This is a genomic window from Pantoea sp. CFSAN033090 (assembly GCF_001264395.1).
Lineage (GTDB): Bacteria > Pseudomonadota > Gammaproteobacteria > Enterobacterales > Enterobacteriaceae > Pantoea > Pantoea agglomerans.
Window position 1 is genome coordinate 226,548 of record NZ_LGYX01000008.1, and the last position, 45,035, is coordinate 271,582.

46 protein-coding genes, 2 pseudogenes and 1 riboswitch (1 of these 49 only partly in view) are annotated in these 45,035 nt (G+C 52.5%); of the genes and pseudogenes, 23 read left to right on the plus strand and 25 right to left on the minus strand.

What is annotated here, in order from left to right:
- Window positions 1-825, plus strand: partial view of an MFS transporter gene (locus AFL22_RS10295; RefSeq protein ID WP_010246959.1) — the 3' portion only. It extends 378 nt beyond the left edge of the window; 825 of the gene's 1,203 nt are visible here — the last part of the coding sequence; its start codon lies off the left edge, out of view; it ends in the stop codon at window positions 823-825.
- Window positions 826-888: 63 nt separating this feature from the next.
- Here AFL22_RS10295 and AFL22_RS10300 read toward each other — a convergent pair whose 3' ends face one another.
- Together AFL22_RS10300 and AFL22_RS10305 are read right to left on the minus strand one after the other, a co-directional pair.
- Window positions 889-1,098 (minus strand): YdgH/BhsA/McbA-like domain containing protein, encoded by a 210-nt coding sequence (locus AFL22_RS10300; protein WP_052271334.1) that lies wholly within the window; start codon window positions 1,096-1,098, stop codon window positions 889-891.
- Window positions 1,099-1,207: 109 nt separating this feature from the next.
- Window positions 1,208-2,125, minus strand: coding sequence for a LysR substrate-binding domain-containing protein (locus AFL22_RS10305; protein ID WP_052271335.1), 918 nt, complete (start codon window positions 2,123-2,125; stop codon window positions 1,208-1,210).
- A 161-nt stretch (window positions 2,126-2,286) separates the two neighbouring features.
- Between AFL22_RS10305 and AFL22_RS10310 the strand changes: the two genes are divergently transcribed.
- Window positions 2,287-2,967: a type 1 glutamine amidotransferase domain-containing protein gene (locus tag AFL22_RS10310; protein ID WP_033787144.1), complete on the plus strand. Its 681-nt coding sequence runs from the start codon at window positions 2,287-2,289 to the stop codon at window positions 2,965-2,967.
- 1,081 nt (window positions 2,968-4,048) lie between these two features.
- Here the strand turns inward: AFL22_RS10310 and AFL22_RS10315 are convergent.
- The gene (locus AFL22_RS10315; RefSeq protein WP_241773178.1) at window positions 4,049-4,561 is read right to left on the minus strand and encodes a LysR substrate-binding domain-containing protein; all 513 of its coding nucleotides are present in this window, start codon (window positions 4,559-4,561) and stop codon (window positions 4,049-4,051) included.
- A 398-nt stretch (window positions 4,562-4,959) separates the two neighbouring features.
- Between AFL22_RS10315 and AFL22_RS10320 the strand changes: the two genes are divergently transcribed.
- Window positions 4,960-5,484 (plus strand): phenolic acid decarboxylase, encoded by a 525-nt coding sequence (locus AFL22_RS10320; RefSeq protein WP_010246964.1) that lies wholly within the window; start codon window positions 4,960-4,962, stop codon window positions 5,482-5,484.
- 19 nt (window positions 5,485-5,503) lie between these two features.
- On the opposite strand, the gene clcA is transcribed toward AFL22_RS10320, so the two are convergent.
- Window positions 5,504-6,892, minus strand: a complete 1,389-nt coding sequence (gene clcA, locus AFL22_RS10325; protein ID WP_156311585.1) for a H(+)/Cl(-) exchange transporter ClcA — start codon at window positions 6,890-6,892, stop codon at window positions 5,504-5,506.
- Window positions 6,893-6,986: 94 nt separating this feature from the next.
- Complete coding sequence (locus tag AFL22_RS10330) at window positions 6,987-7,295, minus strand: YicS family protein (protein WP_010246966.1); 309 nt, start codon at window positions 7,293-7,295, stop codon at window positions 6,987-6,989.
- Between the two features lie 165 nt (window positions 7,296-7,460).
- Between AFL22_RS10330 and AFL22_RS10335 the strand changes: the two genes are divergently transcribed.
- Window positions 7,461-8,687, plus strand: coding sequence for an FAD-dependent oxidoreductase (locus AFL22_RS10335; RefSeq protein ID WP_052271337.1), 1,227 nt, complete (start codon window positions 7,461-7,463; stop codon window positions 8,685-8,687).
- A 152-nt stretch (window positions 8,688-8,839) separates the two neighbouring features.
- Window positions 8,840-10,606, plus strand: coding sequence for an EAL domain-containing protein (locus tag AFL22_RS10340; protein WP_022624423.1), 1,767 nt, complete (start codon window positions 8,840-8,842; stop codon window positions 10,604-10,606).
- A 42-nt stretch (window positions 10,607-10,648) separates the two neighbouring features.
- Here the strand turns inward: AFL22_RS10340 and AFL22_RS10345 are convergent, their stop codons facing one another.
- The 6 genes from AFL22_RS10345 to ascF form a co-directional block, all read right to left on the minus strand.
- A complete protein-coding gene (locus AFL22_RS10345) occupies window positions 10,649-11,584 on the minus strand; it encodes an ABC transporter substrate-binding protein (protein WP_052271338.1) in 936 nt (311 codons plus the stop codon).
- A 23-nt stretch (window positions 11,585-11,607) separates the two neighbouring features.
- Window positions 11,608-12,369: an ABC transporter permease gene (locus AFL22_RS10350; protein ID WP_052271339.1), complete on the minus strand. Its 762-nt coding sequence runs from the start codon at window positions 12,367-12,369 to the stop codon at window positions 11,608-11,610.
- On the minus strand, window positions 12,366-13,106 hold the full coding sequence (locus AFL22_RS10355; RefSeq protein WP_022624420.1) for an ABC transporter ATP-binding protein: 741 nt from the start codon (window positions 13,104-13,106) through the stop codon (window positions 12,366-12,368). The genes AFL22_RS10350 and AFL22_RS10355 overlap by 4 nt, the downstream gene beginning before the upstream one ends.
- Window positions 13,103-13,804, minus strand: coding sequence for a TenA family protein (locus AFL22_RS10360; protein ID WP_052271340.1), 702 nt, complete (start codon window positions 13,802-13,804; stop codon window positions 13,103-13,105). The genes AFL22_RS10355 and AFL22_RS10360 overlap by 4 nt, the downstream gene beginning before the upstream one ends.
- Before the next feature lie 68 nt (window positions 13,805-13,872).
- A riboswitch (TPP riboswitch) is annotated at window positions 13,873-13,975 on the minus strand.
- A 106-nt stretch (window positions 13,976-14,081) separates the two neighbouring features.
- Window positions 14,082-15,512 (minus strand): 6-phospho-beta-glucosidase, encoded by a 1,431-nt coding sequence (locus tag AFL22_RS10365; protein WP_052271341.1) that lies wholly within the window; start codon window positions 15,510-15,512, stop codon window positions 14,082-14,084.
- 36 nt (window positions 15,513-15,548) lie between these two features.
- Window positions 15,549-17,015: a PTS cellobiose/arbutin/salicin transporter subunit IIBC gene (ascF, locus tag AFL22_RS10370; RefSeq protein WP_052271342.1), complete on the minus strand. Its 1,467-nt coding sequence runs from the start codon at window positions 17,013-17,015 to the stop codon at window positions 15,549-15,551.
- A 256-nt stretch (window positions 17,016-17,271) separates the two neighbouring features.
- Between ascF and AFL22_RS10375 the strand changes: the two genes are divergently transcribed.
- On the plus strand, window positions 17,272-18,291 hold the full coding sequence (locus tag AFL22_RS10375) for a LacI family DNA-binding transcriptional regulator (protein ID WP_052271343.1): 1,020 nt from the start codon (window positions 17,272-17,274) through the stop codon (window positions 18,289-18,291).
- On the opposite strand, the gene AFL22_RS10380 is transcribed toward AFL22_RS10375, so the two are convergent.
- Complete coding sequence (locus AFL22_RS10380; protein ID WP_052271344.1) at window positions 18,288-19,037, minus strand: DNA-binding transcriptional regulator YciT; 750 nt, start codon at window positions 19,035-19,037, stop codon at window positions 18,288-18,290. The two genes, AFL22_RS10375 and AFL22_RS10380, sit on opposite strands and share 4 nt — an antisense overlap.
- A gap of 76 nt (window positions 19,038-19,113) precedes the next feature.
- The gene (locus tag AFL22_RS10385) at window positions 19,114-20,376 is read right to left on the minus strand and encodes a DUF1479 domain-containing protein (RefSeq protein ID WP_052271345.1); all 1,263 of its coding nucleotides are present in this window, start codon (window positions 20,374-20,376) and stop codon (window positions 19,114-19,116) included.
- A 255-nt stretch (window positions 20,377-20,631) separates the two neighbouring features.
- On the opposite strand from AFL22_RS10385, the gene AFL22_RS10390 reads away from it, so the two are divergent.
- The gene (locus AFL22_RS10390; protein WP_156311591.1) at window positions 20,632-21,453 is read left to right on the plus strand and encodes a Cof-type HAD-IIB family hydrolase; all 822 of its coding nucleotides are present in this window, start codon (window positions 20,632-20,634) and stop codon (window positions 21,451-21,453) included.
- Between the two features lie 29 nt (window positions 21,454-21,482).
- Here the strand turns inward: AFL22_RS10390 and AFL22_RS10395 are convergent, their stop codons facing one another.
- Window positions 21,483-21,875 (minus strand): helix-turn-helix domain-containing protein, encoded by a 393-nt coding sequence (locus AFL22_RS10395; protein WP_010246990.1) that lies wholly within the window; start codon window positions 21,873-21,875, stop codon window positions 21,483-21,485.
- A gap of 111 nt (window positions 21,876-21,986) precedes the next feature.
- Between AFL22_RS10395 and AFL22_RS10400 the strand changes: the two genes are divergently transcribed.
- Entirely contained in the window at window positions 21,987-23,036 is a 1,050-nt protein-coding gene (locus tag AFL22_RS10400; RefSeq protein WP_052271347.1) for an NAD(P)-dependent alcohol dehydrogenase, read from the plus strand.
- Window positions 23,037-23,257: 221 nt separating this feature from the next.
- On the opposite strand, the gene AFL22_RS10405 is transcribed toward AFL22_RS10400, so the two are convergent.
- The 3 genes from AFL22_RS10405 to AFL22_RS10415 all read right to left on the minus strand — a co-directional run bounded on the left by AFL22_RS10405 (window position 23,258) and on the right by AFL22_RS10415 (window position 24,507).
- The gene (locus AFL22_RS10405; protein ID WP_052271348.1) at window positions 23,258-23,944 is read right to left on the minus strand and encodes a hypothetical protein; all 687 of its coding nucleotides are present in this window, start codon (window positions 23,942-23,944) and stop codon (window positions 23,258-23,260) included.
- Window positions 23,945-24,037: 93 nt separating this feature from the next.
- Window positions 24,038-24,280 carry a hypothetical protein gene (locus AFL22_RS10410; protein ID WP_052271349.1) on the minus strand — a complete coding sequence of 81 codons (243 nt, stop codon included), beginning with the start codon at window positions 24,278-24,280 and terminating at the stop codon, window positions 24,038-24,040.
- A 2-nt stretch (window positions 24,281-24,282) separates the two neighbouring features.
- The gene (locus AFL22_RS10415; RefSeq protein ID WP_033787112.1) at window positions 24,283-24,507 is read right to left on the minus strand and encodes a hypothetical protein; all 225 of its coding nucleotides are present in this window, start codon (window positions 24,505-24,507) and stop codon (window positions 24,283-24,285) included.
- A 230-nt stretch (window positions 24,508-24,737) separates the two neighbouring features.
- Between AFL22_RS10415 and AFL22_RS10420 the strand changes: the two genes are divergently transcribed.
- Window positions 24,738-25,046: a hypothetical protein gene (locus AFL22_RS10420; RefSeq protein WP_010247001.1), complete on the plus strand. Its 309-nt coding sequence runs from the start codon at window positions 24,738-24,740 to the stop codon at window positions 25,044-25,046.
- Window positions 25,047-25,248: 202 nt separating this feature from the next.
- Entirely contained in the window at window positions 25,249-26,343 is a 1,095-nt protein-coding gene (locus tag AFL22_RS10425; RefSeq protein ID WP_052271350.1) for a diguanylate cyclase, read from the plus strand.
- Between the two features lie 35 nt (window positions 26,344-26,378).
- Here AFL22_RS10425 and map read toward each other — a convergent pair whose 3' ends face one another.
- From map to AFL22_RS24015, 4 genes are all read right to left on the minus strand, one after another.
- The gene (gene map, locus AFL22_RS10430) at window positions 26,379-27,164 is read right to left on the minus strand and encodes a type I methionyl aminopeptidase (RefSeq protein WP_052271351.1); all 786 of its coding nucleotides are present in this window, start codon (window positions 27,162-27,164) and stop codon (window positions 26,379-26,381) included.
- Window positions 27,161-27,406 carry a ParD-like family protein gene (locus AFL22_RS10435; protein ID WP_033780321.1) on the minus strand — a complete coding sequence of 82 codons (246 nt, stop codon included), beginning with the start codon at window positions 27,404-27,406 and terminating at the stop codon, window positions 27,161-27,163. The genes map and AFL22_RS10435 overlap by 4 nt, the downstream gene beginning before the upstream one ends.
- 647 nt (window positions 27,407-28,053) lie before the next feature.
- Window positions 28,054-28,302: a hypothetical protein gene (locus AFL22_RS24495; protein ID WP_052271352.1), complete on the minus strand. Its 249-nt coding sequence runs from the start codon at window positions 28,300-28,302 to the stop codon at window positions 28,054-28,056.
- A 147-nt stretch (window positions 28,303-28,449) separates the two neighbouring features.
- Window positions 28,450-28,884, minus strand: coding sequence for a hypothetical protein (locus tag AFL22_RS24015; RefSeq protein ID WP_156311586.1), 435 nt, complete (start codon window positions 28,882-28,884; stop codon window positions 28,450-28,452).
- Window positions 28,885-29,017: 133 nt separating this feature from the next.
- On the opposite strand from AFL22_RS24015, the gene AFL22_RS10445 reads away from it, so the two are divergent.
- Together AFL22_RS10445 and AFL22_RS10450 are read left to right on the plus strand one after the other, a co-directional pair.
- On the plus strand, window positions 29,018-29,692 hold the full coding sequence (locus AFL22_RS10445) for an SOS response-associated peptidase family protein (RefSeq protein ID WP_052271353.1): 675 nt from the start codon (window positions 29,018-29,020) through the stop codon (window positions 29,690-29,692).
- A 94-nt stretch (window positions 29,693-29,786) separates the two neighbouring features.
- A complete protein-coding gene (locus tag AFL22_RS10450; RefSeq protein WP_156311587.1) occupies window positions 29,787-30,323 on the plus strand; it encodes a GNAT family N-acetyltransferase in 537 nt (178 codons plus the stop codon).
- 28 nt (window positions 30,324-30,351) lie between these two features.
- Here AFL22_RS10450 and AFL22_RS10455 read toward each other — a convergent pair.
- Window positions 30,352-30,630, minus strand: a pseudogene (locus AFL22_RS10455) (GrpB family protein); the annotation flags it as partial.
- Window positions 30,631-30,929: 299 nt separating this feature from the next.
- On the opposite strand from AFL22_RS10455, the gene AFL22_RS10460 reads away from it, so the two are divergent.
- From AFL22_RS10460 to AFL22_RS10485, 6 genes are all read left to right on the plus strand, one after another.
- The gene (locus AFL22_RS10460) at window positions 30,930-32,504 is read left to right on the plus strand and encodes a methyl-accepting chemotaxis protein (protein WP_052271355.1); all 1,575 of its coding nucleotides are present in this window, start codon (window positions 30,930-30,932) and stop codon (window positions 32,502-32,504) included.
- Between the two features lie 330 nt (window positions 32,505-32,834).
- Window positions 32,835-33,395 carry a fasciclin domain-containing protein gene (locus AFL22_RS10465; RefSeq protein WP_052271356.1) on the plus strand — a complete coding sequence of 187 codons (561 nt, stop codon included), beginning with the start codon at window positions 32,835-32,837 and terminating at the stop codon, window positions 33,393-33,395.
- Window positions 33,396-33,456: 61 nt separating this feature from the next.
- A complete protein-coding gene (locus AFL22_RS10470) occupies window positions 33,457-34,005 on the plus strand; it encodes a sigma-70 family RNA polymerase sigma factor (protein WP_052271357.1) in 549 nt (182 codons plus the stop codon).
- On the plus strand, window positions 34,002-34,679 hold the full coding sequence (locus tag AFL22_RS10475; RefSeq protein WP_052271358.1) for an anti-sigma factor: 678 nt from the start codon (window positions 34,002-34,004) through the stop codon (window positions 34,677-34,679). The genes AFL22_RS10470 and AFL22_RS10475 overlap by 4 nt, the downstream gene beginning before the upstream one ends.
- A 115-nt stretch (window positions 34,680-34,794) precedes the next feature.
- Window positions 34,795-35,235 carry a GNAT family N-acetyltransferase gene (locus AFL22_RS10480; protein ID WP_052271359.1) on the plus strand — a complete coding sequence of 147 codons (441 nt, stop codon included), beginning with the start codon at window positions 34,795-34,797 and terminating at the stop codon, window positions 35,233-35,235.
- A gap of 455 nt (window positions 35,236-35,690) precedes the next feature.
- Window positions 35,691-37,115, plus strand: coding sequence for a trehalose-6-phosphate synthase (locus AFL22_RS10485; protein ID WP_052271360.1), 1,425 nt, complete (start codon window positions 35,691-35,693; stop codon window positions 37,113-37,115).
- A gap of 99 nt (window positions 37,116-37,214) precedes the next feature.
- On the opposite strand, the pseudogene bla reads toward AFL22_RS10485, so the two are convergent.
- A pseudogene (gene bla / locus AFL22_RS10490) lies at window positions 37,215-38,093 on the minus strand (class A beta-lactamase).
- A gap of 159 nt (window positions 38,094-38,252) precedes the next feature.
- Here bla and AFL22_RS10495 point away from each other — a divergent pair.
- Window positions 38,253-39,122: a LysR substrate-binding domain-containing protein gene (locus AFL22_RS10495; protein ID WP_052271361.1), complete on the plus strand. Its 870-nt coding sequence runs from the start codon at window positions 38,253-38,255 to the stop codon at window positions 39,120-39,122.
- Between the two features lie 5 nt (window positions 39,123-39,127).
- Here AFL22_RS10495 and AFL22_RS10500 read toward each other — a convergent pair whose 3' ends face one another.
- Window positions 39,128-40,054: a LysR family transcriptional regulator gene (locus AFL22_RS10500; RefSeq protein WP_052271375.1), complete on the minus strand. Its 927-nt coding sequence runs from the start codon at window positions 40,052-40,054 to the stop codon at window positions 39,128-39,130.
- Window positions 40,055-40,135: 81 nt separating this feature from the next.
- On the opposite strand from AFL22_RS10500, the gene AFL22_RS10505 reads away from it, so the two are divergent.
- The 3 genes from AFL22_RS10505 (at window position 40,136) to AFL22_RS10515 (ending at window position 42,714) form a co-directional block, all read left to right on the plus strand.
- Complete coding sequence (locus AFL22_RS10505) at window positions 40,136-41,089, plus strand: MBL fold metallo-hydrolase (RefSeq protein WP_052271362.1); 954 nt, start codon at window positions 40,136-40,138, stop codon at window positions 41,087-41,089.
- A 187-nt stretch (window positions 41,090-41,276) separates the two neighbouring features.
- On the plus strand, window positions 41,277-41,741 hold the full coding sequence (locus AFL22_RS10510) for a cytochrome P450 (RefSeq protein ID WP_229518700.1): 465 nt from the start codon (window positions 41,277-41,279) through the stop codon (window positions 41,739-41,741).
- Complete coding sequence (locus AFL22_RS10515) at window positions 41,722-42,714, plus strand: transporter (RefSeq protein WP_052271363.1); 993 nt, start codon at window positions 41,722-41,724, stop codon at window positions 42,712-42,714. The genes AFL22_RS10510 and AFL22_RS10515 overlap by 20 nt, the downstream gene beginning before the upstream one ends.
- 106 nt (window positions 42,715-42,820) lie before the next feature.
- Here AFL22_RS10515 and AFL22_RS10520 read toward each other — a convergent pair whose 3' ends face one another.
- Window positions 42,821-44,029: an MFS transporter gene (locus tag AFL22_RS10520; RefSeq protein WP_052271364.1), complete on the minus strand. Its 1,209-nt coding sequence runs from the start codon at window positions 44,027-44,029 to the stop codon at window positions 42,821-42,823.
- Window positions 44,030-44,202: 173 nt separating this feature from the next.
- Here AFL22_RS10520 and AFL22_RS10525 point away from each other — a divergent pair, with 173 nt between their 5' ends.
- Window positions 44,203-44,823 (plus strand): TetR/AcrR family transcriptional regulator, encoded by a 621-nt coding sequence (locus AFL22_RS10525; RefSeq protein WP_052271365.1) that lies wholly within the window; start codon window positions 44,203-44,205, stop codon window positions 44,821-44,823.
- Window positions 44,824-45,035: the final 212 nt, after the last annotated feature.

Here is a 45,035-nt window from a genome sequence, read left to right on the forward strand (position 1 = left end):
TTTAACCAGCAGATGGGACGCAACGAGGCGTTTAATCATGGCGGGAATACGATTGCTGCATTGCTGGCCGGTTTTTCAGCCTGGTACTGGGGCATGGGTGCCGTTTTCATTCTTATGACGGTAATGGCGGTTTTCGCTGCTTTCGCTACACTGGCAATTCGCGGAAATGAGATCGATAACGATGTGGCGCGCGGTTATGAACCGCATGAAGAGCGTCAGCCAGCGCTGCACTTATCAATGTTGTTGCGAAACCCGGCGCTGATGATCGCCGGTTTGACGCTGCTGCTGTTTCATCTTGCCAATGCCGCGCTGCTGCCGATGCTGAGCATGCGCGTCGCCTCGGCAGGCGGCCAGGCGGCGATCAGTCCGGGCCTTTACGCGGCGGCAACGGTGGTGATTTCCCAACTGGTGATGATCCCGGTCGCGCTGTGGGTATCTAAACGCGTTGATACGCACGGCTATCGCCTGTTTATCATGATCGCCCTGATGATATTACCGCTGCGCGCGGTTCTCGCCGCCGGCTTTGCCGGGCCGATTTTTGTCATTCCGGTTCAGGTTCTGGATGGTATTGCGGCCGGGATTCTCGGTGTGGCGGTGCCAGGCTATATTGTCTCCCTGCTGCGGGGTACGGGTCATGTTAACGCCGGGCAAAGCGTTATTATGCTGATGCAGGGCGCAGGTGCCGCGCTGAGTCCTGCCATGACGGGTATGATCGCCGCACGTTATTCCTATAGCACCGCGTTTGCGGTACTCGGCGCAATTGCGCTGGCAGCGCTGATTCTATGGTGGCGCACCGGTAGCGCCCCAGCCGCCCGTCTGGCCTGATCGGACACAAAAAAGGCTGCCCATTGGGCAGCCTCTTCTGGCAAATCCGTTTGCGACCATCCGTTATTTATACAGTTCTGCGGTCATGTGAACACGGTTGTTGGTGTTCGCTTCCGTAATTTTATACTGCGCGCCCTGTTCCTGAGCTGCAATTTTTGATTCTGCGCCATCCAGTGTGGATGAGGTGACAGAAACGCTCTCGGCAAAGCTGCCAAAAGAGATCAGAGAAAGAGCTGCGAGTGCGGCGATTGAAAGTGCTTTTACGTTTTTCATGGTCATATTCCTGAGTTATGAATTGGGAGGATGTTTGCCTCCGATGGGAAGAATAGTAACTCAGGTTATGATATCAATATTAACTATTAGTGCGGCAATGGTGATCGTGCTAATTGTTTGTCTGGGGATCAGACAGCGACTGTGCCGTCTCTGTAATCAACGTCCTGAACCAGCGATGGGCAGGATCGTCGCGATAGCGTGCATGCCAGCCCATTTCAACCGGGAAGGTGCCCAGGTCAACCGGCGCGGGAACGATTCTGAGCCGCTGATCGCGTGAAAGATGCTGACAGATCAAACGCGGCAGGGTCGCGCAGTAGTCCGTGACCGCAATCATTTCCGGCACGGCCAGAAAGTGTGTGACGGAGACTGCAACCTGACGACGCAGGCCGCGCTGCTCAAGCGCCTGATATAACCCAGCGCGCATACGGCCAGGTGGCAGAACGTTGACGTGCTTTAGCTGCTCATATTGCTCCGCGCTGAGGTTTTCGCCCACCAGCGGATGATCGGCGCGTATCACGCAGGCCAGACCTTCATTCATCAGGTGCTGAACGACGAGATTGTCGGGCGGCTCCACGATACGACCCAGCACCATATCGGTATTACCTGAAATCACACCGGTTTCAGTAACGTCATTGCCAAAAGGAGTGAGGCGGAGTCGGATGCCGGGCGCACAGCTCCTGAGGCGGGCCACGATGGCAGGCATCATGATGAATTCGACATAGCTGTTAGGCGCAAGCGTGAAGAGCCGGGTGGCATGAAGCGGATCAAAGTCCTGCTGGCCAAGAATAACCTTGTCGATCGATGACAGCGCAGCACCGACCACCTGAGCCAGCTGTTCCGCTTTCGGCGTCGGCCGCATCCCGTAACGTTCGCGGATAAATAGCGGATCGTTGAGCGTTTCACGCAGCCGGTTTAATGCATTAGAAAGCGCCGGCTGGGTTATGCCAAGCCGTTCCGCTGCGCGGGTAACGTTGCGCTCCTCCATCATGACCAGCAAAACTGGCAGTAAATTCAGATCGTATTTCATTAAGATATAATGCTATGTGAATAACTGAAATTGAAGAAATAAATTTCATAAATATTCGTAACCCCGCCATGATTAACGGGTCAACGCAGAAGATAGCGGCTTAGACGCTGGTTCTGACTATCCTTACACCTGAAACCGACTAACTGTTATATGGAGCGGAAATGAAAATTTTAATGGTTTTGACCTCGCATGATGAGTTGGGCACCACTGGCAAGAAGACCGGTTTCTGGCTGGAAGAGCTTGCGGCACCTTACTATGCATTTCTTGATGCGGGCGTAGAGATTACCCTGGCTTCACCGAAGGGCGGACAGCCTCCACTCGATCCAAAAAGTGATGAACCCGATTCTCAGACTGATGAGACCCGCCGCTTCCATGCCGACTCTGCTGCTCAGGCAGTACTGGCCTCGACCGTCAAGCTTGATACTGTTGATCAGGCAGCGTTTGATGCCGTTTTCTACCCAGGCGGCCATGGTCCTTTATGGGATCTGGCAAACGACAAACACTCCATTTCGCTGATTGAGCAAACCCTGCAGGCGGGCAAACCGGTTGCGCTGGTCTGTCATGCTCCAGGTGTCCTGCGTGATGTGAAAAATGCTGATGGCACGCCTCTGGTCAAAGGAAAGAAAGTTACTGGCTTTACGAACAGTGAAGAAGAGGGCGTTGGCCTGACTGACGTGGTGCCGTTCCTGGTTGAAGATGTGCTAAAACAGAACGGCGGCCTTTACTCACGCGGTGATGACTGGCAATCCTATACGGTTCAGGATGGTTTGCTAATTACCGGTCAGAACCCAGGTTCTTCAGCCGAAACCGCGAAGGTTTTACTGGCAAGCCTGGCGAAATAAAGATCTTTACAGCATGCTGAGTTTTGAGGGCGCCTGCGGGCGCTTTTTTTATTACTACCGCTAAGTGCCAGGGCAGATAGTGACCTGCTTAATTATTCAGGTTGAATAGATTAGGGCTCAATTTTTCTTAACATTGATAATAAATTTACGGGCGTTTCAGAGCTAAATGATTGCCTGAAAAATTCACTGCAAATATAAACATGTTTTTAAAACCAGTGTTGACATCGTTTTTTATATCCGTAAAGTAGGACTCATCAGCGGCGTGCAGTTGCCCTGATAGACTGAAAACCAAAGGTGTTTTGTGTTAAAGGTGCCGACAAGTGTTTGAGTTGAAGTTGTCGGTGGTTCTGTTAAACATTGTTCTTTAAAACTGTTCGTTAGTTAAGATAACCCTGTTAAATGGAGTCGAAGTAAGTCTTTAAGAAGTATGTAGTATCGCGTCGCGATGATGTAAGGCCTCGTAGTTCTGAACGTTACGTTACGACAGGATACGATTGCGGTTTAAACGTCGTAATGAAAGTAAGGCAACGCATCAAAGAGTATATATCGCGATGGGGGTGTGCAGATTTATACGGGCCTGACCTGTCTTTGTCTCCTGAAAGACTATCAGGTGGTTGAAACCGATAATAATAGTGACATTTCAGTATCGTGATCATTATTATCCGCAGGATCTGTTCATAAATAGCAGTACCGAAGTAGTACCTATCAATTAAGTTAGTTAATGGTAAACGTAAAATCTGTAGTACCTTAAAAGCCCTGGCTATTTCAGTCAGGGCTTTTATCATTTTACGTTGTCTGTCAGTTATTTTCAGAACGTAAATATGAGTAATTAACATTATCAAAGCAGCTTTTATCGATAATATTTAAAGTGATTCACGCGCGATTTATTTTTCTGCTATTTTTTCCTCAGTTCAACACTCTTTTTCCTGAATTCCCCAGCATCAATTTTTACCCCGCTATCGACATAGCAAAGCGCGATTTTGCCTTTTCGACGTCGGACAGAATGCGATATAACGCCCCGTTATCCTGTCTGTTGCTTAAACAAAATCGCAAAACAGTGAGCCGCAGTCCGCTATCTCTGTTAATACACCACCGTTTTAGCCACGGACGCCAGTCGTTCACGCAGCCACTCATGCCCTTTGTGATGATGGGTTCGGTTATGCCAGGCCATGATTTTACTGAAGCCAGGGATGATCAGCGGTGCTGGCAACATGACCAGACCCGTAGTGTCGACCGCAAGTCGTTTCGGTACCACGCTTACCAAATCAGTGACGCGCAAAATTTCCGGGAGCACCAGAAAACTGCAAACTGAGAGCGTTGCACGGCGGGCCTGGCCAATCGCAGCCAAAGCCTGGTCGGTAACCCCATGAAAATTTCCGCCGGGCCACGAAACCAGCGCATGATCCTGCGCACAGAACTCACCCAGCGACAGCGTCGCACTGCCCGCCAGAGGATGATTTTCACTCAGCAGACAAACATATTCTTCATTGAACAGTTGCTGCGTATGCAATGTCGGCGGCGTGGTCTCTGGCGTCAGCAACGCCACATCAACGTCCCCATGTTCAAATTGTCCTGACAGGGTCTTATCTGGCAAAGTAATGATGAAAACATAATCAACCCAAAAAAGGAAAATACATCCGTTATAAATTTTTAAATTATTGAAAAATAAGCTCTATATCCAAAATATACTGAAGAAAGACTTACTCAGCATGGTGATAGATGACTGATAGATATCTCACATCAAAACTATTCATCTATAAGATTTAATTAGTAATTTATATGAAAATATCTCTTTTCTGGAGTCTATAGCCTTCAGGGAGCCGGGAAGGGTTTTTTAATGGATTTTTAATTTACCCATCGCAAACCTTTTCCGTTTCAGATGGCAAAAAAATCAATCTGCGTCATAGTCAATATTCACCGAGTTATTGCGCTATAGCTTTCTTTTGAAATTCATCTGCGCCTGTTAAGTGCGCTATTCAAACAGAGGTTAAAATGTCTGCAGAATCTCCAGAGAATATCTCCAGCGATCTTTCTCAGTTCGTCGGTACGCATTTTGTCTATACCTACGATAATGGCTGGAAATATGAGTGGTACGCTCGCAACGAAACCACCTGCGACTACCGCATTCATCAGGGACTGGTAGGTGGCCGCTGGGTGACCAACCAGAAAATGCACGCGATTCAGTTCGCCCCGGGCATCTACAAAGTAGACTGGCATGAACCCACCGGCACCTGCGTCAGCCTGCTTTTTGATCTGAATCGCACCCTGGTTCACGGCACAATTTTCTTCCCGCAGTGGATTGCCGGTGAAGGTCAGCATCCGGAAAAAACTATCTGTTATCAGAATGATTTCATTGAAGATATGCACCGCTTCCGCGATGAAGGGCCGGCCTATCCGTATGTGATCATTCCAGAGTTTGCGAAAGTGACCTATATGAAGAATGAAGGTCCAGATAACGATGAAGTGATCAATCAGGCACCTGGACAGATGCCTGCTGACTACTTTGATGGTAAGTAATTAAGCCGGTCACCCGCCCCTACGGGCGGGTAGCTTCTGCCTGACGCGCCAGCGTGCGGGCGAGGATTGATGAGTAGAGTGGTTTCCCTCCCAGAAACTGCGCCAGTAGCGTAGCGCCCAGACAGGTAATAATCATCGGCAATATCAGCTGATAGTTATCGGTCATCTCCAGCACCAGTACGATACCGGTCAGCGGTGCCCTTACCGACGCCGCAAACAGTGCTCCCATCCCCGCGATAGCAAATGTGCCCGCTTCCAGATGATAAAACGGGAACAGGTCCGACATGACCACCCCAAAGGCTGTACCGAGCAGCGTACCCAGCGCCAGCATCGGCGCAAAAATACCGCCCGGCGCACCTGAGCCAAAACAGAGCAGGGTGGTCACCAGCCTGACCAGAAAGATGATCAACAGCAGGGTGAACGGGAAGACGCCATGGACCGCCTGTGGGATCAGTTCTGAACCGCCGCCTGCGCCAGGTGCAAACAGCAGAGCCAGAATACCGCAACTGCCGCCCAGTAATGCACCGGCCAGCACCACGCGCGCCGTTTTACCTGCATAAAAGCGCGCAAAAAGGTCCTGCGTGATAAATATCAGGCGGTTAAACAGGACGCCGACCATACCGATAATCATCCCGAGCACCAGATAGAGCCACAGCGTCTGCACCGGCGCATCAGCCAGCTTGCCGACAGAGATCACCGCCTGTTCGCCGTTGAAACAGCGGAACACAATGCTGGCCATAATCACACCGGTAAACACGGCTTTAATTGAAATCAGTTTATAGCGGAATTGCGGACGCATCTCCTCGATGATAAACAGGATGCCCGCCAGCGGCGCATTAAACGCTGCCGCCAGACCGGCCGCCGCGCCGGTTGCCAGCAGCGTATGGCGTGCCTCATTGCTGCGCATCCCCAGAATATCAATGACCATGCGGCCAATGTTCCCGCCCAGCTGCACTGTCGGGCCTTCCCGGCCCAGCACCATACCGGCACCCAGCGTGCCCATGCCGCCAAAGAACTTCACCGGAATCACCCGCCACCAGCGCACAGGCCTCAGCTCTTCCAGCGCCCCTTCAATTTCAGGGATACCGGAGCCACCCGCTTCGGGAGCAAAGCGCCTGACGAGAAAATAGCCCACCATCGCCAGCAGAGCCGAGATGGCAAAGGCGGCGGCGTAGAGCATCCAGCCCTGAAACTGCGATGGTATAAGCGTGTCAGCACGCCACTGCTGTATTGTTTCAACGGCCCGGGCAAACGCCACGCCCGCCAGGCCAACCAGCGTACCGACCAGCGCGGCACAGAACAGCATCGCCAGCGGTGTTTTATCACGATAGAGCAGGGCGCGGAACATCCGGCTGCGCGCCGCGATGGAGCGGGGAACATAAACCGGCTGCGGTGATTCTTCATTCATTGAGAGACATTCTTGTTCAACCAGACCAGCGCCCCAGTTTACTGAGTGATAAGGTGAAAACAAACGTCAGGATCAATTTCATCGGGGTAAAGGGTTAATTCGTCTGTGGTGGACAAACCACTTGCGCCATGCGTTCGCGGTAGGCTGGATCATCCTGGTTTTTCAGCGCCTGAGCCGCCGCGGCCAGCGTGACCTGATTCTGCTTCTGGTTCTGCTTATCGTTAAGAAACGTCTGACGCAGTTTTTCATCGGAGATGGCTGGCGATAACTGGCACTTCTGGCGCAGATCGTCAGTTATCTGCTGCTGACGCAGCGCAAACTTCAGCGTGTCGTAGGGTGCGGCTGCCACAATCAGCGGGCTTAACAGCGGCAGAATAAACAGCGTGTTGCGGATCACGTTCATGATGGTCTCCTGACTGCTGAGGACAGGATCGGGTCTTCGGCAGTTTTCAGTTGATATTAATCGCATTGAGTGATTAGCCTGAGCACAATATCCCCGACCGACTGCGGCAACGTCGCCACGGTCGACGCAATAATCATAGCAATACTGGCGTGACAGGGAGCTGACATGCAGCCACATTCCACTGAAATTCTCACCGCTGACTGTTGTATCGTCGGCGGTGGCCCGGCCGGATTAATGCTGGGTTATCTGTTCGCCCGCGCAGGCCTGCGCGTGGTGGTGATCGAAAAGCACGCCGATTTTCTCCACGATTTTCGCGGTGACACCATCCATCCCTCGACGCTGGAAATTATGCATCAGCTGGGTCTGCTGGAATCTTTCCTGACGCTGCCGCATCAGCGTGCTGAAAAGCTGGAGGCGGAAATCGGCGGACAGAGTATTACGATGGCTGATTTCTCACGCCTGCCGGTTCAGTGCCGTTTTATCGCCTTTATGCCGCAGTGGGATTTCCTGAACTATATGGCTGAACAGAGCGCCCGGTATTCGGGCTTCAGCCTGCTGCAGTCGACCTCTTTTGAGTCGCTGAATGTTGAAAATGGCAAGGTCAGTGGTGTGATAGCTTCCCGCGGGAATCAGCAACTGCACATCCGCTGTAAACTGGTGGTCGGTGCAGATGGCCGCCATTCACGCGTACGCGAAGCGGCAGGACTGACCGGACAGGAATTCGGCGCAGCACGCGATGTCATCTGGTTCCGCTTAAGTAAACAGCCGCAGGATCCCGATCTGGGTATGGGGCATAAAGGGCCACGCCAGAACTTTATTGTTATCGACCGCGGCGACTACTGGCAGTGCGGACTGACTATTCCGAAAGGGGAGTTTGAAGCGAAACAGGCCGCCGGACTCGACGCATTTAAAGCGGAAGTTGCCGCACTGTCGCCGTTCGGGCCTGCGCGCATGGCGGAAATCGAGAGCTGGGAGGCGTTCAAACTGTTGACGATACGTATCGACCGCCTGGACAAGTGGGCGAAACCAGGTGTGCTCTGCATTGGTGATGCGGCGCATGCCATGTCGCCGATTGGCGGGGTTGGCGTAAATCTGGCGATTCAGGATGCGGTGGCGACGGCGAATCTTTTGACCGATCCTCTGAAGCGAGGAGAACTGCAGCTGCGCGACCTGGAAAAAGTGCAGAAGCGCCGTCAGTTCCCTACCGTCGCCACACAGTTTTTGCAGATCAAAATGAGCCGCAGCAAAGCAAAAAGAAAACCTACGGGAAGCAGCAAGGTTCCCGCGATTATCCAGCGCCTGCCGTTTCTGCGTTTTGTACTGGGACGCCTTATCGGTCTGGGCTTCAGGACGGAGTCGCCGCAGGTTGCGCGCATGAAAGAAGAGCGTTAAATGATTTCGACAGTGATCAGATATCATGCGACACTGTTTCACTGTGAAAGTACTGTCAGATTGAGCCGCTATTTATCTGATAATTGGGCGCTAATTGAGCATTCCTGAGCTAAATTATTTTCGATTTTTGCGCCTGCATAGGAGAGGTTTCAGTGCATAACGAGCAAAATGGCAGCGACGTAAAACGTCTGAGTGCGATCAAGGCACTTTTGTCCCCGGATGAAGCCCGGGATAAGGTGCTGGAAAGATTCGTTAATCTCGCCAGCCAGGTGCTGGGTATTTCTGGCAGCTTCATTTCAATTATTGACGATCATAACCAATATATTAAAGCGTCCCGCAACTTCGATCTTAAGCAATCGACCCGTGATGAATCTCTCTGCCGCCACGTCATTGATGGTGAGGGACATCTGGTGGTGTATGACACCTTACTGGATGAGCGCTTTGTCACGCACCCGTTTGTGAAAGGGGATCCGCATATTCGTTTCTACGCCGGTGTCTCGCTGCAGAACCTCGACGGCGCGGTGCTGGGCACGCTCTGCGTCACCGACACCCAGCCACATCCCTTTACGGATGAGAAACTCGCTACGCTGCGCTCACTGGCTACGCTGGTCACCTCATTTCTGGATGTCTGGAACAACGCGGGTTTTGCCGACGTCATTACGCACCTGCCGAATCGCCCACGTCTGATTCGTGATATTCAGCAACTGACTCTTGTCGCACCACAGAGCCGCTTTCGCCTGATTCTTATCGACTGCCTCGACATCATTCGCGCCTATGAGCTTTCCCGTGCGGTGGGCATTGCGCCGATGGAGAAACTGCTAAAGCAGATGGCGCAGGATGTCGCTCACCGGCTCAATCTTCCGGAGAATGAAACGCTCTATACTTTCGCCCCAGGCCGTTTTGCCATTGTTCAGCCCTACTCGGGTCGTTATACCGCACATAACATGATCGACCTGTTTAAGGGCATGAAGGCCGATCTGGCGGAAAATATCACGCTCGACCTGGATGTCTTTACCGGTGAAACAGAGTTTGTACCGGGCCAGATGGATGCCAATGAAACGGTGCGTCAGGCCGTGAGCGCGCTGCATGAGGCGGTGGATGAGAACATCAGTGCAATGTGTTTTGAAGAGAGTTACGACTCGCGGCGCACCGATGACTTTATGATCATGAACGATCTGGCTCAGGCGCTGAATAAAGACGAAGAGCTTTACCTGGCCTGGCAGCCTAAAGTGTGTCTCAAAAGCGGTAAAACGGTCGGGCTGGAGGCGCTGATCCGCTGGAATCATCCTGAGCGGGGCGAGCTTTTCCCTTCAGAATTCATTCCGTTAGCGGGTAAAACCAACCTGATTTCCGATCTGACCAACTGGGTTATCGATCACACCATTGAGCAGCTTGCGCGCTGGGATCGCGAATACGATCTGATTCCGGTTTCGATCAACGTCAGCGAACGCGACTTCGCAAAGCCCGATTTTGCCGATCGGCTGGTGGCAAAATTAGCGGCGGCTCAGTTACCCAATTCTATTCTGGGCATTGAGTGCCTGGAGAATGAACTGATCACCAAAACCAATGTGGCGATCAGCGGGCTGGAAGCGCTGAAATCACACGGCTTTGTGATCTCGCTGGATGATTTCGGCACCGGCTACAGCAACATCAGCTATCTGCAGGATATCCCGCTGGATGTGATTAAGATCGACCGATCCCTGATCTCGCGTATGGGTGAAGATGATGCATCAAAAATCATCGTCAGATGCATTATTCAGATGCTGAAAGAGCTGAACTATACCGTGTTGGCTGAGGGCGTTGAGACGGAAGCCACCCTGACGTTGCTGAAAACTTACGGTTGCGATCAAATCCAGGGCTACTTCTTTTCAAAACCACTGCCAGCCAGCGATATTGAACACTGGCTTTATCAGAAGTGATGCCAGGCAAATGGCCCGCAGCGATCGTTGCGGGCTCTCTTATTACTCACTGCCGGTGGCGTAGCGCTCAACCGGCGTGATGCTTTTAATCAGCTTGTTATCAAACAGAAATTGCTCGTAAGCCTGATAGCGTGCGCGATCCAGTTTTGCCGGATCGGCGGCAAACAGCGGCAGGGTGGCACGCCATGCCTGATGATTCAGCGGTGTGTTCAGCTCCGGATGCGCGCGGGCAAAGGCCTGCCAGCTCTCCTCCGGGTGCGCCTGCAACTGCGCATTACTCTTCTTCAGTGCCCGCAAAAACTTTTTGATTTTCTCCGAGTGTGCCTCATCACGGTTGGCGACGATGATCAGTTCGTCATAGGCCGGAACACCATAATCCTCGACGTTGAAGACTACCGGTTTTTTACCGTGCTGTTTCATCTCCAGCGCTTCGATATTGCGATAGCCGCCGATAACCGCATCCACCTGCCCGGTCATCAGGGCGCTGGTGAGCTGGAAATTAACGTTAACCAGCTTAACCTGATCGGCTTTAACGCCATCATGGTTCAGCATGGTCGCCAGCGTCGCCTGTTCAATGCCGCTGACGGAATAGCCGATGCGTTTCCCTTTTAAATCGGCTGGTTTTTTTACCGTTTCGTCTAACGTCATCAGCGTATTCAGCGGACTGTTAATCAACGTCCCCACCCACATCAAGGGCAATCCCTGATCGGCGAAGAAATGCAGCTGCGGCTGATAGGTAATCGCTAAGTCCGCCTGCTTTGCTGCCACCAGACGCGGCGGCAGCGCCGGATCAGAAGGCGGCACAATGTTAACCTCCAGCCCTTCTGCCGCAAACGCGCCGGTCTGCTGGGCCACCATAATGGGTGCGTGATCGGGGTTGATATACCAGTCGAGCACCAGTGTCAGTTTCTCCATCGCCTGAGCCTGTGTGGCTAAGGTGGCGCTGAACAGCAGGGTAAACAGAGGCATTTTTGTCATGGGTTTTCTCATTGGTTTAGTCATTAATGTGTCTCGGGTGCCCAGGTAATCAGGCGGCGCAGCAGGATGTCGAGGGTCAGCCACAGGGCCAGCGTCATCAGCACCAGAATAAACAAGGCGGCGAAACAGAGGTCGCTCTGCATCCGGGCGTTGGCATTCAGCATCACGTAGCCCAGCCCCTCGGCCGAGCCGACCCATTCACCGATGATTGCGCCTATTGGCGCGACGGCTGCCGCCATCCGCAATCCTGAGCCCAGGGCGGGCAGCGCGGCTAATAGCCGGACATGGCGCAGTTGCGCTGCAGGTGATGCGCCCAGCGTGCGAGCCAGATCGAGATAGCCGGGCGTGACGCGACGCAGGCCATCAAAAAAGGCGGAGGTCACCGGGAAGAAGATTACGAGGACGGCCATCGCGACCTTTGCGCCCATGCCGAAACCAAACCAGAGCACCAGCAGCGGCGCCAGGGCAAAAACCGGAATCGCCTGGCTGGTGATCACCAGCGGCATCATCCAGCGCTGCAGCCACGGCGAAAAGGTCATGCCCAGCGCCAGCACACTCCCCAGCAGCACGCCGAGAGCCATGCCGCTGACGATCTCGGTCAGAGTAATCAGGGTGTGATGGCCGAGATATCCGGCGTTTTGCCACAGTTCGATGGCGACCGCAGCGGGTGAGGGCAGCAGAAAGGCCGGAACCGAAGTCAGCGTGGCGAGCCACCACAGCGCAATCAGTCCGGCAAACAGCATCACTCCACGGTGAAAACTGGCAAAACCTTTGTGTAATCTCATCCCGCAATCCTGCTCAGCTGCTTCAGCAATGCGGCCTGACTCTGCATTACCTGTATGTCGTCTGCAGCCCGCGGTGGCTGGCCCGCCAGGGGCGGGCAGGTTTCAATTCCCGCAGAACCGATCACCAGCATGTGGTGACTGAGCCGACTGGCTTCAGCGGCGTCATGGGTAATCAGCAGCACGGTGTGTCCGACCAGCACTTCTGCGGCCAGCGTCTGGATCTGAGCGCGGGTGAGGGCATCCAGTGCGGAGAAGGGCTCATCCATCAGCACAACGGGCTGACGGGTGTAGAGGGTGCGGGCCAGCGCGGCGCGCTGACGCATCCCGCCGGAAAGTGTCGCGGGTCGCGCGTTCGCAGAATGGCTAAGACCTACCCGCATCAGCAGATGCTGCGCCCAGTCGCGATCGGCCCTTTCACCTTTCAGGCGACTGGCGAGACAGACATTTTGTTCAACCGTCAGCCAGGGATAGAGCAGATCCTGTTGCCCCATCCAGGCGATGCGTCCGGTCAGCGGCAGGCCGTCGCTGCCGCTGACCTGCCCGGCGGTGGGTGGCGTCAGACCAGCAATGACCCGCATCAGGCTGCTTTTTCCGACGCCGCTGGCACCCAGTAAAGCGGTAAAAGCACCGCCCGCGATCTCCAGATCAAGCTGGCTGAAGAGTGGCTGCTGGCCATAATTCAGGCTGAGCTGGCGAATTGAAATGCCTGGCGGCACCGGACTGCACGGCAGGTTCATGAGCTGATCCGCTGGGCGGCAGCATGGTTGAGACCCATCTGCCAGAAAGCGGCTTCCAGCCGGGTCGCGGTGGTGAAGATCTCCGCCAGCGGGTGAAACCGGTGTTCACCGGCACGCTGCCGGGCCAGGGTTTCAAACAGTGAAAGTGAGGAGCGAACGCCAGCCAGATAGGCTTCGTCGCCGTAATTTTCTATCCATGCCGCGTAAGGATTCCCCTCAAAGCGGGTTGCGGGATCATGCAGTAGTGTCAGGCCAATTTCAGCGTAACCGGCAACGCACGGCATCAGCGCGGTCAGCAGCTCCAGCGCATCCCCGGTGTGACCCACGTCCAGCACGTAGCGGGTGTAGTTGAGCGTTTCCACGGCTTCGGGTTCACTCGCCATAGCCGCCTCGCTGATGCCCCATTGCTGGCAGTAAGCCTGGTGAAGCGGCAGTTCGCTAATGATGGCGTTAAGCGATGCCGTTGCGCTGCGTAAGGCTGCTGGCTCGGAAAGTTTGCTGATCAGCAGGCCCCAGGCACGGGCGAAGTGCAACAGAAACAGATAATCCTGGGTGAGATAGTGGCGGAAGGCGGCGGGTGGCAGGGTGCCCTGACCGAGTTGCCGCACAAAATCGTGCCCGATATAGGCGTGCCATTGACTGCCCGCCTGCTGGCGCAGACGACCATAAAAGCCGGTGTCGAAAAGCGGATGTGACATAGGATCTCCAGTAACAGGGAGATCCGGGCATACGGTCTGGAACAGGGAATGTTGCAGGAGATGACGCAGAAAATCTGCCGACCCGTCCCTTCGCTGGCATGACCCAGATCAGGTTCAAAGGGTTCGGCTTACGCCATCTCAGCCCATTACAGGACACCCCTCGGAGACATTGGTTATACGATAATTACTGCCGGAGTACAACGGCAGAAATAAGTGTTCTGTTCCGGCGTTGCTGTCGCGCCAGTAACAGCATGACGATAGATTTTAAGTGACGTTGTCACTCAAGATCCGCACCATTACTGGCAATGACTTTTTTGTACCACCAGAAGGATTTCTTCCGCGTGCGCGCCAGCGTGCCGTTACCCAGGTCGTCGCGGTCAACATAGACAAATCCGTAGCGCTTGCTCATTTCACCCGTTGAGGCGGCAACCAGATCGATACAGCCCCAGCTGGTGTAACCCATCACTGGCACGCCATCCTCGATCGCGTCGCCCATGGCGCGGATATGTTCGCGCAGATAGCTGATGCGGTAATCATCGTTGATCTCGCCATTTGATTCGATCTCATCGCGCGCGCCCAGGCCATTCTCCACCAGAAACAGCGGCTTCTGATAGCGGTCATACATCATATTCATCGTGATGCGTAAGCCGAGCGGATCGATACCCCAGCCCCACTCACTACGCGGTACATGGGGATTGGTCAGGGATTTCACCACATTGGCGGCGCTGCTGTTCTGCTCGTTCATCTCTGCCGAGGCGCAACGTGAGGCGTAGTAGCTGAACGAGACAAAATCGACGCTGTTTTTCAGGATGTCGGCATCGCCGTCAGCGATCTCAAGCGTCACACCTTTTTCACGGAATACGCGGGCGGCGTAGGCCGGATAGGCCCCGCGCGCCTGCACATCAATAAAGAACAGGTTTTCGCGATCCTTTTCCAGCGCAGCCCAGACATCTTCCGGCTTGCTCGACCAGGGATAGAAGTTGCCGCCTGCCAGCATGCAGCCGACCTGGTTCATCGGATTCACTTCATGCGCGATGCGCGTCACCAGCGCGCTGGCGACCAGTTCATGATGGGCCGCCTGATACTTAACCTGATCCTTGTTCTCACCGGGTTCGAACACCAGACCGGCGCCGGAAAACGGGCTGTGCAGCAGGATATTAATCTCATTGAAGGTCAGCCAGTATTTCACCAGGCCATCAAACGCCTCAAAGCAGCTGCGGGCATAGCGGGCAAAAAAGTCGACCATTTTGCGATTGCGCCACGAGCCATATTCAGTCACCAGATGCATCGGCACATCAAAGTGACAGAGCGTGACCAGCGGTTCGATATTATATTTCCGGCACTCCTCAAAGACCGCGCGGTAAAAGGCGATGCCTTGCGGATTGGGCGTCAGTTCATCGCCATTGGGATAGAGACGGCTCCAGGCAATCGACGTGCGGAACACGCTGAACCCCATCTCCGCCATCAGCGCAATGTCTTCCGGATAGCGGTGATAAAAATCGATGGCTTCATGGCTGGGATAAAATTCATCGTCACGCAGGGTAAAACGCTTTTCCAGACCGAGTTTGACCTGCATACGGTGCGGGCCATGTGGAATCATGTCGACGGTGGTTAAGCCCTTTCCGCCTTCACGAAAGCCGCCTTCACTCTGGTTGGCGGCCAGTGCGCCGCCCCATAAAAATCCTTGCGGAAACCTTGAATCAGACATGCAATCCTCTTTTCCGGGTCAGCGTGACCCTTTCCTTTAGTGGCTATTAATCGCGTTAGCGCGTTCGGTAACGGGCGCAGGTTGCGTTGCGCTTTCGGGTGCGGTTTTGGTTTCGGGTTCGGTTTCAGGAATATCTTCAAAACCTAACAGCAGCGTCAGCACAAATGACAGCACCACAGACAACACCATGACCGCACCGACCCAGACAATACTCATGGGATTGGTGGGATCGAAGAACTGTACGCTGGTAAACAGGCCAGGAGAGGCCATGGAGTGGCTGGCCAGCCCGCCAATGCCCGCTACCGCGCCGCAGATAAAACCACTGATCAGACAGGCGATCAGCGGTCGTTTTAAGCGGACCGCAACGCCATAGAGCGCCGGTTCTGAAATGCCGGCAATAATCGCTGATGCCGCTGCTGCCAGCGCGGTCTGGCGCAGTTCACGGTTTTTGGTCCTGAACGCCACCGCCAGCGACGATCCTCCCAGCGAAAGGTTGGCGCCAATCTCTGACGGCATCACCATGCCCTCTTTGCCGGTTTCGGCAATGGTCTGGATGATGGTGGGGGTGAACACCCGATGCATCCCGGTCATCACCAGCAGCGGCCAGATTGCGCCCATAATCGCGACGGAAAGCCAGCCAAGATAGCCATGCACGGTGTAGACCAGCGCGGAGATGCCGCTGCCGATCCAGATACCAATCGGACCAATCAGCACAATCGCGATGGGTGCCGCAATCAGCACAATCAGCATCGGTTTCAGGAAGTTTTTAGTGACGGCAGGGGTAATACGATCCACGCCGCGCTCGATGTGCGACAGGATCCAGGTCATCACCAGCGCCGGGATCACCGTATAGGTATATTTCACCGCGGTCACCGGGATGTAAGCAAATTCCACCGCCTGACCCTGTGCCGCTTTTGCCATCAGTTCAACAAAGTTGGGATGAACCAGTACACCGGCAATGGCGATCGCCAGCGACATGTTCGTTTTGAATTTCAGCGCCGCAGAGGCGGCTACCATGATCGGCAGGAAGAAAAATGCGCCATCGCCAATCACGTTGAGGATGACCAGCGTTGATGAGCCTTTCTCAAATACGCCCGCCATATCCAGGATCATCGCCAGCAGCTTAACCATTGACCCGCCGATAATGGCCGGAATCAGCGGCGACATGGTGCCCACCAGCGCATCAAGAATACCGGCGCCGATGCCCCGCAGCGTGATTTTACGTTTTACGGGTGCAGTCGATGTCGCTGCGGGCGATCCCAGCTCCAGCACCGCCTGATAAGCCTGTGACACGTTGTTACCAATGATCACCTGGCACTGAGTGTCGTTGTGCACCACGCCCATAACGCCATTGATCGCCTTGAGCCGGGGATAGTCGACCTGAGCTTCATCTTTCAACACAAACCGCAGGCGGGTCATGCAGTGGGTTACGGCTTCGATATTGGTGAGGCCGCCTAGCGCATCGACGATGGCGCGTGACACCTCGGCATAATTTCTGGGCATGATCGCTCTTCTCTGTAGGGTAAATCGGTTAAAGTTTTTATGTTTTTGCGCCTGCGGGCAGGCAAATAGGAAACCGGTTTCACAAAATCATGAAGTGCTTTCATGGCGCCGACAAGCGCCAAAATCATCAAGATCTCTTTTTTGTGAACTCCATCACCTGATGCTGCCAGGTAATCACATACTAAGGCGGGGTAAATATTTCCAACATTGAGAGGCTTAGGTAGACTGCAGGACGACGCAGCAAAGGAGTATCACCATGGCAACGATTCAGGAAGTGGCAAACAGGGCGGGCGTCTCTAAAGCGACAGTGTCACGTGTGCTCTCGGGCAATGGCTATGTCGGGCAGGAAAAGCGTGAAAAAGTACTGAAGGCGATTGCCGAAACCGGATACCGGCCCAATCTGCTGGCGCGCAACCTGGCGACAAAAACGTCTCAGACCATTGGACTGGTGATCACCAATACGCTCTACAGCGGCAGCTACTTCACTGAACTAATGGCACACTCCGCGCGCATACTGGAGCAGCAGGGCCGCCAGCTGATTCTGGCGGACGGCAAACACACCGCTGAGCAGGAAGAGGCGGCGATTCAGTTTCTGCTCGATCTGCGCTGTGACGGCATCATTATCTATCCGCGCTTCCTGAGCATTGACGCACTGGATGCGATTATCTCCCGGCACAAACAGCCGATACTGGTGATCAACCGGCGGCTGCGCGTCAACCATAGCTACTGCATTTACAGCGATCAGCACGCCAGCAGCGCCACGGCGGTGAGCCATCTGCTGAATCAGGGGCATCGCGAGATCGCGTTTATCACCGGTTCGCTCGATTCGCCGACCGGCGTCGAGCGACTTTCCGGCTATCACGCTGCGCTGGCCGCACAGGGCATTGAAGCCGATTCCCGGCGAATCGTGACCGGTAAATGGACGGCGCAGAGCGGTATGGCGGCCGTGGACATGCTGCTGGAACGCAGGGTGACATTCAGTGCGCTGGTGGCGAGTAATGATGAGATGGCGATTGGTGCCATCAAACGTCTGACTGAATGCAGCATCGCGGTACCCGGGCAGGTTTCGGTGATTGGCTTTGATGATATTCCGCTGGCGCCCTTCATCACGCCGTCGTTATCCAGCATGAAACTGCCGGTCACCGAGATGATCGATGAGACGATTAACCGCCTGCTGACCATGCTGGATGGCGGAGACTGGCATACTCAGGCACCTTTCACGGCCTGCCTGATGCTGCGGGACTCCGTTACTAAAGGCCCCGGCCGTTCTGCTTAACCTGCGGCGATCTGTATCACCTCTATCGCCTGTTCCCTGAGCAGCGCTACCGTCGCCGCATCCAGCGTCTCATCGGTAATCACGTGCCCGACCTGATAACCGGATGAAAGCGGATAAGGGTGAATCTGACCAAACTTGGAGGCGTCGGTCAGGGCATAGCTCTCAGCGCCTTTCGCCAGCACGGCATCCACCACATCACAGCGCAGCATGTTGCGGCCGGTAAAACCGGTCTCCGGATGCCAGCCATCCACGCCAACAAATGCCCGGTGAAAATGGACCTGCTGGATGGAATACCGCGTCAGCGGGCCGACTACCGACTCACTGCTTTTCTGCAGCAGGCCACCGAGTACAATCACCTCACAGGTGGCTTCCCGAAGAAGCTGGGCAATATAGTGACTGACGGTAATCAGCGTAAGATCGGCGCGGTCAGCCAGCGCACGCGCCAGCAGCGCATTGGTGCTGCCGCCTTCGATGAAGACCGATTCACCCGCCTGAACCAGGCTGGCCGCATGTCGTGCCAGCGCCTGCTTAGTGAGATAGCGGGTATTCATGCGGGTGCCGACGTTATCGCTGTCCAGCGCCAGCGCGGAACCGTGAACCCGCCGCAGCAACCGGTCGCGTTCCAGCAGTGTGAGATCCTGACGCACCGTCACTTCAGAAACCCCGGTAAGCTGCGCCAGTTCGCTGACCGTTACGCTGCCCCGGCTATTAACCAGTTGAATAATCTGATGATGTCGCGGGTTCATAATTGCGTTTCGCAGAAAAAAAGAAGCTCCAGTGTAACAGGGATATCCCGCGCTGGTGTACAACGCGGGATTGGGATCAGGACAAATCCAGCGACCGGCGTCCGTTAAGATTGAGATCCTGCAGCGTAAAACGCTGGTCCCACTCTGTTTCATAATCTTCTGGCGGAAAATCTCCCGGCGAACGTCCCTGCTCCAGGGCCTGTGCAACCCGCCGGGCATAGGCGCGGTTTTTGTCACACATAGGTGCAGCGGGGATATACATCACATTGCCCCAGCCCTGCTGATCTTCAACCGGTGCAACGGCGTGGATCACATCACAGTGCCACCATACCGAATCGCCCGCCTCTAAGGCCGGTATCGAACAGAGTCCTGCAATCAGGTGCGGATGCCACTGTTCATTAACGGGCAACACCCGGCCCGGCGCGACGCCGCACAGTTCATCTTCAGGTACGTCTGAAAGCAGCGGGCGCAGCAGAACATAGGCCATCGCCTGCGGAACTGGTACAACGTGCAGCAGGCCCTGACCGGGGATCATATCGGAGAGTGCGGTCCAGCCCTGAAAGGTCCGGAACACGGAACATTTGGTGGTACCCGGCAGATCATACTCATCCACTTCGGTGCGGTGAGCTGCATCCCACGGGTCGTAAGCGGCAAAATCACCGTGAAACAGCTTACTGAAAACCTGCTGATATGCGGGGAGTAACCAGCGTTCCAGCGCGCCGGAATCGGTATGGGCGCCTAATCCCTTCGAGGTGGTGCCCGGCAAGCGGCGACGGATGCGATCGGGATAGATAACGCTGACATCCGGGTCAAACCACTGCTTTCCCGGTGATTCAGATTTCCATAACCGGTTCAGAAAAGATTGCGCGTCAGCCATTGCCGCGCTCTGCCGCGCCTGCATTTGCGCCTGTGACCAGTAAATCGGATAGATTTCGGGGCGGGAGGCGGCCAGCGATCCAAAAAAGTCATCGCCGGGGCCGCGATAGTGTTCGTCAAACCGGTTGTGATCCAGATAGTCGAGCATCGACTTATCCCATGCCAGCGCCTGCTCACGCGCGAAGTGCTGCTTAATTACCACACAGCCGCGACGTTTAATCAGCGCCCGGGTTTCATCCGAAACCTTTCCCGCTGCAATGTCCTGCATGGGCACTACCGGCCAGGCACTGCCCGTGCGCTTTTCATCTGCTTTTGCTTCAGCAATCGCAGCAGTGATGTTGTCGCAAACCTGACGGAAAAGGGCATCGACATCACCAATCTGTTGACGTAACTGCTGTTTCATCTCGCGAATAGCGGTTTTGACGTCGTCAGGTAAAGGGGTTGATCGGGAATCTTCACGCATCTCGTGCTCCTGAATATCTGGGGGTTGAGTTACGAATGTAATTAAAATAACCTTCATTCGTAATATTCGACTGAGGTTAACATCCTTTTAACGAAAAAAAACGTGCGTGATAACACAACTCCGGAACCGGAACGCTCTGAAAGCCGTTAGCAAAGTCACTATTTGCATTCTCATTAATCCACACAGCGAGTAAGCTTTATGAATCAAATCAATCAGCCGAAAGGACAGAACGGCGAACGTATAGGGGCAGGCGAGATGGCGGTTAAGATGATTGCGGTGGATATGGACGGCACCTTTCTGGACGACAATAAGCAGTACAACGTTCAGCGGTTTTCACGTCAGTATGCGCTGCTGAAGCAGAAGGGCATCCGTTTTGTGGTGGCCAGTGGTAATCAGTATTACCAGCTGCAGCGCTATTTTCCCGACATCAAAGATGAGATCGCTTTCGTGGCGGAAAATGGCGCATGGGTTTCTGACTGTAATGAAGAGATCTTCTGCGGAGAGTTAGCTCAGGAGAAAGTGCATAAGATCCTCGATATCCTGGCGCATGAACCTGACATCGCGGTCGTGGTCTGTGGACGCAACGGCGCCTATATGCATTCATCCACCTCTGATGAGGTGATGGAAATGCTTGCAAACCACTATCACCGGCTGGAAAAACGCGATGACCTCTATGCCATCGACGACACCATTTTCAAATTCTCGCTGAAGCTGGAGCACGAAGGGGTGGATGCACTGCTGCAAAGACTGCATTCCCGTCTGGGCGAGCTGGAAAACATCATGCATCCGGTATCCAGCGGTTTTGGCTTTATTGATCTCATTATTCCCGGCTGCCATAAGGCACACGGCATTGCGCTGCTGCAGGAAAAGTGGGGCATCAGCGATTGCGAAGTGCTGGCGATTGGTGACAGCGCCAATGATATTGAGATGCTGCGTCAGGCCTGCTTCAGTTTCTCAATGGCCAATGCCGCTGATTCGGTCGCTGCCGTGGCGCGCTATCAGACTCAGAGCAACAATGATGAAGGCGCGCTGAATGTCATTTCCCGCGTGCTGGCGCGCGAATTCCCGTTCGATTAAGCCTGCACTGCGTGAGAACTGGCGGCCTTCTATCCGCCACTCTCCTGATGGCTGCGCGCGTGATGTTCCATTTCATCCAGCGCAGCCTGATTCTCCAGTCCCCACTGATACATCTGCTCTATTGGCTGGGCGAAGGTATGCCCCAACGGCGTGAGGCTGTATTCCACTTTTGGTGGCACCACCTGCCACACCTGACGTGACACCAGTCCGCGCTGCTCCAGCTCACGCAGCGTCTGAATCAGCATCTTTTTCGAAATACCCTGCAGGCTGCGCTCCAGTTCACCCGTGCGTGCCCGGTTTTCCGGCCAGTGATAGAGCGCATGCAGCACCATCGTGCTCCACTTCACCGAAAAGAGTTCCAGCAGGCGGCGTGGCGGTGAATCCGCATAAAAGCAAAGTTTTCCTTCAACCCAGACCGGCATAATGACTTCCCAGATAGTATGGTAACCAAAAGGTAACTACTACCAAATGGGGTTCCGTATGTCTATAGTGGGCCGCTTTCTTTACGACCACCAGGTGAAAAGAGGCAACAGATGAAAATTAACGCACTGATAGCGTCCCAGGCAGATCAGCCGCTGCGGGCAGGCCAGGTAGAGTTACGCGAGCTGCAGGCTGACGATGTGAAAATCGAAATTCTTTACTGCGGTGTTTGTCACTCCGATCTGCATATGGCCCGTAATGAATGGGGAGTCAGCCGCTATCCGCTGGTTCCCGGTCACGAAATTGTCGGACGCGTAGTGGCAGTGGGCGGCAACGTCACTAAATTTGCCGCCGGGGATACGGTTGGCGTTGGCGTGATGGTCGACTCGTGCGGTGAATGCCATTTCTGTCAGCAGCAGGAAGAGCAATATTGTGAGGCGGGTTTCACGCCGACCTACAACGGCACGGATAAATACACCGGCAATACGACATTTGGTGGCTATGCGCAGCATGTCATCGCCGACCAGCATTTTGTGGTCACGGTGCCCGACAATCTGGCGCTGAATGCGGTGGCACCGCTGCTGTGCGCTGGCGTGACCGTCTGGTCACCGTTGCAGCATTTTAAAGTCAAAGCAGGCGATCGTGTGGGTGTGGTCGGACTCGGGGGACTGGGTCATATGGCGGTTAAACTGGCCAGCGCACTGGGCGCAGAAGTCACCCTGTTTACGACTTCTCCGGCGAAAGGGGAAGATGCACGCCGGCTCGGCGCTAAGAACGTGGTGATCTCACGAGACGCCGCACAAATGGCTGACTGCCAGGCGTCACTGGATATCATTCTGGACTGTGTCGCTGCACCACACGACCTTGATCCTTATCTCGGTGCGCTGAAAACCAATGGTCAGCTGGTGCTGGTGGGCATACCCGATCAACCTCATCCATCACCGAATGTGACACCGATGGTGTTTCGTCGCCTGAGCATCAGTGGCACATCGATTGGCAGCATTCAGGAGACGCAGCAGATGCTCGACTTCTGTGGTCAGCACAACATCACGGCTGATGTTGAGATGATCACCGGTGAAGAGGTCGAAACTGCCTTTGAACGTATGCTGACCAGTGATGTGAAATATCGTTTTGTCATCGATATGCAGAAAACCCACTGGTGATGAATACGGCCCGCTGTGAAAGCGGGCCGTTTGCCTTGTACCCCGGGCAGAAACCGAATGGTAGAATTCTGTTTATAGTTACAACATACTTATATACTTTAGTATCGACCGTTCTCATTGAACTCCGTGCAGCAGGAGTCTTGCAGCAAGATCGTTCTGATTAGACAAAAAAATACCCGGCTCATTGACCGGGTATCTCTTTTGCCGCTTACCAGGCGCAGTTAATCCTGCTCTTTATCCGCGTCACTCTTTTCCGCTTCTGCTTTCTCCACAGCATGGGTAAAAGGCTTAAGCAGCTGAATATCCAGAATCACATACACCATGGTGCTGATAAACAAGGAGATGACACTGCCAAATACCCCGCTGGTGGTGAACGTCAAATAGTTATAAATCACCAGCCAGGTCAGGCAGATAAACAGCGCGAGCGAAATAGAAAGGTTGGGCACGGAGTAGTTGCTGGTACCACCGCCCTGGGTATGCGTCGCTTTAAACAGATTTCCGATGGAGTATTTCTCCAGCACCAGGATAGTCCTTTCCCAGTTACGCTGTTTACGCGCGCTGGCGCGGGTCAGGAACAGATAGAGAATAGAGATGAAGAAGCCGGAGAAGGCGAGCAGCACCGGAATCGCTTCCAGCGCATATTCAATACTCTTATGAGGCGTGCCAGTGGTGCTGAGATCAAGCGTCAGCGAGGCACCCAGCGCAGCATATAAAAAGAGAAACAGAATCAGAAAAGTCAGGCTACGTTTCCAGTCGCCATCGGCCTCTGCACCTTTTTGCTGGATGGCCAGCTGAAGCGATTGCTGAATCTGTTGTGCCTGTGGTGAGTCTGTTTCAACGGTGTGGCATGGCGCAGCAAAGAAGTTGTGCATAAACAGCTCATCTTCTTTGTGAATGGTGATTTTCATCAGAAACCTGTATTCGGGGAATTTTCTTTATTCTAATCAGCACAGCATGAATTAACAGTAACTTTGGCTTTATACCTTCAGCCCCGCACTGACTCAGCGGGATATCAGGTTTAGCAGGCTACCTAAAACTGAATCGGTTGCGAAACTCTGCTCAGCATTATCCTCTTCGTGACGCAATTGCTGATAGCGCAGCAGCGCGGCATCGGCGTTATCGGCATGCACCACGTCCCACACCATCTTATAGCCATCAGCCATTAACGCGTCCTGCTGATCCTGCCGCTCAGTGTTCACGGCTCTGACTGTTTGCTCTTTCTGAAACAGACGATAGTCTGGCATGGCTATTTCTCCCCAGTCTGGTCCAGCGCTTTAAATTGCTTAATGGCTTCATTGATATTGTTGGTATCGACGGTTGCAATACAGCGATCGCCATTGAACACCTCATAGCGGGCATTATGCAGCTGAAACAGCAAATCCCTGCCACGAAAGTGTATACGTTTCTGTTTAACGCCAATCCCATGCCGCCGTAATAGTGCCTGTGACAGGCGATCGGTCTCTTTTATCATTCCTTCAGCTCCTCGGCAGTACGTGGTCACTGCCAGTAAACCTGATGAACATTAGTTTTATATTAAGAGATAACCCTATTTTTTACAGGGCTAAGCGCAGGTTTCAGAGAAATTACCGGGCTGCGTGTGCTGACGGAATCAGCAGCTCACCGGATTAATGCCATTCCCTGCGTTAACGGACCGCAAATGCGGTACACTTGCCGGAATAACTCGCCACAGGACACGCCGCTATGAACGATAAAAAGATGATTTCCATTGATCAGTTCAACGCTGATGAACGACTGGCCGTCGAGCAAACCTATAAGGGCCTGGCCGAGAAGTACCGTCAACGAACCGGTAAAGAGCCTGATAGCAAAAAAGAGAAAGAATTCAATAGTGAAGCTCGTCAGATCATCATGACCAGCAAACTGGAGAAGGAGAGGGCGCAGGCTGAGAAGGAGAAGAAAAAACCGCTGCGTAAGAAAAAACCTTCTTCAATGACCGCCAGTGAAGTCAGCGATTTCAACTGGTCTGCCTCAGTGGTTAAAGGCCGCCGATAAAAAGCCTCCGCGCGTATTCATGGCGCGCGGTATCTTCTCACATTACTGCTAATGTCCCCTGACTGCCATCGTCCTCTGCACACAAGTCACAGCCTGCCGAGATGCCTTTATCGACCCGCAATAAGAATATTCTGTAAATAGTTTACCTTAATTCAATAATTGCCGATAAACTGCCATAACCTGTTGCTGCTTCAGTCTGCATATGAATTACTACACTCCTGACGATATTCAGCTGAAGCGCCGATCGACGCGATTTGTGCGCCGCATGTTCATGATGCGCCAGCTCGGCACCTTTCTCTGTTTCCTGCCCATTCTGTCAGTATTGATGGAGCTGGGAAAAAGCCCGGAGCTCTGCGCACTGCTATTTACTAATGCGTTTGTCTGGCCCTATGCGGCCTTCAGACTGGCATTGCGATCGCGCGATCCCACAGGTTTTGAACGTAAGAATCTGACGCTGGATGCCGCTTTCGGCGGCTTCTGGGTGGCAACCATGGCGCTGAGTCCGCTTCCCTCGATTATTATCATGGCGGTACTGATCTCTGATCGTTACTCGGCGGGCGGTTGGGTTCAGCTGAAGTCTGCTTTGCAGGCCTTTCTTTTGACCTTTTTAATGGTCTGGTTAGCGGAAAAGGCGCCTTTGCAGCTGACTTTCTCTACCCGCACCGTCTGGCTGACTCTGCCGCTCGCCAGCGGCTATCTGCTGGCGCTCAGCGTGGTTTCACACAATCTGACCCTGAGTCTGCGAAAGAAGAATCAGGAGCTGGAACGCATTGCGCTGATGGATCCTGGTCTGAAAATACCTAACCGCCGTCTCTTTGAGCGGCGGCTTGAAAGCGAGTTTTTACGTACACAGCGAGGTGAGGGGAAGGCCTGGCTGATGCTGCTGGATGTCGATCACTTCAAACAGGTTAACGACACTTTCGGGCATGAAGCCGGCGACTTTCTGCTGGCAGAAATCTCGGCACTGCTGCGGGACAGCGTCGGCCTGAAAGATATACCTGCCCGCTTTGGCGGTGATGAGCTGTGTGTGATTGTGCGGGATGCGGATGAACCCAGCATCATGTTGCTGGCAGCGCAGATCAGACAGGGGATTGCCCTGCTGCGGCTGCCGGCTTCATCCACCTTTCAATGCTCGGTGAGTATCGGGATTGCACCGGCATGCGATGCGGCGACAATTCATGAATGGCTGAGATGCGCCGACGAGGCGCTGTATCAGGTCAAGCGCGCCGGACGTAACGATGTGCAGGTGTGGCATTCCGGCACGCTGGAAACGCTGAGTGAAGTCAGGGGCAGTTAACAATGCAGCCTGAGAGCGTGGCTCAGGCTGAGAGATTAAATCGCCGGGTAGTCGCCGGTGCCTTCAGGCCAGGGCGTGAGCAGATCAAAACCCTCATCGGTCACGGCGACGGTGTGTTCCCATTGCGCCGAGAGCGAGCGATCTTTGGTGACCACCGTCCAGCCATCTGACAGCACGCTGGTTCCGGCTTTACCGGCATTAATCATCGGTTCGATAGTGAAAATCATTCCTGCTTTCAGTGGCATTCCTTCGCCCGGCGTGCCGTAGTGCAGCACCTGTGGATCGGTGTGGTAAATTTCACCGACGCCGTGACCGCAATATTCACGCACCACCGAGAAGCCAGCCGATTCAGCGACACGCTGGATAGCCGCGCCCACATCGCCCAGCGTCGCGCCAGGACGGACGGTTTTGATACCGGCGACCATCGACTGATAGGTGATCTCCACCAGACGTTTGGCACGGACTGACGGTGTGCCGACAAAGTACATCCGGCTGGTATCGCCATACCAGCCATCTTTGATGATCGCTACATCGATATTAACGATATCGCCATCCTTGAGTTTTTTGCTGGCCGGGATGCCGTGGCAGACCACATGATTGACCGACGTGCAGGTGGTACGGGTATAACCGTGATAACCGATGTTTGCTGGCGTCACTTTAAGCTCATTCACAATAAAATCGTGACAGATATCATCCAGTTCTTCCGTGGTGATGCCGGGACGGACGTGAGGTGTAATCATCGCCAGCACCTGAGCCGCAGCCTGTCCGGCTGCCCGTGCCATTCCGATTTCCGCTGCGGTATGAATTTTAACGCTGTTCATGACACGTCTCCTTGTGTGGTGAGGCTCTCTTTAGAGAGCATATTGCGTATATCAGCGCTGCCTTCCAGTTCAAGCCGGATTAGCATCTGCGCCAGTTGATGTTGGGTCTGCTGCGGATAGAGTTCAGCCAGCATACCGAGTTTTAGCCAGTGTTCTGCCTGTGCATTAATTGAGCGGCTCATCGCCTGACTGGCGATGCGCAGATTCTCATGCATCAGGTCGGAGATTTTTACGATACCCATGCAAGCCTTATATGAAACGTATATGTTTCGTATAGCTTAACGCTATCGGCGTGATTTGAAAAGAGGGGGAAGAATGTTGCGCGTCTGAAGCAGGGTACAGAATGATGACCCACGGCCACGCATTTCGGTCGCGACAGAAAAATCTATAGATAACAGAGATGTGTGGATGGCCAGGTAACAGTAGTGCTAGCCCCGCCGAAAAAGCGCCGAAACACTGTCTTTTTTTGAAAACGTAGCTGATGACTGAGCAGATGAAGTACTGGGTTGTTCTGGTGGCTGTGGATATTAAGACTGTAGAATAGATGATATAAAATCCGGGAAAACATCAGGGATGTAATCATAAAGAAAATAATTGCTTCTTAATTTTCATAAAATTTTCAAGTCAGACCGACAATAAGCTAAACCGGTGTCTGATAAAACCCTTTCTGTTGCATGCAACGTTCTGCAGCTTCAGGAATTTCCTCTCTGCGGCTCATGACAACAAACACAGTTAAAAAATATTTTCCTGACTACTTTTACACGGTATGGCTATATGTAGTAGCCCATGAGCCAGCCAGAACTGATGCTAACAGTATGTCGATCTCTGAAGCTATGCCGTCAGATACCGGCTGCTAAAACATGAGGTGCAGATGTGCACCGCGATGCAGTTATCCGTTGTCAGCAACAGACAGCAAACTCTTACTCCGGTACAAGCTCCATTCAGCCCAGCAACTTTCAGGGTTGATATCGAAGTAACCGCGGCATTCAGCCATGGCGAGAGCAACATCACGCGGCACTTCGATAGTTGTGGCATTATCACGGATGCTACTGACTTCGTGCTCAGTAAGCGGGCTTCCTTTCTCATTCTCAATTCTCATCAGTAATGGGATGAGGGCAGGTATAAAAACTATGGTCATGAGTTATATCTCATATTATTAAAGGTTCGTGTCCCTACGAAGTCACTAAAATATGACCTCTCCGGGGTGCGGTAAGTGGCATTCTGTAAAATGTGTCTTCCTGAAAAATATCAATTCATCGTCGTTTCATCGCTACAAGGCTTGAAATCAATTAACACTGCCCAGGCATACAGGCAGGTTTGTATAGCCCGGCTGGCTTACCATAGATAAGGGTGAACATGTCGGTGCCATATTCTGGCTAACTGGCTGAGCCTGGGGCTGATTTGGATACTGGTTGTCATAGCTGTTCGTTGAGGGTTTTCTTGCGGCCTGACGGCCCTTCTCACGCACGTAGGATGACGTGTAGTTATGGGCCTGGTATGCGCCATAACCCGCCACGCCCGCAGTAGCATATCTGGCCGTTCGCTTGCTGCTGGAATATCTCTTCTTGATTCTGGGTGTCGTTGTTTGTGATGAGTAAGCTGAACTAAAACCATGGCTGTAGCTTCTATGCCCACCCCCACCACGATGGCCGCGCGCATCAGCTGTAAACGAGGCAGCCATCAGTGATGCCATAGCCAGACTTAAAATAATTCCCTTCATTACTGCTCCAGTTTATTCATATTCATTAATCATGTTCTCGTCAAAAATCACGATATCTTCAGCCAGAAGAACAATTTTTTTAGATTTATTTAACTCGTTCAACGCTGCGCTATCCTTATGAGAGGAGGTCCCCATGTGTGGACGGTTTGCGCAGTACAGCAGCAGAGATGATTACTTTGCATCCCTGGGGCTGAAGCCCGATGAAATTATTTATGATCCGGAGCCGATAGGCCGCTTTAACGTAGCTCCAGGCACCAAAGTGCTCTTGCTCAATGAGCGGGATAATGAACTGCACTTTGATCCGGTTTACTGGGGTTACGGTCCGGAGTGGTGGGACAAACAACCGCTTATCAATGCGCGTGGTGAAACCGCTGCGACGGGACGCATGTTCAAACCGCTGTGGGAGCATGGTCGCGCCATTGTTCCTGCCAATGGCTGGTATGAATGGAAGCGAGAGGGCGACAAAAAACAGCCTTACTTTTTCTACCACAAAGAGAAAGAACCGCTGTTCTTCGCCGCTATCGGCAAAGCTCCTTATGGTAAGGATCATGGGCATGAGGGTTTTGTTATCGTAACGGCAGCGAGCAATGAAGGCATGGTTGATATCCATGACCGACGCCCGCTGGTTTTAAGTGCGGATGCTGTACGCGAATGGCTCAGTGCCGAAACCACGTCGGAACGTGCTCAGGAAATTGCACATGAAGCCGCATTGCCGGAAATGGACTTTACCTGGCATCCTGTTACAGCCAAAGTCGGCAACATCCACAATCAGGGTGAAGCGCTTATTAAAGAGATCAAGCCTGACTGAACAGACCGATGAGGTGAGAGATTTACATAGTTTCCCGCACCGTTTCCCGTTATAAAAACAGGATCACTCGTTTCTTAATCTGAGAGCGTTTATTTTGCAGCCAGACACCATGCGGTTGTTTCTTCGGCCAGTCACCCCATCAGATGCCGATGATCTTTTCAGGATCTACGGCGACCCTGCGACGAATACGTTTAATCCCGCGGGCCCACATCCGGATATCCATCATTCACGGGAAGTGCTATCGCGCTCTATCCGTCACTGGGAATTGAATGGCTTCGGCAGTTGGGCTATCTCGCTTCAGGATAATCCAGAAAGAATCATCGGTTTTGGGGGATTGAGCATCAGAAGCTTTGCCGATATCACGATCAATAATCTGGGATATCGTTTCTCTCCGGAATCCTGGGGGAAAGGACTGGCGACGGAATTTGCGAATTATGCGGTTAGTTATGGATTCGAAGAAGTAAAACTGGCTGAGATTTCTGCAGTCGTAAGAGCGAATCATCTGGCTTCACAAAAGGTTCTGATTAACGCCGGACTCCGGCATACCCGGGATATTTATGATGTGGAAAATGCGCCCGCAAGCATGCTGTTTACCCTGAGTCAGGATGAATGGAATCAAAAACGGGGGTGAGGAGGATATATCCTGTCCTGCTCAGTACCTATCGTTTCAGGTCAATCAGTGCGAGCTGTAGATGATGCGCTATAAAGTTCGCTTTGAGCGCGCTGTAGCGTTGAGCATCGTTGTTACAGAGTGATGCTGCTTCACGCTTTATCTCAGCATAGGTTGCTGCGATATCTCTGTTTTCTCTGAGGTAATCACGGAAAGCAAGGTGCCTTATTATCTGTTCGTCTCCAGCTACAAACGCATGCACCTGATGGCTACGCCTTTCTCCACCCTTAATAAAATATCTGCGGCCTGAGATTCCGTTCTCACCACGAGGACACTTCTATTGTCAGTCATCTCAAATGACGCTGAAGAGTCTGTTAAATCCGTGGTGCCACAAGCGAAGCTGGAATAGTTTTATCCGCATTCAGGCGACAAGTTACGAGAATAACACTCACTGCCTTAATGGCATCCGTCAGGGATTTACCCTTTTACTCAGCCCAGGAACCATCGCTTCTTACCCCTTTCATTACTGTAATTTTTTTCCCCGCTGCCGATAACAGATCCAGTACCAGCGAGCCATAGAAGCGGAACGTCGGTGATAACCTATTAATTCAAACATCGGGGTCTCCTATGTATCGGAACAAAAAAATAAAATTAAGCGTCATGCTCACTGCGGCATTCCTTACTGTCATCTTAACGGGCGTTTTTGTGACAGGATTTGCCGGATTTAAACTCAATACGGCCAGCGATCAGCAGGAATTGACGCGCGCGCGGCTGGGCGATCTCCAGGCCCTGCAGACGCTAAAAGATAATTTAACTCAGCAAACTGTCCTTTTACTGTCCGTGGCTTCAGACACTCAGCCTCAGGCAGAGGCCACTATAAAAACCCAGTTCTCTGCGTTGCAGACCAACAGTGATAATACCACTGCGCATTTCCGGGAACTGATCAACGGTGCCAAAAGCATTCCGGGGATCAATCTTGCTGAAGTAGAAGAGGCTTCCACGCAATTAAATAAAATTGAAGTGGCAGCGGGTCCGCTTCATCAGGCAGAGCAAAACCTGTTTATGCAGAACGCCACTCCGTTCCCGGAAAAACTCCGTGGTGAACTGATCCCTGCGCTTTCGCACTACCGCAATGCAGTGGATGGGATGGTTGATTATCAGGCGAGGGTAACGAGTAAAACGGCCGAAACGTCCACGCAGGCGCTCTCCGGTGTTTATATGACGCTGGCAGGCCTGACCACCCTGTTTGTTGTGATGGGATTTGTGATGAGTGGGCTGATCACCCGCTGGATCAAGACTCAGCTGGGTGGAGAACCTTCGCATGCGCAGGGCCTGGCCGCTGCGATTGCGGCGGGCGATCTGACGACAAAAGTGACCCTGCGTCAGGGGGATACCGTCAGCATGATGGCTTCTCTGGATAGCATGCAGAGCAATCTGCGTGACCTGGTCTCGCAGATTAAAGATTCTTCCGCTTCGGTCGCCATGGCAGCTGATGAAATTTCCCAGGGCAATACTGAACTCTCTTCCCGTACAGAGCAGCAGGCCGCCGCTTTGCAGGAAACCGCCGCCAGTATTGAGCAGCTTACGGTCACGGTAAAAAGTAATGCAGCGGGCGCACAGCAGACCGCGGATTCAGCCCGTGAAACCGCTGCGCTGGCGCGTTCGGGTGAACACGATATGCAGCGCATGTCAGAGACGATGAATGATATTTCAAAAAGCGCGGTGAAAGTCCGGGATATTACCTCCGTTATCGAAGGAATTGCATTTCAGACCAACATTCTGGCGCTTAACGCGGCAGTCGAAGCAGCACGAGCGGGCGAACAGGGTCGAGGTTTCGCCGTCGTTGCGGGTGAAGTCAGGACGCTGGCACAGCGCAGTGCAACGGCAGCCAGAGATATTAAACATCTGATTGAAGAGGCTGTGGCGCAGGTCGAAAGTGGTGTTGTCGTGGCAACCGGCACCGGCAAGAGCATTCTTGATATCAATGCGATGGTTGGAAAACTTGCCGTCGCGATGGATAACATCTCACTCGCCTCAGCTGAACAGATGCAGGGCATTTCACAGGTCAGCATCGCAGTGAACGAGATGGATGGCGTCACGCAGAATAACGCCGCGCTGGTTGAGGAGTCCTCTTCGGCATCACAGTCGCTTTCAGCCCAGGCACACGCTTTACGTGAAGCAGTGAATGCTTTTCGCATTTAAGTTCATGCGCATAACTCACGGCGAAAGACGTGGGTTGAGAGCATCTGAGCTGTCCGGGGCAATGCCTTTTTTACATTGCTGATTTGTATGACCGGGAGCTATTTCTTGCCAGTAATGACGGCTGTCTGCTGTGCGTGAAAAGCAGACGTTGACGCAGTATGGACTCGTTATGATAAGCCCACCTCTGGTGGGCTTATTACATATCGCATCAGCCTGAACCCCCCCCAGCTAAAAAAAATTAAAATTTTTTGCATCCGTTTTCGCTGCTCATTCGTATTAACAGACAAGGGCGCTCTCGCCCTGTCCGTTAACTCAATGAGGGAAGTGAAAATGAAACCATTCCTGCCAACTCTGATTTTTTCTGCATTAGTCTTCAGCTGCGCCACTTACGCGGCGAGCATGGAGAGCGACACGGTGATGGTCGGCGGTGCCGCCATGTACCCATCGAAAAATATTGTTGAGAATGCTGTTAACTCGAAAGACCACACCACGCTGGTGGCCGCCGTTAAAGCCGCCGGCCTGGTCCCGACACTTGAAGGGAAGGGGCCGTTTACCGTTTTTGCGCCCACCAATGCCGCCTTTGAAAAACTGCCTAAGGGCACGGTCGACTCCCTGCTTAAGCCAGAAAATAAACAAAAACTCACCAGTGTCCTGACCTATCACGTGGTCGCAGGAAAACTGGACATGAAAGCGCTGGAGAAAAAAATCAAAGCGGGAGGAGGCAAAGCCGAGCTGAAAACGGTCAATGGCGAATCACTGTGGGTGATGGCAAATGGCCCGCACAACATTCAGCTTAAAGATGCTCAGGGCAATGTTGCCAGTATCACTACGTATGATGTGAATCAGAGTAACGGTGTGATTGACGTTATTGATACCGTGCTGATGCCGTAAAGCGTTACCTATACTGTGTGTAGCCACTGATCGGGTGGCTACACCTTTAACAGGGAAGCCGATGACAAAAAATGTGCCCCATATTCAGGCCGATTTAATGAATCAGATAGCCGTCGGCGATAAAGCTGCTCTTGAGCAGCTTTATCGCGTTCTGTCGCCCCGACTCTATGGGATCATCCTGCGGATGGTGAGACGCCGGGACTGGGCAGAAGAGATCCTTCACGATACGTTTATCCAAATCTGGCAGTCGGCTAACTATTACGACGATAAGCGCAGTGAGCCGCATATCTGGCTCAGTCACATCGCCAGAAATCGGGCGATTGATTTCCTTCGTAAACATGAAAACAGAAGCTGTTCCGTGGATGAGATCAGCGAAGCGGAAGCAGGTTTCCAGACGCCACTTCCTGCCGATGCGAGTCATGCGGAGGCGCGTCGCCTTCAGCACTGCATGGCGCACTTACCCTCTGAGCAGCGACAAAGCATTTCGCTCGCCTATTATCGTGGCCTGTCACAGAGTGAGATTGCGCTCTCTATGAGTCAGCCTGAAGGGACGGTGAAAAGCTGGATCCGTCGCGCGTTAACCCATCTTCGGGAGTGCATAGGCTTATGACTGGTCAGGAACAACATGATCTCACTGCGGCCGAATATGTGCTTGGCCTTACCGACGATGTGACACGTCATCGGCTGGATAAACGCCTCAATGACGATTCATTATTTGCTGCAGAGGTGCTGCACTGGCAGAAAGCGTTCAGCGGCATTGACCTGCTCACACACGCCGTTATCCCGTCTTCTGCGGTCTGGCAGCAGATTGAGCAGGATCTTGGCCGGAATGCAGGCGTCTCTGGCACGACATCAATCCGCAAGCATCCTGGCTTCTGGCTCGGCTGGGGCCTGGCGGCGGCAATGGCTGGCATCCTCATTTTCACCCATTTAAGCAACCCTGATGCCCCACAATCCCTGCAGCTGATTGCGGTACTCAGCGGCGCACAGCCCGATGCACAGTTTGTGGTGAATCTGGATAAGTCAGCTTCACTCCTTCAGGTTTCGGCGCTGAACATCACGCTGCCAGAGAATAAAAACCTGCAGCTCTGGCTGATCAGGGGCAGTGCTGCGCCACAATCTCTGGGGCTGATCAATCACCGCGACAGTAACGTTTTCCGGTTACCGCCTGGCGAGTTAGATAATCAGACGGTACTGGCGGTAAGTCTGGAGCCGGTGGGAGGTTCCAGGCTCAGCGGGCCGTCCGGTCCGGTGATTTTCCAGGGCAAAGTCACGTTGCTTTAATCTTCAGGACGCGGGTTCTCGGGCCGGGATTCAGCGGAAAAGGGGAGTGGATGGCTTTTCGAATGGCAGGCCTCCATGCCCTTGCCTTAACCTAATCAGGGGGAATGACAAAAGAATGGAAATCAGAACGGCGTTGGAGTCTGATGCGGCAGGCATCAGTGAGCTGATACAGCTTGTGTCTGTGCAATGTAATTTTTCAGAGACAGAGCCCTGTCCGCAATGGTTCATCGACAGCACAAAGCCCGATGTGCTTCAGCCGTTGATTGTTTCAGATGACTTTCTCTGGCTGATTGCCGTGGAAAGAGGTGAGGTGACAGGCGTACTCACCCTTTTCGAAGGCAATTTAGTTAAATACCTTTTTGTACATCCGAAATTTCAGCGAAAAGGGGTAGCGAGGGCACTCTGGCAGCGGGCGATTCCCGAACTGCGTTCAGAAATCAGCGTACGGTCTTCACTCCTTGCCGTCCCTTTTTATGAGAAAAGGGGATTTAAAAAAGTCGGGGAGGTCAAATTTTTTAACGGCGTATCATTCCAGACAATGATCGCTCAGCTCTGAATTAACAAAGAGATTTTTAAGTTCTCTGTTTCCGAAATAAAACGGCCCGGCCACGCATTTATCAAACCAGCTTTGAGGGTGAGCGGAACCGGGCCAACCCGCCTTATTTATACCCGCGTATATTCACTGTCTTCAACTCACTGACTTTTTGCGCCATCGCTGCCCGCTAATGCTATATCGGGCGCGTGATTTGCAGCGTTTTTACACTTCATCAGACTCTTTTTACGCCTTTTTTACAGGCCGTTCGGTTTAATTAACGGCACCGGGTGTTTACGTGACAACGTTACACGTTGGCAGTTAAAACCTGATTTACGCAAAAAGCGTCTGCAGGCATTAAGTGGACGGGGTGCACATTCATGAGTGGTTTTCTCCAGTTTATTCTCCGACCTCCTATTAATAGCGGCTCGCTGCCAGGCACTGGTGCCTCTCTGCAGCGTGTTCTTAAGGAATACAGCATGTCAGGCCTTATTCTTATTTCGCATAATCAATGTCAACGTTCGACGCTTACTGCAATTTATGACGGCATACTTTCCCGCCAGGGAGGCGTCTGGGTTAGCTGGGATGGTGAAAGCAGGGTGATGCCTCCGGATGCGTCAAGACCCTACGCCGTGCAGCAGATGGGCCAGTATGAAACCGTGACCTTCCCTTATACGCCGGGCGAGCTTAATGAGGGGTACCATAATTATATTCACAAAGGGCTGTGGCCTGTTTTTCATCAGCGTCCGGACATGGCCCGTTTTTCCGCCAGCGGCTATCAGGAATATAAAAACATCAATAAAGCCTATGCGCGCGCCATCTGCGAAAATGCCACACCCGACGATGTTATCTGGATTCAGGATTATCATCTGCTTGGCAGTGCCACCTATATCCGTGAAGAAGGGCTGACCAACTTAGTGGGTATTTTTCTGCATCAACCTTTCCCGGCTGGCAGAATGTTTGAAACCATACCCGAATGGCGCTGGTTCACTGACTCTCTGTTATGTTGTGATCTGATTGGCTTTCAGACCGTGCAGGATATGAATAACTTCCTGGTCTGGCTGGAGAGCGAATTCCGTATAGAACGGCTGGAGGCGCAAAGCTTTCGTGTTCATGGCCGGATTATCAGGGTGGGTGTGTTTCCTGTCGGAATTGACCTTGACGATGTCCAGTCTCTGCGTGATAGCAACAGCTGTGCTTACATGGAAATGCAGTGCCGCGAAACCCTGCCCGATAATACCGTGCTAAGCGGCGGCCATCTTGATGAGAGCTCAGGGCTACCTTACCGAATCAGCACCCTGGAGGTGCTGCTGCGAAAACATGATTGCTACCAGAAAAATATCACGCTGTTGCAGCTGGCGCCTCCGGCAGCCGGACACGCACATGATGCGTCAGAACTCGGTCACGCTCTGGAGGCGTTGTGCGGGGAACTTAATGGCGTGCATGGCACAATGAACTGGTATCCGGTGAACTATCTGACTCATGGTTACAGCCGCGAAGAGCAGGCCGGTATCTATCGTGCCTCACGCGTTGCGCTGGTGACGCCGTTGATGGCAGGCATGAGCCTGATGGCCAAAATGTATATCGCCTTACAGGACCCGAAAAATCCCGGGGTGCTTATCCTCTCGCAGTTTGCCGGTGCAGCCGGGCAGATGGAGGGTGCCATCATCGTCAATCCTTATGATCCTGATGCAATGGCCAGTGCGGTACATCGCGCATTGCAGATGCCGTTACACGAACGGCGGTCTCTGCATGCCCGTCTGATGAAGGGACTGCATATGCAGAACAGCCATCACTGGGCTGAGTCATTTTTGCGCATGCTGAACGCTGAGCCAACTGCCCCGGAAGCCTTGCCGTCGCCTGCCTTTTTTCCGCACCTGAGCAGTAGCCGGGCGAGGTACTGAGTTTTTGAGTTGAAGTGGTATTTCGCTGGTGCGCGGGTTAGCGGGGCGAAAGCCAGATAATCGGCCCACTCTGAGCCGATTATCTGAAGCTGAAGCTAATTATTTACTGATTGCGTCCACAACTAGTTTTGCCGCACTGGCCAGTACGTCTTTGCGCGCGACCGCGTCTTTGTCCTTCTGGGTGAAGTAGGTCGTCAGGATGATGGGTGCCTGATCCTTCGGCCAGATGACGGCAATATCATTAGTTGTGCCATAGTCACCACTGCCGGTTTTATCAGCCACTATCCAGTCAGCCGGCAGGCCTGCTTTAATACTGTTTGCACCTGTTGTATTGCCCTTCATCCATTCTGACAGTTTGGCTCGCTGCTCTCCTTTGAGGGCGGTGCCGAGAACAAGCTTATTAAGCGTGTCAGCCATCGCTGAAGGAGTCGTAGTGTCACGCACATCATCCGGGATTGCTGTATTGAGTTCTGGTTCCTTTCTGTCCAGGCGAAAAGCCTTATCGCCGATTGTTCGGGCAAAATGCGTAGCCTGTTGCGGGCCACCCAGATACGCAAGTAATTTATTCATCGCGGCATTATCGCTGTATTGCAACGCCGCAGCACTCAGTTCAGCAACAGTCATTGATGAGCCGATATGTTTCTGGGTGATGGGATTATAATTAACCATGTCGCTTTTATTTATATGAATTTTCTTATCAAGCAAACTATGGTCACTTTCATTTTTCTTTAATATCGCTGCTACTGCCATTACTTTACTTGTGCTGCACAGCGGGAATCTTTCATTGCCCCGCCATTAATATTCAGAACCATCGGATGTGTCAACGACCGTAACGCCGAGTCTGCCACCAGATTTATTTTCCAGTGTCTCAAACTGGCTCTTTAGCGTTAGCTGGTCAAAAGCAGCATGGGCTGACACTGAACAACCTGTTGCGGCCATCAGTAACATGCCGGTCAGGCTTCCTTTAAAGTTTATCATCTTGCATTACCTTATTCTGGCATTAGTAAAATCATGGGGTCTTTTAAGTCACGCAGAAAAAATGCATCCCTTAAATTATTTGCCCCAAAATAAATCAATTTCCTTGTAAGAAAAAACGGTATAAATTGATGCCAGTCATAAGTTTTTCTGGGGGCTGATTTGAAAAGTGATATCCCACTCAATGCGCTGCGTGCATTTGAAGCATCTGCCCGCCACCTCAACTTTACCAGGGCAGGCATGGAACTCTTTGTCTCTCAGGCTGCGGTCAGTCAGCAGGTCAGGCTGCTGGAAGAGAAATTAGGGGTGATTTTGTTCAAAAGGCTTTCCCGTGGCCTGGAGTTGACCGATGAGGCGCGGTTGCTATTCTCAAAAATTTCAGAAGAATTTCATCGTATTGAGAAGGCTTATCGTCAGTTTGAAGGAGGTAAAGTCAGGGAGGCACTGACGATATCCTGTGTGGGCACCTTTGCGCTGGGCTGGCTTTTACCAAAAATTGAAGATTTTCAGCAGAGACATCCCGCTATCGAACTGAGTATTCAGACGAACAACAATGTCGTAAGCATTGCCGGAGAGGGAGTGGATTTTGCTATAAGATATGGTTCGGGTAAATGGGCGTTATCGCATAACCAGCTATTGCTGGATGCGCCGCTGACCCTGTTATGCCGGCCTGAAACGGCGAAGAGACTGACAAAACCTGGCGATATATCCGGCGAGACGTTATTACGTTCTTACCGTCTTGAAGAGTGGGATAACTGGTTTGCTGCGGCGGGTATTTCCCCATTCAGAATTAATGGACCTGTATTCGATTCTTCACGCCTTATTATTGATGCTGTGATGATCACTGGCGGCCTGGCACTGGCACCTGATGTCATGTTTCAAACGGAAATAAAGCAAGGTTTGCTCGCCAGACCATTTAATATTTATTCTGGTCATGATGGGTACTGGTTAACTTGGCAGAGAGCCAGAAAGATGACCCAGTCGATGGAAATATTTCGCGAATGGATTATTGAGCAAATAATTAGGCCGTAATTTATTCAGGTTCGTTCTGTCATCACGCTACGCAGTTCTTCCCTGAGCCAGCGCAGTGACAAATCGTTATCAAGCCGTTTATGCCAGAGCAGTGACAGGGCTATTTCCGGTGTTTCAATGGGTACCGGGCTACAGCATAAGCCGTAATGCGTCACCCACTCATCCGACAGCCCGGCGGGAACGGTGGCTAACGCGGGTGCGCGCGCCAGCAGCGGAGGCAGAGAAGAAAAATGCGGCGTCACGTAGCGAATCGAACGGGCCTTTCCTGATGCCGCAAGCTGGTCATCGATGGCGCTCCAGTTCGCCCCGCGATAGGAAACCAGCAGATGGTCATGCGCCACATAATCCTCCAGCGTCAACGGTGCACGCAACGAAAGCTGTTCCGGGTGCCACAACGTACAAAAGTTGTGTGACACAATTTTCTCGCGCTGGAGCGTGGCGGGTGTGCTCTCGCCAACCGAAATGGCAAGATCGATCTCTCCGCGCGCGACCAGCTCCGCATCCCGGAAGGGATCGCTGGCCGTAACCTGAAGAGTCACGCCGGGAGCGGTGCGTGTGATGCGCGCATATAGTCCCGGCATCAGCCAGCGTTCAACCCAGTCGCTCATCCCCAGCCGAAAAACATGTGTCGCCTCAGAAGGCGTGAAGGATGCTGGCTGAAACAATACGTTCTGCATCTGTGCCATTAACGGGCCCAGCTCAGCGATCAGCGCTTCAGCACGCGGGGTAGGCTCCATGCCTTTCGCCGTGCGCACAAACAGTGGATCGCTGAACATTAGCCGCAATCGGGCCAGTGCATTACTGACTGCTGGCTGACCCAGATGCAGCTTTTCTGCCGCACGCGACACGCTGCCTTCCCGCTTCAGAACCAACAACACCGTCAGTAAATTCAGGTCGATTCGATGAAAATCATTTTCTCTGATAGTGAGCATCAGTTTAATCAATTTGAGTGATACAGGTTGCGTAATGATACTGCCCACCACGTTGTGATGAAACTTTCTGGAGAGATATTTATGAAAATTTTACTGATGCTGGTGGCTTCTCTTATCGCGTTCAGTCCGGTCTATGCTGCCGAACAGACCTCTGCACGGGATCAGCAAGCTCCGGGTTATTACCGGATGACATTGGGGAAATTACGCATTACCGCAGTTTCGGACGGCACGGTGACCGTTCCCCTGAATAAATTACTTACTAACATTTCGCCTGAAAAACTAAAACAGGCAATGGCCAGAGATTCGATGACGCCACAGGCCGAAACATCAATCAATGCCTTCGTTATCGATGATGGTAAAAAGCGCATTTTAATCGACACCGGGGCCGGTGAGCTTTTTGGACACAATGGCGGACATCTGCTGACTAACCTGGCCGCCGCTGGCTATCCGGCAGAGTCGATCGATGCCGTACTCTTAACCCATATTCATGCCGATCATTCAGGCGGTGTTTCACGCGCGGGCAAGCCTGCTTTTCCAAAGGCCGAAGTGTTCGTGGATAAACGGGATGTCGATTTCTGGCTTAATCCGGCTAACGTCAGCAGGGTAGAGACCAGTCAGGCCCATACCTTTGCAGAATCTGAACGGACTCTTCGCCCAGTCATCAATACTGGCCTGCTTAAAACGTTTATGGCACCAGCCACATTAACGGGGGGAATCCGTGCAGAGTCGACAGCTGGGCACACGCCGGGTAGCGTACTTTATCGCGTAGAGAGTGAAGGTCAGACCCTGGTGCTGTGGGGAGATATCATCCATGCCAAAGCGGTGCAATTGCCCGATCCTGAAGTGGCCATCCATTTTGATGTCGATCAGAAACAGGCTATCACTACACGTGAAAGGGTACTGAAACAGGCTGCAGATCAGGGCTACTGGGTGGCTGCGGCGCATATCGCCTTCCCTGGCCTGGGCCATGTTCAGCATGAAGGTAACGCTTATCGCTGGGTGCCCGCTAATTACACTACGCAGCTCGGGCAGTAGGTTGTTAACTAAAAAATGTAATAATATCAGGGAGAAAAATTTTGATGTAAGTTAACAGGCGGCGCTTCAATATTAACAAATTGAATAATGTCTTTTAGTTTAGAGGCTTCTCTGTAAGAGGGGCCAGAGCGTTGCCGTACAGATTAGTAATCAATGAGGTTATGGGGCTGATAAAGTCGACAGCGTTATGCCACTCATTGTCGCTGCGCTCTGGGCCATTTCTCACTTCAACCTGAAGGTGAATACAGTCAATGTTCGGGATATCGTTGTAGAAGCTTCTCGCTTATACAGTCCCGTTCTTTCTGTAGGTAGAGTAATAGCGCAGGACCTGATTTTCCGAGGCCAGAACCTTAAAGAAGGTGACAGGGTCATGTTTTACACGGCGCTGGCTAACTTCGATGAAAAAGTTTTCGATAACCCATTCCGTTTTATTGCGGGGCGAAAAGAAAAGCCACTATCATTCGGCACGGGCATGCATATGTGTATTGGTATGGGCATAGCACTCAGCTTTGCTTCGTCGTTTATTGGCCACATAAACTCACATTACATGCTCAGGGACGTTAGCATAATCGAATTTGCAGAGGGTGTATCTGCGCCAGGTGCTTCAGATTTTAATATTGGAATAGACTTCAATGAACTGGCTGAAAATTAAAGATTTCCGCACGTTACTCGCTTCTCTTTTCATCTCGAAGTTGGGCGATTATGTATATGAGGTCGTTTTTGTGTTTATTGTGCTCGAGAACACGCATAATAATTATCTTCTTGCCGGCTGCGTCTATTTTTTTCGTTTTATTCCTTTTCTATTTTTCGGCCCCGCTGGTGGCTGGATGGCAGACAATTGGCGCATCAAATGTTCAGTTGTACTCTCATTGGCAGACAAGCCCTGGGTGCTGATGTTCAATACATTAACGTATGCAATTTCAATTGTTATACTTTGTACGTTTTCAGAAAATTCACAGAATAAAACGTCGGCGTTCAGATTGAAACAAGTATATCAGGAGAATCTATCCTGCATTAAAAGTTTATTTCAGGAAGCTCCTGGCTTATTTATTGCTATTTTTGGTTCATCTGTTTGCATTCTCTTTACCGGATCATTACTTCGTTTTATTATCCCCGCTGTAGCTGTCAGTCAGGGGAATGGGGAGATATTTACCAGCTGGATATTTTCTCTAATGGCTGCAGGCACAATTACCGGGGGTCTCATTTACGGACGGTTTGCCATAAATATTTCACCATTGAATGTTATGCGCAATTGGTTCTTTTACGGAATTTTACTGGTTTTAATGTCATTTATTGCCCTCTATTCGCTCGAGGCTCTGCTGCCGGTAGCATTCGTCCTTGGTATGAGTGGTGCATTCGTTGATATTTTTCTGGTGACACTCATACAGTCCTGGTCTTTTGCAGAGAACACAGGCAAGACATTCGGCACGTTTTCTACCCTGGCTAATACTGCTGAAGCACTTTCTGGTCTCCTTTCCGGACTGGCCGCCGCTGCGAGTCTGATGGTTGCTTTTGCAGGCATGAGTTCACTCATCGTACTCACTGGCATTATCTCAATGGCTTGTCTTCCAGACAAAAAACAAAAGAATATTTCGGGAAGCAACGAATCCGATAGTTCTGTTTAAAGAGTGCCCAAATGGACGACTTAAATAACTGAGGTCTCTTTTAGATATCCAAAGCAGGCGGTTGGTGCCAAAACGGGGCGTCCGTTCCGGACGTCCCTGGAAGTTACTATTTTACTAAAGGTTCTCTTGCACCGGGCCTGAAAGCATGCTTTTTCGCGCACCAGGCGATAATCAACGCAACAGCCATAAAGATCAGTAGCGCCCATGGGAAAGATACCGCACCGGCATTATTGAGAAGCAGACCACCAATGACGCCGCCGCTTGCGATAGCCAGATTCCAGGCAGTTGTCACCATTGCCTGAACGACATCGACATGATTGCCTGCCGCATCAGCGGCAGCCGTCTGCATCTGAGTTGACGCGCCGCCAAACGACCATCCCCATACGATGACGGCCAGAAAGACCACAATCTGTTCCCGCATGCCTGCGGCGAGTGCCACAGAAACCGCCGCCAGTGCCGCCAGACTGAGCAGAACCAGATTGCGCAGATGGCGATCCACCAGCATCCCGGTTATCCAGATGCCAATAAGTGCCGCAATGCCAAAAATCAGCAGGATAAGCCCGACATTTCCGGTCAGCCCCGACAACTGCAGGAACGGTCCGATGAATGTATAAAGAATATTGTGTGCCGTCATCCATAGAAAGATAACCGCCAGAACAGGTCTGACTCCGGGCATCTGGAAAACTTGCCATACCGGTAGTCGGCGGTCGGCCTGCTGTCCCGGCAGGTCAGGAACCGCCACCCATGTCCAGATGAACAGAATGACTGCCAATGCTGCCATGATACCAAAGGGGACTCTCCATCCCATCGTGCTGCCAAGCCATGCGCCAGCCGGGGTTCCAAGGGACAGGGCAACCGGTATTCCAACCATAGCAATAGCGAGAGCGCGGCCCTGCATTTCAGCAGGAACGAGGCGGCGGGCATAGCCCGCCAGAATTCCCCATGCAAGTCCTGCAGCCACACCCGACATGAATCGGGCTGCCATCGTCAGCCAGTAACTGAACGAAAGGGTGGTAATAGTGTTGAAAATCAGGAAGGTACCTACGGCGAGTAATAGTACCTTTTTACGACGCCAGCCACTGGTCAGAACCGTCAGAGGGATTGCCGCGAGTAGCGAACCCAGCGCATAAATGCTGACCAGCTGACCCGCCATCACCTGAGATACGTCAAGACCCATTCCAATTTCCGGAAGTAAACCCGCCGGAAGGGTCTCGGTCAGGATGGCAATAAAGCCTGTCATGGCAAATGCCAGCAGGGAAGCCAGTGGCAGACCCCGTTGTGTTGTGGTCTCACTGAATACTGTATTGGCGTGCACGTTGGCCCCTTTTTTAGTTTGTAACGACTAAAAATTGCGAAACCCTCCGGATAACGGGTTTTACAATATATATACCGATCGGTATATATCAGAAAGTATAGGGCACACTGAGGCTTGTCAAGTATATATGTATCGATTAGTATTTATATACGATAAGCGAAAAAGGAGCGGATATGGCTCAGATGGGACGCCCACGGACATTTGACCGGGAAGAGGCAATTCGTCAGGCGATGACCCTTTTCTGGCAGCATGGTTACGAGTCCACTTCGCTTGCCATGCTCAAGTCAAACCTCGGCAACGGCATCACCGCCCCAAGTTTTTACGCCGCGTTTGGTTCAAAAGAAGCGCTGTTTGAGGAGGTTGTCGATTGTTATATGACGACTTTTGGTCAGGTTAACGATTGCCTATGGGATGACACGCTTGAACCCCGTGACGCTATTGAACTGGCGTTGCGTCGTTCTGCAAAAATGCAGACAGAACAGGGGCATCCCAGTGGTTGCCTGATTGCGCTATCCGTTAATACCTGTTCGCCAGCGAATGAGCACATCCGTGAGATTCTGGCAGCGCAGCGCGATCGGACCAGGGCGGGATTTTTGCGATGTGTCACAAGAGCGAAAGAGGCGGGACTCCTGGCTTCCGATACCGACGTGCGGGCGCTGGCCACGACCCTTCACAGTTTTGAGATCGGCCTGTCGACTGAAGCCCGTGATGGCGCAACCGGCAATGAACTCGATTCGGCGGTATCAACCGCGATGAAAGCCTGGGATGCTAATGCACTGAACGTTGTTGAGTGACAGAGAACGGCGCTTAGTTTCAGCACGAAGCTTGTGCCTGTCAGAGAGCAACTATGCGGAAGCGTAAAGTAAGCACGTCTCAATAAGTTAATGCCTGTTAGTGACTATCAAACTTATTGCTGACACCAGACAATGGGTGTGAAACATCAAACGGGACTGCACGCGGTATGGCTTGCCGCCCGCTATCTCCGCCCGCCGATGCTCGCTAAAGT

Bases quoted from the DNA above. Each gene is read 5' to 3' on its own strand.
- AFL22_RS10505 (WP_052271362.1), top strand. From the start codon at position 40,136: ATGAAAATTTTACTGATGCTGGTGGCTTCTCTTATCGCGTTCAGTCCG.
- AFL22_RS10510 (WP_229518700.1), top strand. From the start codon at position 41,277: ATGCCACTCATTGTCGCTGCGCTCTGGGCCATTTCTCACTTCAACCTG.
- AFL22_RS10360 (WP_052271340.1), bottom strand. From the start codon at position 13,804: ATGTCACATCCGCTTTTCGACACCGGCTTTTATGGTCGTCTGCGCCAG.
- AFL22_RS24015 (WP_156311586.1), bottom strand. From the start codon at position 28,884: ATGAAGGGAATTATTTTAAGTCTGGCTATGGCATCACTGATGGCTGCC.
- AFL22_RS10465 (WP_052271356.1), top strand. From the start codon at position 32,835: ATGAAACCATTCCTGCCAACTCTGATTTTTTCTGCATTAGTCTTCAGC.
- AFL22_RS10380 (WP_052271344.1), bottom strand. From the start codon at position 19,037: ATGAACCCGCGACATCATCAGATTATTCAACTGGTTAATAGCCGGGGC.
- AFL22_RS10390 (WP_156311591.1), top strand. From the start codon at position 20,632: ATGGCGGTTAAGATGATTGCGGTGGATATGGACGGCACCTTTCTGGAC.
- AFL22_RS10475 (WP_052271358.1), top strand. From the start codon at position 34,002: ATGACTGGTCAGGAACAACATGATCTCACTGCGGCCGAATATGTGCTT.
- AFL22_RS10350 (WP_052271339.1), bottom strand. From the start codon at position 12,369: ATGAGATTACACAAAGGTTTTGCCAGTTTTCACCGTGGAGTGATGCTG.
- AFL22_RS10415 (WP_033787112.1), bottom strand. From the start codon at position 24,507: ATGATAAAAGAGACCGATCGCCTGTCACAGGCACTATTACGGCGGCAT.
- AFL22_RS10330 (WP_010246966.1), bottom strand. From the start codon at position 7,295: ATGAACGTGATCCGCAACACGCTGTTTATTCTGCCGCTGTTAAGCCCG.
- AFL22_RS10365 (WP_052271341.1), bottom strand. From the start codon at position 15,512: ATGTCTGATTCAAGGTTTCCGCAAGGATTTTTATGGGGCGGCGCACTG.
- AFL22_RS10485 (WP_052271360.1), top strand. From the start codon at position 35,691: ATGTCAGGCCTTATTCTTATTTCGCATAATCAATGTCAACGTTCGACG.
- AFL22_RS10335 (WP_052271337.1), top strand. From the start codon at position 7,461: ATGCAGCCACATTCCACTGAAATTCTCACCGCTGACTGTTGTATCGTC.
- AFL22_RS10395 (WP_010246990.1), bottom strand. From the start codon at position 21,875: ATGCCGGTCTGGGTTGAAGGAAAACTTTGCTTTTATGCGGATTCACCG.
- ascF (WP_052271342.1), bottom strand. From the start codon at position 17,015: ATGCCCAGAAATTATGCCGAGGTGTCACGCGCCATCGTCGATGCGCTA.
- AFL22_RS10320 (WP_010246964.1), top strand. From the start codon at position 4,960: ATGTCTGCAGAATCTCCAGAGAATATCTCCAGCGATCTTTCTCAGTTC.
- AFL22_RS10410 (WP_052271349.1), bottom strand. From the start codon at position 24,280: ATGCCAGACTATCGTCTGTTTCAGAAAGAGCAAACAGTCAGAGCCGTG.
- AFL22_RS10355 (WP_022624420.1), bottom strand. From the start codon at position 13,106: ATGAACCTGCCGTGCAGTCCGGTGCCGCCAGGCATTTCAATTCGCCAG.
- AFL22_RS10375 (WP_052271343.1), top strand. From the start codon at position 17,272: ATGGCAACGATTCAGGAAGTGGCAAACAGGGCGGGCGTCTCTAAAGCG.
- AFL22_RS10345 (WP_052271338.1), bottom strand. From the start codon at position 11,584: ATGACAAAAATGCCTCTGTTTACCCTGCTGTTCAGCGCCACCTTAGCC.
- AFL22_RS10405 (WP_052271348.1), bottom strand. From the start codon at position 23,944: ATGAAAATCACCATTCACAAAGAAGATGAGCTGTTTATGCACAACTTC.
- AFL22_RS10460 (WP_052271355.1), top strand. From the start codon at position 30,930: ATGTATCGGAACAAAAAAATAAAATTAAGCGTCATGCTCACTGCGGCA.
- AFL22_RS10515 (WP_052271363.1), top strand. From the start codon at position 41,722: ATGAACTGGCTGAAAATTAAAGATTTCCGCACGTTACTCGCTTCTCTT.
- AFL22_RS10310 (WP_033787144.1), top strand. From the start codon at position 2,287: ATGAAAATTTTAATGGTTTTGACCTCGCATGATGAGTTGGGCACCACT.
- clcA (WP_156311585.1), bottom strand. From the start codon at position 6,892: ATGAATGAAGAATCACCGCAGCCGGTTTATGTTCCCCGCTCCATCGCG.
- AFL22_RS10470 (WP_052271357.1), top strand. From the start codon at position 33,457: ATGACAAAAAATGTGCCCCATATTCAGGCCGATTTAATGAATCAGATA.
- AFL22_RS10435 (WP_033780321.1), bottom strand. From the start codon at position 27,406: ATGGGTATCGTAAAAATCTCCGACCTGATGCATGAGAATCTGCGCATC.
- AFL22_RS10445 (WP_052271353.1), top strand. From the start codon at position 29,018: ATGTGTGGACGGTTTGCGCAGTACAGCAGCAGAGATGATTACTTTGCA.
- AFL22_RS10420 (WP_010247001.1), top strand. From the start codon at position 24,738: ATGAACGATAAAAAGATGATTTCCATTGATCAGTTCAACGCTGATGAA.
- AFL22_RS10300 (WP_052271334.1), bottom strand. From the start codon at position 1,098: ATGAAAAACGTAAAAGCACTTTCAATCGCCGCACTCGCAGCTCTTTCT.
- AFL22_RS10305 (WP_052271335.1), bottom strand. From the start codon at position 2,125: ATGAAATACGATCTGAATTTACTGCCAGTTTTGCTGGTCATGATGGAG.
- AFL22_RS10500 (WP_052271375.1), bottom strand. From the start codon at position 40,054: ATGCTCACTATCAGAGAAAATGATTTTCATCGAATCGACCTGAATTTA.
- AFL22_RS10480 (WP_052271359.1), top strand. From the start codon at position 34,795: ATGGAAATCAGAACGGCGTTGGAGTCTGATGCGGCAGGCATCAGTGAG.
- AFL22_RS10525 (WP_052271365.1), top strand. From the start codon at position 44,203: ATGGCTCAGATGGGACGCCCACGGACATTTGACCGGGAAGAGGCAATT.
- AFL22_RS10425 (WP_052271350.1), top strand. From the start codon at position 25,249: ATGAATTACTACACTCCTGACGATATTCAGCTGAAGCGCCGATCGACG.
- AFL22_RS10400 (WP_052271347.1), top strand. From the start codon at position 21,987: ATGAAAATTAACGCACTGATAGCGTCCCAGGCAGATCAGCCGCTGCGG.
- map (WP_052271351.1), bottom strand. From the start codon at position 27,164: ATGAACAGCGTTAAAATTCATACCGCAGCGGAAATCGGAATGGCACGG.
- AFL22_RS10385 (WP_052271345.1), bottom strand. From the start codon at position 20,376: ATGCGTGAAGATTCCCGATCAACCCCTTTACCTGACGACGTCAAAACC.
- AFL22_RS24495 (WP_052271352.1), bottom strand. From the start codon at position 28,302: ATGACCATAGTTTTTATACCTGCCCTCATCCCATTACTGATGAGAATT.